Origin of the sequence: Collinsella sp. AM16-21 (assembly GCF_003471905.1) — a bacterium.
Taxonomy (GTDB): domain Bacteria; phylum Actinomycetota; class Coriobacteriia; order Coriobacteriales; family Coriobacteriaceae; genus Collinsella.
Window position 1 is genome coordinate 1 of record NZ_QRKJ01000003.1, and the last position, 57,671, is coordinate 57,671.

The window sequence follows — 57,671 nt, forward strand, 5'->3', positions numbered from 1 at the left end:
TGCAAGCAGAGTCGCTCAGTGGGAAACTCAGCCCCCTCCGCCCCGGCCTACGGTGACTCGGCTGCACCGTGTGCTGCCGAAGGGGCTTTGCGCGATGACTAGGGCTGAAAAAGAAAGTGAGTGTGGGCGCCGTCGTTCGTTTGAACGACGGCGCCCACGTTTTGGATTTATTGGGCTGTGGCGGTGAAGGTTGTTTTGTCGGCGGCGATGTGCACGTGCAGCTTTGCCTGACCGTCGCAGCTGATGAGCACGCCTACCTCGAACGGGGTTCCCGTCTTGTCGTAGGTCGAACGCACGATGCGCATCGCCGCCTTACCGGTGTTCTGTCCCAAAAGGCGCGCCTCATGTTTGTCGAGGTTGACCGCCTCGTAGACGGCATCGACGCTTGCGGGCAGGATGCCGGTCTTTTCCGCGATGTAGGCGTAGAGCGAGCCATCCACGTCTTTGCGTGTGAGCTCGGGGCAAAGTGACACGGGGATATAGACGTAGTTGAGCTCCATGGGTTTGTCGTTGGCGAGACGCAGACGGCGAATCTCCCAGACGGGTGTCCCTTTGGGCACTTTGAGCCCAGAGGCGATGCCGCGGACGGCCGGTATGCTTGAAAAAGCGAGAATCTGCGAGCTCGGAACCCGTCCCGCTTCGCGCATCCGCGCGCTGAAATTCAGGGCCAGGTCGATGCCGGGTGCTGAGGTTTGGGGTTTGATGAACGTGCCCTGCCCACGTTTGCGCACCACGCGCCCCTCGATGACGAGATCTTGGAAGCAACGGCGCACGGTCGCGCGCGATAACTCTAGCCGCTCACAGATTTCGAGCTCGCGTGGTAGCGGCGTCTTGGTGTCGAACGCCTGGCTGGCGATAAGCAGGGCGATTCGATGTTTAAGTTGGACATAGAGCGGCGTATCACCGCTGCGGTCGAAGGGTTCGGAGGCGAGAAACGAGATCATATCCATGGGGTACCTCCATGTCGTGGGCGTACGTGACATGGTCTGACACTGCGGGGCAAACCGGAGATGCCAGGCCCGATTCTTGCTGGTATGTATGGTGCATAAGGAACATAAAACATTTATCAGACAATCTACCTGCTATTTTAAAAATAATTAGAAGAAAAAATAATTTAGGCACAAAAATAGTTGCTACCGTTAACCGATGAATAGTTGCCGTTCGCAACTATTTTCTTGTACCGAACATGCCCCGGCGCAACAATAATCTCAGCAAAAAGCAAAGCCGTGCGACACACGGCAGGTCGAGAGGAGACCGCATGCGGTATCTGGTAATGGTCAGTCACGGAACGCTCGCTCCCGGACTGCACAGTGTCCTCAAGATGCTCGGCAATGACGCCCCGAACATCTTGTCGACGAGTCTCGTGGACGGCATGGGCGCTGACGAGTATGTCGAGAACGTCAAGGCGACGCTCGCTCCCGTTACCGCCGATGACGAGGTTGTCCTGCTTGGTGACATCCTGGGCGGATCGCCGCTCACCAATGCGATGAACACGCTGGCCGAGAAGGGCCTGCTCGCCCACACCATTGCCTTCGGCGGTATGAATCTGCCCATGGCTATGACCGCCATGATGGGGCTTGCCACCATGGACCTGGATTCCCTCAAGCATATGATGCTGCAGGAGGGCAAGAACGGTATGTCCGAGCTCGTTGTCCCGACCGATGACGCCGACGACGAGGACGACGACATCTAGGCAGCGCATCCGCCCAAATTTTTGTGATGGAGCGGGGGTTAAGAGGAAAGACCCCCGGTGATAAAGAAAGGGAGAACGCATGATTTCGTTCATCCGTATTGACGACCGTATGATCCATGGACAGACCGTTACCCGTTGGGCCCTCGAGTATCCCTGCGACGGTCTTATCGCCGTCAACGACGCTGCAGCGTCTAACCCCGTGCTCAAGGAGGCCTACAAGAGTGCCTCGGGCAAGAAGACGTTCGTGTGGACCAAGGAGCACTTTAAGGAGGTCTCCGAGAAGGTTCTCAAGTCCGACACCAAGTACTTCCTGATCACCAAGAACCCGCTCGACATGAAGGAACTTCTCGTCGATTTTGGCTTTAAGCCCGGCATGGACCGCATCATCGTCGGTCCCTGCAACGATCGTCCCGGCACCACCAAGCTCGGCAACAACCAGTCGATCACGCAGGAAGAGGCCCAGGCGCTCGAGGATCTCACCAACGCCGGCTACACGGTCGAGTTCGCCCTTATCAAGGAGAAGTCCATCGGTGAGTGGCCCAAGTTCCGCGGTCAGTTTGGCTTCTAGTTAGGCGCCAGCCGCATTTTGGTATCTACAGCCCTTGGTGAAAGGGGCTGAGGAATAAAGAAAGGGGAAAGCATGGCAATCAATGCATTCCAAGCCGCGCTGTTCGGCCTGTTCGCCTGCCTGGCATCACTGCCTGGCATGGGCGGCACGACGATCGGCAACTACACTCTGGGTCGTCCTCTGGTCGCCGGCCTCATCGTCGGCATCATCATGGGCGATATGCAGACGGGCATCCTCGTCGGTGCTGCCATCCAGGTTGTCTACATCGCTCTCGTGACCCCTGGCGGAACCGTCTCCGCCGACGTCCGCGCCGTGTCCTATATCGGTATCCCGCTGGCGATCCTCGCCATCAAGAACTCGGGCATCGATCCCGCCTCCGCTGAGGCTGCCGGCATGGCCGCATCCCTCGGTGCCGCCGTCGGCACGCTCGGCACTGTGCTCTTCTATGGCACCGCCACCATCAACCTGGTGTGGCAGGGCATGGGGTGGAAGTGGCTCGAGAAGGGCGATCTCCACAAGCTCTACCTGGTCAACAACGTTCTGCCTTGGATTGGTCACATCGTCTGCTAATTCCTCCCGACGTTCATCATCACCATGGGCGGCACCGCCATGGTCGACCTCATGAAGACCTACATGCCCATGGACGGCATCGCGATGAAGACGCTGTTCACCGTCGGCTCGCTGCTGCCTACCGTCGGTATCGCCATCCTGCTCAAGCAGGTCATCTCCAAGCCGACGGACTTCCTCACGTTCTTCTTCGGCTTCACCCTGTCCGCTGTCATGGGATGCAACCTGATTGCCGCTGCCGGCATCGGCTGCTTCTTCGCCCTGATCAACTATGAGATCGCTTCGCTCAAGATCGACCTCGCAAACGCTCCCAAGGCAGCTAACGCCTCGGGCTCCGATGATGAGGAAGAGGAGGACATCTAATGGCAGAGAAGAAGAAACTCTCTAAGAAAACGCTTGCCAAGTCGTTCCGCAACTGGTCCTATGGCAACCTGACTTGCTTCTCGCAGGAGCACATGCAGACCTTCGGTTACCTGTGCGCCATGCTTCCGATCGTCGAGGAGCTCTACGACACGCCCGAGGAGCAGAAGCAGGCCCTCCAGACCTACTCCGCGTTCTTCAACACCGAGCCGCAGATCGGCACCATGATTGTCGGCGTCACCGCCGGCCTCGAGGAGGCTCGCGCAAACGGCGAGGCCATCGACGACGACGCCATCAACGGCATCCGCGCCGGCCTCATGGGCCCGCTCGCCGGCCTTGGCGACTCGCTGATCGTCGGTACCCTGATCCCGATCCTGCTCGGTATCGCCCTCGGTCTCTCGACCGGCGGCTCTCCGCTCGGTGCCATCTTCTATATTGTCGTGTGGAACCTGCTCATGTTCCTTGGCATGCGCTTTGCCTACAACCAGGGCTATGAGCTCGGCGGCAAGGCGGTCGAGGCCCTCGTTGGCCCCAAGGCAAAGGCTCTTCGCGATTCCATCGTGATGGTCGGTACCATGGTCATCGGTGCAGTCGGTGCTACCTGGGTCTCCATCACCTGCAGCCCCAACCTGGTGCTGCCCGGTGGCGGCAAGTTCCAGGACACGCTCGACGGAATCTATCCGCACCTGCTGCCCATGATCTTCATCATCTTCTGCTGGTACATGATGACCAAGAAGAAGGTCAACCCCATCGTTATGATGCTGATTCTCGTCGTGATCGCATTCGTGGGCGTTGTTATTGGCTTCTTCGACCCGGCACTGAGCTACTAGTCATCATCCCCTGGCCCCCTGTAAGGCCGTGCGGCCTCAACCGCACGGCCTTCTGATTTTGCGCCGCCCTTCAAGGGCAATATGGCCAGCGACCTCCATCGCCTACACGACACCCGCTATATTGCTCTTGAAAGATGACGTATTCGAAAAACGATGTTCTTGTACATGATGCACGCTTTGCACGAGGAGGACCCATATGCACGAGAAACACGGACACGACCTTTCGCGCGACGACTTGATCCGCGAGGCAAAGATGCAGACCGATGCTATTCAGCGGCTCAACGTTTGGCTGCGTTTGGGCTATTCGCTCGTGGCTATTGGCTTTTTGGTGGGGATGTGGGGTATGCAGGGCGGCCCCGGCTGGGGCGTCCCCGCGGGCATCGTGTGCCTGGTGGTGGGCACTCCGCTTTCGATTGTGCTTAAGGTTGGCACGACCAACGCCAAAAAGAATGTTGAGCGTATGCTCGAGGCCGCGGGTATCGACGTTGAGGAGCTTATGCGACGTAAGAAGGACGAGCGATAAGCTTTCGTGTTGGGGTATCATAAATAATTGTTGCGAATGTTAACTAATGTACGGCAAATGACGGTTTTATGGCCCTTCTAGAGTTGCAAAGGACAATATCCCCAGTGGATTACGATGACGTCGCTCGAAAACTGATTGTGTACTCACGTTCCCTTGCCAAGGGATCCTTGAGTGCTGCCGGCGGCGCCAGTGTGGGCGAGGCACCGGTTTTACAGTATCTATCGGGTATTGACGGTGATGTCATTCCCTCCGAGATTGCCAAGAAGCTGAAATTCTCCCGTGCGCGCATGTCGCATATCTTGGATTCACTCGAGAGCAAGGGTTACGTTCAGCGCAGGACCGATCCAAACGATCGTCGGCGTGTGCTGGTGAGCATTACCGAGGAAGGCCGTGATTTCGCGGCGAAAAAAAATGCCGAGAGTGTGGCATCGCTCTCGAAACAACTCTCAGCGCTCGGCGAGCACGATGCCCAGGAGCTCGTGCGCATCCTGAATAAAGCCTACAGCCTTACCTATGATGCCGACGACTACCTGGACAATCTATAAAGATGAAGACAGGCATTTAGGTGCATCATGAAATGCATCCGGGGCAATTGTGCCCATCAGCCACCGTCAACATCTCATTCCAAACCAAATCAGCCAACGTACGTCATGGCAATCCCCGGTAGGTTGCAGGATGGCGGCTGAGCCTTTCCCTCGGGAAACTTCGCGAAGCCCAGTTCCCGAGAGAAAGGTATGGTCTGTGTAATACCAGATAAACAGTACATTTTTGCTAGATTGGTATTTGACTGAAGAACCAATTGGTATGGCTTATTAAGCCCACCTTGCCGTTGACGCTTATTTTGCTGCCGCTGGGAGAATTCCGAACTTGGGTGCGCAAGTGCTCCCATATGTTGATATGACCTAGTAGGTGGCTATCTGGTTACTACCAGTTGGCCCCTTGGTAACGGGTGGCCCCCATTGTGCGGAATGTACCGAACATCTCCGTTTGATACGTTTTCCCATGCTGCCGGGGGGGGGGGCGTCCTCGGCACCTCAGCATGTCGGAAGAAAGGAGACCAGATGCGCAGGAATTCCATTTTTACGAAACGGTGGGTGAAGGGAAGCGCGGTCCTCGTTGCCACTGCAGCGACGCTCGTGTTTGCCAATCCCCAGCAGGCGATTGCCACGCCACTCAAGGGCGTCGACTCGGCGACCGTGTCCCAGTCTGCCTCGAATGTCGTCGACATCGATTTCGCTGACGGCATCAAGGGCCGTATTACGTTCCTCGAGGACGGTATTTTCCGTTATAACGTCGACCCCAAGGGTGAGTTTTCCGAGTACGCCACGCCGCGCAGTAAATCCCACACGGCTAAGATCCAGGCTCAGCCCGATACCTCGGACACCTACAGCAAGCCGAGTGCGACGGTTGCCGACAAGGGCGACACTATCGAGATCACCGGCGGAAAGGCGACCGTGATCCTGGACAAGGCGACTGGCAAGATGAGTATCAAGTCAGGCGACCGTGTCGTGGTTTCCGAGTCCGCGTCCCTCGACCTTGATAAGAAGGGTACCGTCCAGACGCTCGCCAAGGAGAAGTCCGAGAACTTCTTTGGCGGCGGCACCCAGAACGGACGCTTCCTGCACACCAACCAGACCATCGCCATCTCCAACACGAACAACTGGACCGATGGCGGCGTTGCCTCGCCCAACCCGTTTTATTGGACGAGTGACGGCTACGGCGTGCTCCGAAACACGTTTGCAGAGGGTTCCTACGACTTCGGTTCCACGGACTCATCGACGGTCACGACTTTGCACAGCGAGAATGAGTTTGATGCCTACTACTTCGTGGCGACCAACGAGGGAGCTTCGAACGTGGCAACTGAGATGCTGCAGGACTACTACAAGGTGACCGGTAACCCGGTACTGCTGCCCGAGTACGGGTTCTACCTTGGTCATCTTAATGCCTATAACCGTGATGGCTGGTCAACGACCTCGGGTCAAAAGAAGTGGGAGACCAAGGGCAGCAAGTCCTCGAGCGAGAAGGGCGACGTTAAGTACGAGTCTGGCATGTCGACGGGCTACAAGCTCGACGGCACACTTGCGGCCGAGACGCTCAACGGTGAGGGCCCTACGGTTGATACCGAGAACATGAAAGCGACCGATTTCGACCGCCAGTTCTCTGCTCGGCAGGTTATCGATGACTACGAGGACAGCGACATGCCGCTCGGCTGGTTCCTGCCGAACGACGGCTACGGCGCCGGCTATGGCCAGAACGGTTACTACAAGACCGGCGGCGTCAACTCCGACGGAGCGAGCTCGGCCGACCGTCTTAACGCTGTGCGTGCCAACGTCGACAACCTTAAGAAGTTCACCGAGTATGCCAACTCAAAGGGTGTGAGCACGGGCTTGTGGACCCAGTCCAACCTTGAGCCCGACAGCAACCCTGAGACCCCGTGGCATCTGCTTCGCGACTTCGACGCCGAGGTCAAGACGGGAGGCATCACTACCCTTAAGACCGACGTTGCCTGGGTTGGATCTGGCTACTCCTTTGGTCTTAATGGCATCAAGACAGCTTATGACACGGTGACGACCGGCGCTAACAAGCGCCCCAACATCATCACGCTCGATGGTTGGGCCGGCACGCAGCGCTTTGGTGGCATTTGGACCGGCGACCAGTATGGCGGTAACTGGGAGTACATTCGCTTCCATATCCCCACGTATATCGGTCAGAGTCTTTCGGGCAACCCCAACATCGGCTCCGACATGGATGGCATTTTTGGCGGTGACCCCATCATCTCTGCGCGTGACTACCAGTGGAAGACGTTCACGCCCTCTATGCTCGACATGGACGGTTGGGGCACCTACCGTAAATCGCCCATGACGCACGGCGATCCCTACACAGGCATCTCGCGCTTCTACCTCAAGCTCAAGGCGCAGCTCATGCCCTATATCTACACGAGCGCGGCCTCGGCGGCCAACATCGACACGGGTAACGGCGATGCCGGCCTGCCCATGATCCGCGCCATGCTGCTTTCCGATAACTCCGAGTACGCCGCAAGCACCTCGACGCAGTACCAGTATATGTTCGGTGAGAACTTCCTAGTGGCACCGGTGTATCAGGATACCCAGGCAGACGAGAACGGCAACGACATTCGCAATGGGATTTACCTCCCCAACTACGGCACCGACGAGAATCCCACCATCTGGATCGATTACTTCTCGGGTAAGCAGTATCGCGGCGGCCAGGTTCTCAACAACTACGAGGCTCCGCTTTGGAAGCTGCCGCTGTTTGTGAAGGCCAACGCTATCGTGCCGATGTACGCCGAGAACAACAACCCCGAGGCCGTGAGCGACACCAACACCAAGGGTACCGACCGCAGCCAGCGTATCGTCGAGTTCTTCGCCACCGAGGGCGACGGCACCTTTACGCAGTACGAGGACGACGGCTCCTCCATCGAGAACAACACGACTGAGGACGATTCCTACGGTACGATCGACAATATCTCCTACGGTGAGCATGTGAGCACCGTCTACAGATCCAAGGCCGCAGGCGGCACCGCGACCTTTACCGCCGAAGCCTCGCAGGGTGGCTACAACGGCTACGACTCCAATCGCACCACGACCTTCGTGGCCAACGTGTCCGCCAAGCCCATGAGCGTCGTCGCCAAGAACGGCGGATCCGCGCTCAACGTGGTTGAGGTCGACTCGCAGGAGACCTTTGACACCGCGACCCCCGAGGCCGGCCAGGCGGTCTACTTCTACAGCGAGACCCCTAACCTCAACCACTACGGCAGCGATGTGGACGGCACCGAGGCCGAGCGGGGCGAGAGCTTTAACAACACCAAGATCACCACGAACCCCAAGGTCTACGTCAAGTTCGCGAAGACCGATGTTGCTGCGGCGGCGCAGACGCTCGAGCTGGGCGGTTTCGTGAACGCCGACGCCACGCTCACAGCCGATCGCCTCAACGAGAGCCTCTCCGCACCCACGAACCTTGCTGCCCCCGAGGACGTCACGACCCCAACGAGCATCAAGCTCACCTGGGGAAAGGTCGATGGTGCTACCTCCTACGACCTTAAGGTCGACGGCACCGTGTTCGCCGTGGGTGATGCGGCCGAGTTCACGCACACCGACCTCGCCTACAATAGCAAGCACACCTACCAGATTCGTTCGCGCAACGCCGAGGGCTACTCCGCCTGGAGCGATGTGCTCGAGGCGAACTCCGCACTCGATCCGTGGCGGAACGTCCCCGACGCCGAGCAAATCACCTGGGAGGGCTCACTTTACGGCAGCCATAAGGCCGAGCTCGCCTTCGACCATGAGTTCCAGTCGGGCGACGGCGGTTTCCACTCCGGTGGCAACGATCTGGGCAAGGCGCTTACCGTTGACTATGGACGCGCTTACAAGCTCGATAAGCTCGAGTACTATCCGCGCGATGACGCCGGCAACGGCACTGTGACCAAGATGCGTGTTGAGACGAGTCTCGATGGCGTCCACTGGACGAGCCAGGAGGTCGATTGGGCACGTTCCGCTGATTGTAAGACGGTAGCGTTTGACGGCACCGTGGCCGCCCGTTACGTGCGCATGACACCGCTCGCCTCGGTCGGCAATTTCTTCTCCGCGTCCGAGATTGCCATCTACAAGACCGACGGCACGGATGGCTTCGCCGTGGGCTCCAACCTCAACAAGGCCACGATCTCCGACGGAGACTACTCCAACATGAAGAACTATCTGGGCCTCGAGAATCGCGAGCCCGATACCCCGACGTTCGGTTCGCAGATCCGCGACCACTTCGCCGACCTCAACGATAACGGCGTTTACGACGTCTACGATTACTCGTTCACCATGGCGGGTCTTGACGGCGGCACTAAACAAAAGGGCAAGGTCGCAGGTTCGCTCGCGGTGATTCCGAGCAAGACCGAGGTCGAGGCCGGTGATGAGATCACCGTTGATGTCTATGCGGCCGACGCCAAGAACGTCAACGCCCTGGGCGCTCTCGTCAACTTCAAGAGCGACCAGTTCGAGTTTGTGTCCGAGAGCATCGCGCAGGACGGCTCGACTGCCGGCATGGAGAACCTGTCTCGCGAGAAGGTCCAGTTCGCGGACAGAACGCAGACTATCAATCTCGCCTTTGCCAACCGCGGCGATGGCAAGCTCTACAACGGTACCGGCGCGGTGGCGAGTTTCAAGCTCAAGGCCAAGACCGCCGGCAAGGTCGAACTGCCCTCGACATCTTGGCTCATCGGTCCGGCATGCGACGCACTTGAGTTTGCGAGCGACGGCACGGTGACGATGCCGGATGTTCCTCAGCCAACGGTCGCCGAGTACGGTCAGGACGCCTTCAACATCACGATGACCAACGATGAGCTCACGACCGACGACGGGACCAACGTCGAGAAACTTATCCAGCAGAAGAGCTATAACGCGCTGTTCGATAATAACGAGGGCGACAACGGCTTTGAGTTCCTATGGAACTGGAGCGGCAACTGGGACAGCGAGGGTAAGCTTCCGAGTTACGTGAAGCTTCCCACCACGATGACATTCGCATTTAAGACGCCGTCGAAACTCGATAGTGTCGAGGTCGTTAACCGCAACGGTGGCAACGGAACCGTGCAGAAGATCAAGGCTGTCGTGACGTTCGAGGATGGCTCGACCCAAGAGTTCGCGGGCGGGGAGTACGATTCCTTCCTGGCTCGCTACGCCTTTGACCTCTCTGCCGAGAACAAGGGCAAGAAGGCGACCAAGGTCGAGGTCACGCCGCTTGAGGCATCGGGTGACCAGATGCTCACACTGCGTGAGGTCAACTTCAACTACACGCAGGGTGTCGAGGCCATCGAGGGTGTCGAGCTAGGCAAGAACCAGACCGAGTTCTTTGAAGGCGACATTACGCCCGTCGACGCCAAGGCTACGCCTGAGAGCGCTGGCTACCCCTATGTGACGGTCGAGAGCTCCGACCCCTCTGTGGTAAGCGTCTCCGCTGTTCAGGCTGGCGATAGCGTGAGCTACTACCTGCGTGCCAACAAGGCCGGCAAGGCAAAGATCACGGTGGCGTCGGTACTCGACCCCTCCAAGACCGCATCCTATGAGGTCGAGGTCAAGGCTGGTGTCGATACCTCTGCGCTCGTAGCAGCGCTTTCCAAGGCCGCGGGCTACAGCGAGTCCGTCTACACCAAGGATTCCTATGCAGCTCTCACCACTGCGGTCGAGGCGGCTCAGAAGCTCCTCGACAGCGGCCAGGGCAGCTATAGCAAGAAGGATGTCGCAGACGCCACAGCCAAGATCGAGAAGGCAATCGACGGCCTCAAGATGCGCCCTGTCGATGAGAAGATTCTCATCAACACGCCCGAGAACCGCAAGAACGTCAAGGTGGCCGGCTTCTCGAGTGAGGCCGACTACGAGGGCAGCAACGCCGTCAACGCTCTCGACGGCGACGAGCGGACGCTTTGGCACAGCGACTGGGCCCATGGGACCGGTATGCCCCAGTATCTGAGTGTCGACCTGGGCCGCGACTACGATCTCACCGACGTTACATTCCTGCCGCGCCAGGACGGCGGCACTAACGGCGATATCTTCGAGGCCGAGATACTGGTCTCCGACACTGCCGACGGTTATGAGAAGGGCACCGCCGCGTCGATGGGTACGTTCGCCTTCGACAACGATGGCCGCGTGCTCACCGACCGTGGCGACTGGAAACAGATGAGCTTTGGCGCCGCGCGCGGTCGCTACGTGACCGTCAAGGTGATTCACGCCGGCGGGGGCGACGTTGATGCCTACTGCAGCATGGCGGAGCTCAAGTTCTACGGTACGGCCGTCCCCGATCCGGTGGCGAAGGATGATCTCACTGCCGCGATCGAAAAGGTTGATGCCGAGCTTGCCGCCGGCGACCTCAAGGCCGGCGACTACACCGAGGCCTCCTGGACGGCGCTCGAGAACGCCCTGGCGAGCGCCCGCGCCATCTTGAGCGACGAGGATGCCACGCAGGACGAGGTCGACCAGGCGCTCAGGGCGCTCGAGAGCGCCCGCGACGCGCTCGAGAAGACCCCGGTGGTCCCGGTCGAGAATCCGACTAAGAAGCAGCTCAAGGCCCTGGTCAAGCAGGCGAAGGAGACTGACACCAGGGGCAAGACGGCCGAGTCTGTCAAGGCCCTGACGGATGCCATTACCTACGCCGAGGGCGTCTTGGGTGATGAGAATGCTTCCGACACCCAGATCCAGGCGGCCTATAGCCAGCTCAAGCTGGCCATTGAGAGCCTCAAGGATGCCGATTCCAGCAACCAGGGCGGCTCGGGCAACCAGGGTTCCGGCAATGGCTCGAACGGCGGCAACCAGGCGGGCAAGCCCGCAGGCGACAAGGCCCAGGGCAGCAAGAAGAACGGTTCGGCGATTCCCAATACCGGAGACCAGACGGCGGCGACCGTCGCGACCGTCGGTGGTCTTGGCGCCATCATCGCCGCGATCGGCGCTTTCTTCCATCGTCGCAGCAAGGCTAAGTAGCCCCAGCAACAGCTAAGCAAGCGTGCCCGCCGTCCCACCCAAGGACGGTGGGCACGCTTTTTGAATGTAGGCAGAAAGCTCCGACCCTTCGGCCTTAATCTCGCAAAGCGTTCCGTCTCCCGCCGAACACATCAGCATCGGCGGCTATACTTGAATTATTTGCAGTTAAGGGTCGCGGATTGGCCGCGTCACCGCTCTCAACAGGAGGTCTTTGTTTATGGCAGATCAAAAGCCGGTTGTCGGGATCATCATGGGCTCCAAGTCCGATCTGGGTGTTATGGAAGGCTGCACCGCCGAGCTCGAGGCGCTCGGTGTGCCCTATGAGCTCGTCATTGCGAGCGCACACCGCACACCGGCGAAGGTCCACGAGTGGGCTTCGACTGCTGCCGATCGCGGTATCAAAGTGATTATCGCCGCCGCCGGCAAGGCCGCTCACCTGGGTGGTGTCGTGGCCGCCTTTACGCCGCTGCCGGTTATCGGCGTACCTATGAAGACGAGTGACCTGGGCGGTATGGATTCGCTGCTGTCGATGGTGCAGATGCCTTCGGGCGTGCCCGTGGCCTGCGTTGCCATCAACGGCGCCAAGAACGCCGCCATTTACGCCACGCAGATTCTGGGCGCATGCGACCCCGAGTACCGCAAGGTTATCGAGAAGATGAAGCAGGAGATGGCCGACGCCTAGGCGTTCCGCCGTTTCACCGCAGTATAAGGAGAGCCATGTCCGATTATCAGGGAAAACGATTCAAGGCTTCTCAGATTCCCGATCCGTCGAAGCCGGGTGCTGCCCATGCGGCACAGCAGGGTCGGACATCCTCTCCTCAGCAGCCGCGCGCGCCGCGCCCCGTGACACCGGCGACGCATCGTCGACAGGACGCGCCGGCCGCATATCGACCTTCATCTTATAGCACCGCTAAGAAGCCGCCCCGGTCTTCATCGCATGCCACGCCGTCGGATTACACCGAGTCGCCGCGTAAAAAGCGCCGCTCCATCATTCCTATTCTGCTCATCATCGTGGGCATCGGTCTGATTGTTGCCGCCGCTGCCATCTTTATCAATGCCCAGATTGGCTATAAGCAGGCGAGCGATTCGTATCAGAAAATCGAGAAGCAATATGTAAGCGATAAGGACGCCAGCGGCGTGCCGATTATCGACTTTGATGCACTTGCTCAGACGAACCCCGAGATTGTGGGTTGGATTTACGTGCCGGGAACCAACATCAACTATCCCGTGGTGCAGACCAACAACAACTCCAAATACCTCAACACGCTGTTCGATGGCACGTCTAACGCCTCGGGTGCCATCTTCTTGGATAGCGATGACACCGCGCCGGGAATGGTCGACCAGCAGACCACGATCTACGGCCACCATATGAACGATGGGTCGATGTTCAACGTGATTTCGGATACGACTGACCAGGCAACGTTCGATAGCGTTGAATATGTGTACTACATCACGCGCGATGCGACGTATAAGTTGCGTCCGCTGGCGACCAAGGTGGTCGAGGACACGTATGCCAAGGCGCGCACGACCAATTTTGAGGGCGACGACGGACTCAAGAACTACCTGTCCGAGATGCTCGACGGCGCTTCTGCCGTGGCGAGTGATGCCACCGATCGTGCCGCTTCGGCAACTAAGGTTGTAACGCTTGTGACCTGTCGTTCGCTGTCGCTGAGCAACACACGCGCCGTCATGGTACTCACGCCGGTCGAGGAATAAGTTGTTCGAGAGTAGCTAAAAAGGCCCCGTCCCAAATTGGCTACTCGACGACGGTAAGGGAGAAATGATGCTCGAGAGTGGCAAATTGATGCCTTCGATTGATGCTTGGCTGCGCGAGGCCAAGGCCGATGCTTCGGCGGCAGGCTGTGGGATGTATCTGACGCATAACGGTGTGGTGCGCGCGACGCCCAAGGCTGAGGTGCGCGGAGTCGAGACCGATGGCGTGGCGCCTGGGCATAAGGTGGGCGGCATGGTGTTTGGCTTCGATGCTCAGAAGGTGCAGGCTGCTATCGAGGCGACGCGTGCGATGCCGGGTATCGGCTATGTGCGTGTGTGGCTGGCAAGCGGCGAGCTTGCCGTAGGTGACGACATCATGCTCGTGCTCATCGGCGGGGACATTCGCCCGCACGTGGTCGATGCGCTGCAGGCGCTCGTTGGCACCATTAAGAACGAATGCGTGAGTGAGGTCGAGCGCGAGGCGTAGAGGCTTGCGTCGATAGAAGGATCGTTTATAAAAATGCCCACCGGTACGTGTGATACCGGCGGGCATTTTGCGTTTTGGGCGCGGTGGGCGCTACACGCGCGTCGCATCCTTGGGGCTCATGGTCATGCTCTGGAAGCGGTTTTCCATGTACTCGTTATCGAAGTGCTCTCCGTAGAACTGTGCGACGGGAATGTCCGGCTCCGTGCCGTTAACGCGCTGGTACCAGTAGTCGAGCGACTGCAGCGTCATGACGCCGTCGACCAGCATGATAACGGTAAAGATGACGGTGGCCGAGTAGCGGCTCTTCCAGGGGATCTTGTTGATAAGCTTAAGCAGCCTCGGCAGCAGCAGCTTGATCCAGATGAGGCCGCCCAGGCCCCACAGGCAGGCGAAGCCCGTGCAGGTGCGTCCGCCCGTGAGGACCACGAGCGGATCGGGCAAACCGAACAGCGTTATGTGCGAGTAGCTCCACGAGACCACGCCAAACGCGGTCTGCATAAACCAGCCCACGAACACCTCAAAGCTGGCGCCGAGCAGGGCGCTCACCAGGAAAATGATGATGGGGTTCTTTTTGTAGAAGCGGTTAAGCACCATGGTCATGAGCACGGCGCCAAATCCGTAGATGGGGCTGAAGGGGCCAAACAGCATGCCGGCGCGGTTCTGATAGACGCCCGGGTCGTCGACCGTCATGTGCCAGATGTCCTCGGCGATCAGGCCGAGTATGCAGCAGACAAAGAACACCCAGAACAGGTTGAAGTAGTTGAGCTTGATGTAGCCCTCGCCGGTTTCATCGCGGCCGAGCATGCCCTCGGCGGCGGCGTCGCGGTCGAGCATCTCCTGCAGGCGGCGCTGCAGTTCGCGCTCCTGACGCAGCGTGGGGTCGACGGTTGCCGAAAGTGCAACAAGGATGCCGAGCTGGATCGCGGGACGCAGCAGGAAGGGCCCGATGCCCTGGAGCATCACGTCGACCAAAAGCTCGACGACGGTGAATGCAATAAGGATGTAGGACAGGCGGGCGGCGTTGCGGCGCTGGTTTTTGATAAGGTCCAGGCCAAAGATGATTAGGATGACGGCACTTGCCGCAGAGAGCATGATGCCGGCGACGATAAGGCCGACTGCGACGAGCGTGTTGTCGCCGAGCTTTTCGGTGGCGTTGCCGTTAACAAGTGCCGTGATGACCTGCCACATAAAGGCAGCGACCGACGGGAGCGTGCCCACGCCGGAAAGGATGCACAGGACGGCGTACACCTTAATGATGAGGGGAATCTTCTTGACCTCTGTGGCGCTGGGGACGCTGGGGTCGAGTTCGTTTCGATCCATACAGAACCTTTCTCGCTTTGTTGTAGGTTATAAGGATACGCCGCCGACCTGCCAAAAGACAGGACGAACGTCCCAATTGCAACTTTGTAATCCCCAACGGTGGACGCGGCGGCCATCTGGGGGGCGCGGGCGCTTGCACTGGACAGACCGATAAAATGTTTGGCAACAAAACTGATTATTAGCTCGGTGGGCTTTTAAAAAGCGCTGTTCATGCGCGGGAGTGCTTGTCTTGCCGTGCGTATAATAGGGCAGGTAACGCCAAAAATACGAGGCTCTGAGGGGATACCATGTCTCAAGAAACCATCCGCGCGGCCGAGCGTGCCGCGGGACAGGTGAACACCATGTCGACGTATGATCCGGACTCCGACCAGCTGCATGAGGAATGTGGCATTTTCGGCGTATGGGCGCCCGATCGCGACGTGGCTCGACTGACGTACTTTGGCCTGCGTGCGCTGCAGCACCGTGGCCAGGAATCGGCTGGAATCGCCGTGGGTGACGGCGGCACGGTTATGGTCCGCAAAGATCTGGGCCTGCTCGACCGCGTGTTCTCCAACGCCGACCTGTCGACGCTCTCCGGCCAGCTGGCCGTGGGTCATGTGCGCTACGGCACTGCCGGCGCCAAGAGCTGGGAAGCCTCTCAGCCGCACCTCTCTACCATCAATAGCGTCATTATCGCGCTCGCGCACAACGGCACCCTCGTCAACACCGACGAGCTGCGCCGTCAGCTGATCGAGCTGGGCGTGCCGTTCCTCTCCAATTCGGATTCCGAGGTCGCGACCAAGCTTATCGGCTACTTTACCCAGCGTACGGGCCACCTGCGCGAGGGTATTCGCAAGACCATGGAGCTCGTGCGCGGCGGCTACGCCATGACGCTCATCAACGAGCAGGCGCTCTACGCATTCCGCGATCCACACGGCATTCGCCCGCTCGTGCTGGGCAAGCTGGTGGACGAGGGTCTGGACCAGGCCGATGCCGCAGCCGTTTCGCAGCTGCCGTCGCAGGACGGCGCCGCGACGGTCGACTCCGCCGTCCGTGTCACGCGCGCCGGCGGCTGGGTCGTTGCTTCCGAGACCTGCGCACTCGACATCGTGGGTGCCGAGTACGTCCGTGACGTCCGTCCCGGCGAGATCTTGCGCATCAGCGCCGAGGGCCTGGTATCCGAGCAGGGCGTGCCTGCAGCCGAAGAGCCCGCCAACTGCATCTTTGAGCAGGTCTACTTTGCCCGTCCCGACTCCATCATGAACGGCAAGAGCGTCTATGCCTGCCGTTACGACATGGGTCGTCAGCTGGCACATGAGGAGCCTGTCGAGGCCGACCTGGTCATCGGCGTGCCCGACTCCGGCCTGCCGCCTGCGGAGGGGTATTCGCACGAGAGCGGTATTCCCTTTGGCGAGGGCCTTATCAAGAACCGCTACGTGGGCCGTACGTTTATCGAGCCTACGCAGGAGTTGCGCGCCATGGGCGTGCGTATGAAACTCAACCCGCTGCGCGACAATATCGAGGGCAAGCGCCTGGTCGTCATCGACGACTCCATCGTGCGCGGCACCACCATGGTGCAGCTCGTCAAGATGCTGCGCAACGCCGGCGCCAAGGAGATTCACATCCGCATCAACTCGCCCGAGGTCATCTGGCCGTGCTTCTACGGTATCGATACCGATGTGCAGTCGCAGCTTATCAGCGCCAACAAGACGGTCGACGAGATTTGCGAGTATATCGGCGCCGATTCGTTGGCCTTCCTTTCGGTCGAAGGCCTGCTTAAGGTCATGCCCAAGGGCGGTTACTGCGATGCGTGCTTTACCGGCCGCTACCCCGTGGCGATTCCCGAGAGCTTTGGCCGCGACAAGTTTATGGAGGGCTTTAAGCCCCGCAACCTGGACAAGCCGCTGCACTTTGACGACGACGCCGTGGTCGAGAAATACGACGACCGCAGCTGGGAAGAGGAGCACGGCGAGGCCTAAAACCTGCCATGTGGGGACAGGTTTATTTTGGTAGGTTTTACCTGCTGTTTTGTTGATATGACGGCGCGTGCTGTTATGGCGCGCGCCGAAATGAACGCAATTATGAGCACCGTTTGGCGCCCGCGCGGCGCCACGGTAGTGGGAGAGGAAGGCTCAGATGAGCGACAGCAAGCATGTGACGTATGAGGATGCCGGCGTCGATACCGCTGAGGGCGGCCGCGCCGTCGACGCGATTAAGCAGATGGTCAAGGACACCAATCGCCCCGAGGTTATCGGCGGCATCGGCGGCTTCGGTGGCCTGTTCTCGGCTGCCGCGCTTAAGGATATGGAAGACCCGATCCTGATCAGCGGTACCGACGGCGTGGGCACCAAGCTCGTGCTCGCCCAGATCATGGACCGTCACGAGACGGTGGGCCAGGACCTGGTCGCTATGTGCGTCAACGACATTCTGGCTTCGGGCGCCGAGCCGCTGTTCTTTCTGGACTACGTTGCCATCGGTCACATCGAGGCCGAGCACATGGCAAAGATTATCAAGGGTGTGGCCGACGGCTGCAAGCTCGCGGGCTGCGCGCTCGTGGGCGGCGAGATGGCCGAGCACCCGGGCGTCATGGCTCCGGCCGACTACGACCTCGCCGGCTTTACCGTGGGCGTCGTCGACCGTCCCAAGATGCTCGACCCCGCAAACGTCCGCCCCGGCGACGTGATCCTGGGCCTGCCCTCCACCGGCGTGCACTCCAACGGCTACTCGCTCGTGCGCAAGGTCATTGGCGTCGACGGCATTAAGCCGGGTACGCCCGAGGGCGCCGCTAAGGCCGAGGAGCTGAGCCGTCCGCTCGAGGAGCTCGGCGGTGCATCGCTGGCAGACGCTCTGCTGGCTCCCACGCGCATCTACGTCAAGCCGGTTCTTGAGCTGCTCCGCGGTGGCGCTCCGGTGCACGCCATCGCCCACATCACCGGCGGCGGTATTACCGAGAACCTCAACCGCGCGCTCGCCGACGACGTTGACGCCGTGGTCACCCGCAACGGCGCCGAGATGGGTTGGGACGTTCCGCCCGTCATCACCTACGTGTCGCGCCAGGCCGAGCTCGCCCCCAACGAGGCATGCAAGACCTTCAACATGGGCGTTGGTCTGTGCCTGATCGTCGCCCCCGAGGACGAGGCCGCGGTAACCGAGGCCCTGGTCGCGCTGGGCGAGAAGTCGTTCCGCGTGGGCGAGTGCGTCGAGGGCTCCGGTAAGGTCGTGTACTCCGATGAGCGCTAACGAGCAGATGGCTGCTGCCGAGGGCCTGGACTTTGTGCCCTATACCCGTCCGACTGGCACCGATACGGCTGAGCCGCTCAAGATCGGTGTGCTCATCAGCGGTTCGGGTACCAACCTGCAGGCGCTGATCGATCTGATCGCCGCCGGTAAGCTCAACGCCTCGATTGAGCTTGTGGTGTCGAGCCGTCCTTCGGCTAAGGGTTTGCAGCGCGCTGAGCGCGCGGGCATCCAGACGCTCACGCTGTCCAAGGATGTCTATGCCGACCCTATTGCCGCCGACGAGATCATCGCGCACGAGCTGCTCGAGCGCGGCTGCGAGTATGTGGTCATGGCCGGCTACATGCGCATGGTGCACACGCCTCTGTTGGCGGCGTTTCCCAACCGCGTGGTCAACTTGCATCCGGCGCTGCTGCCGAGCTTTACCGGTGCGCATGCGATTGACGATGCCTTTGCGCGCGGCGTCAAGGTAACTGGCGTGACCGTGCATTTTGCCAACGAGGTCTACGACAACGGTCCCATCATCGCCCAGCGTGCGCTGGCTGTCGAGGAGGGCTGGGATGTCGACACGCTCGAGGAGCACATCCACGCGATTGAGCACGTGCTGTATCCCGAGGTCGTGCAAATGCTCGCCGACGGCCGCGTCCACGTGCTGGAGAGCGGCAAGGTCGCAATTGATGCGCCCCGCGGCTAGCGGCGCACAGTACAATTTAGTTGAGTGGTCAGGGTGGTCATTGGCGCCAAGGCGCGCGTGGCCACCTTTTGTTTTGGGTAGTCACCCGCGACGTTCTTGAATGACTAGTCGTTTAAGAACGTCGCGGGTGACTAGGTGAGAGAGGTGAGCGCATGGCGGATAACGAAGCGCTGTTTACGCCTGAGCTGGTGTTTTTTGATTGGGAGTGTGCGACGCCGGGTGAGGTGTTTGCGCAGCTCGAGAGTGAGCTTGCTCCGCGCGGCTACATTGCCGACGGTTGGCTCGACGCCGTTCGCACGCGCGAGGATGCCTATCCCACGGGTCTTGCCATGCCGGCGGCAAACATTGCCATTCCGCATACCGATCCGGGGTTTGTGGCCAAGCCCTATATCGCGGTGGTGAAGCCCGCCGCGCCCGTGACATTTAACGCTATGGCTGGCATGGGCGCTCCGGTGCCGGCGCAGATCGTCATCAACCTGGGCATCGCCGAGCCGGGCGGCCAGGTCGAGGCCCTGCAGGCTCTCATGAACATCTTTATGGACGCCGATGCCGCATCCGACGTGCTCGGCCAGACCACGCCGCAGGGCATGGTCGACGCTATCCGCCGTCACTTCTAAGGTGCCGGCTGCCAGAGCTGTCCCCTTTGCACCAAAATGGTGCAGATTAACCTGTCCCCAATGCACCAAGCGTGCCGCGGGGGCTGCGTTGTGACACAATGGCGTTTGTTCGATTCGTTATGCGAAAGGCCAAACATGGCAAATAAGAAAAAGAACCCCGAGGCCGCGCCGACGCCCGAGCAACAGGCTCGCGCCGCCTCCAGCTCTCGTAAGAAGCAGCGCAAGACCTATGTGTCCAAGACCGTCAAGATTATCCTAGTGGTTATCGGCGTACTAGCGATGCTGCTTTCCGTCTCGGCCATGGCGTGCTCCGGCCTGATGTCGCAGACCGAAAGCGCCAGCTCGGGCTATAAGCTCACTGGCGGCGTGGCTGCCACCATCAATGGCACCAACCTCACCGAGGACACCGTGACCAAGCAGATCATGAGCATGCGCACGTCCTACGGCTACACCAAGGACAAAGACTGGGCGCAGTACCTGGTCGACAACGACCTCACGCCCAAGAAGTATCGCAAGCAGCTCATCGACTCCTACACGCAGCAGATTCTGCTTCAGCAAGCGCAGAAGGAAAACGGCGTGACCGTCTCGGACGAGGAGGTCGAGAAGGCCTGGAAGGACGCCTGCAAGAGCGCCGGCGGCGCCAAGGCCTTTAAGAAGACGCTTAAGACCTACGGCTACACCGAGGACACCTACAAGGACTCGCTCAAGGAGAGCCTGGCGCAGCAAAAGCTCAAGGATGCGGTAGCGCCCACAAGCAAGCCCAAGGACAGCGAGATTGTCGATTACATCAACGAGAACCTGTCCAACTACAATGACGCCCGCCGTTCGTCGAATATTCTGATCAAGGTCGATTCCGACGCTTCCGATGAGGACAAGGCCGCCGCCAAGGCCAAGGCGCAGGAGTGCCTGGACAAGATCAACTCCGGCGAGCTGAGCTTTGAGGACGCCGTAAAGCAGTACTCCGACGATACCGGCTCCAAGGATAAGAAGGGCGATGTGGGCTGGGACAAGCTCACCACCTTCGTCGACAGCTACCAGGCGGCGCTCGAGGGGCTCAACAAGGGCGATGTGAGCGACGTCGTCGAGTCGACCTATGGTTACCACATCATCAAGTGCACCGACTACTTCCATGTCGATAATCAGGTCGATGACATTAAGCAGGTACCCAAGGACATCAAGAAGTACGTCTCCAACGTGGTGAAGACGCAGACGGCAAGCACCGCGTACAGCGAGTGGCTGGAGCAGTACAAGAAGGACGCCGACATCACCGTTAACCCCATGCCTAAGGACGTGCCCTATAACGTGAGCCTGAAGGGCGTCACCAAGAGTTCGACCGACGATTCGTCGACGACTGAGTAATCATGGGGCGGTGCTCGCGCGAGTGCCGCCCACGCTATTAGAGAGGATTTGCAGATGACCAACGAAGAGCTGCAGAAGGAAATGATCGCGGCCATGAAGGCTAAGGACAAGGTTCGCCTGTCCATCATTCGCCAGGTCAAGGCCGAGGTGAAGAATATCGAGGTTAACGAGCGCCGCGATGTGACCGAGGAAGACGTCAACAGCATGATCAAGCGTCTGATTAAGCAGACGAGCGAGACGCTGGAGATGTCCATCAAGGCCGGCACCGACCAAGAGCGTACCGACAACCTGACCGAGCAGGTCAAGATTCTGGAGAGCCTTCTGCCCGCGCAGGTTTCGGGCGAGGAGCTCGAGGCCCTGATCGAGCAGGTCATCGCCGAGCTGGGCGCCGCGTCCAAGAAGCAGATGGGCCAGGTCATGGGCGCTCTGGGTAAGGCCACTGGCGGCAACTTCGATAAGCCGGCAGCAGCAAAGATCGTTGGAGCCAAACTCGCGTAATTTGTTACGCGGTTTTACCAAACCGCGTAACGGCTCGACGCTGCAAACCCGTACACACGGCAATCTGACGTTCAATTTCAAGGGCGCGACCATAAGGTCTGCGCCCTTTCATTTCACGTCACCTTGCTCGCGTGTACGGGTTTTCGCTGACTTATGCTCAACAAGGGCGGTTGTATTATTTTCGGTGCTCATTGGGGACAGACTTAAATGAGTACCCACGGGGGGTACTCATTTAAGTCTGTGCCCAATGAGTGGGCGGAAGGTTGCGGGTTCTTTACGGGGATGTAGTGTGGGCTGCGGAAACGTGGTTCTTTCCGTACAATAGTTCAACTCGTGTAAACGCAGGGAAGGGACATTCATGGCAGACATGATCGAGATCAAGCATCTCAACAAGTACTTTGGCGACCTGCATGTGCTCAAAGATATCAACCTCACCGTCAAGCGCGGCGAGAAGCTCGTAATGATCGGGCCCTCTGGTTCGGGTAAGTCGACGCTCATCCGCTGCGTCGATTATCTTGAGGAGCCCACGTCGGGCGAGGTCATCATCGACGGCACGCCGCTTACCAAGAAGAATCACCTGGAGATGGCTCGCAAGTATAGCTCCATGGTGTTTCAGCAGTTCAACCTGTATCCCAACATGACGGTGCTGGGCAATCTGACGCTCGCGCCCATCAAGCTGCAAAAGAAGAGCAAGGAGGAGGCGACCGAGATCGCCATCGCCGCGCTCAAGCGCGTTGGCATGGCTCATAAGGCCGGCGAGTATCCGCAGAACCTCTCGGGCGGTCAGCAGCAGCGCATCGCTATCGCCCGTGCCCTGTGCACTAAGCAGCCCATCATCCTGTTTGACGAGCCGACCTCGGCGCTCGACCCCGAGATGGTCCAGGAGGTTCTGGACGTTATGATTGAGCTTGCGCAGGAGGACATCACCATGATCTGCGTGACGCATGAGATGGGCTTTGCGCGCCAGGTGGCCGACCGCGTCATCTTTATGGAGGACGGCCGCATTCTGGAGGAGGGCACGCCCGAGCACTTCTTCGATAACCCCGAGAACCCGCGCTGCCGCGAGTTCCTGTCCAAGATTCTGCACTAGGCGCGGTGATGGACATGACGGATATGACGAGGGCGGCTGTATCGCGCCGTCACTTTTTGCAGCTGGCTGGCGCCGGCATGCTCGCGCTGACGGGGACCGCGCTCACCGGTTGCGGCAACTCTGCCAGCGGCGAGGCCTCCGACAAGGGGTCCAAGCTTGCGACCATCAAGTCGCGTGGCCACCTGAACGCCGGCGTTAAGAAGGATGTTCCCGGCTACGGCTATTACGACACCGCCAAGGGTCGCTTTGAGGGCATGGAGGTCGATCTGTGCTACCAGATCGCCGCTGCCGTCTTTGGCGTGAGCTACAAGGAGGCCCGCGCCCAGGAGCTGGTCGAGTTTACCGACGTAACGCCCAAGACGCGCGGCCCGCTGATCGACAACGGCCAACTCGATGTGGTCGCGGCGACCTACACCATCACCGACGAGCGCAAGAAGAGCTGGGATTTCTCGACGCCGTATCGCACCGACTACGTGGGCCTCATGGTCAAGAAACGTTCGGGCTTTACCTCGATTGAGGACCTGGACGGCAAGGTCATCGGCGTGAGTCAGGGTGCCACCACGCAGGGCCTGATCGAGCAGATGATCAAGGATAACGGCTTTACCTGCGAGCCCGAATTTAGGGCCTTTAGCGGCTACCCCATCATCAAGAGTTCGCTCGACGCCGGCAATATCGACGTCTTTGCCATGGACCGCTCCACGCTGGCCGGCTACATGAACGAGACTGTCGAGCTACTGCAGCCCGAGGTCAAGTTTGGCGAGCAGGGCTACGGCGTGGCGACCAAGAAGGGCTGCGACCTCTCGGCCGTGGTCAATCAGGTGGTCTGCGATCGCTTGGCCGACGGCTGGCTCGATCAAGAGGTCAAGACCTGGGGTCTTGTGTAGGCGCATCGTCCAAGGAAGGAATCAAATGCTCGAAGGATTGTTTGACGCCGACCGCTGGTCGACGACATTTCAAAACATGGGGCCCTTCTGGGAGGGCTTTGGCGTGACGCTGCAGGTGGTCGTTGCTGGTCTGCTGCTGTCGCTGGTGCTGGGCACGCTGCTGGGCGTGTTCTCGACCACCCGTTCGCGTGTACTGCGCGCCATCAGCCGCGTGTACGTTGAGTTTTACCAGAATACCCCGCTACCCGTGCAGGTGCTCTTTATGTATATGGCTGGCCCGCAGTTTTTGCAGGCTATAACCGGCGCCGACCAGCCGGTGCGCATCGCGCCGTTCGTGCTGGGCTTCTTGGGTGTGGGCCTGTATCACGCGGCCTACATCTCGGAGGTCATCCGCACCGGTATCGAGGCCGTTCCGCGCGGTCAGATGGAGGCGGCCCAGAGCCAGGGCTTCACCCGTGCGCAGGCATACTGGTACATCGTACTGCCCCAGACGTTCAAGATCATTCTGCCGCCGCTGTGTAACCAGGCGCTCAACCTGGTCAAGAACACGTCGGTGCTGGCGCTTGTGGCCGGCGGCGACCTTATGTACCGTTCCGACAACTTTGTGAGTCTGTACGGTTACCTGCAGGGATACATCGTCTGCTGCCTTATGTACTTCATCATCTGCTTTCCGCTCGCCATGCTTGTGCAGTGGCTCGAGCGCCGCTCCAAGGAGCGTCCGCGCGGCGTGAGCCTAGCCGAGCTGGGGCTCGACAACGTAGAGGAGGCCTAGCGCATGGAAATCTTCAACGCGACCAACCTGCTCTACATTTGGGGCGGCTTTGTTAAGACAATCGAGATCTCGGCGCTGTCGATCTTTTTCTCGCTCATCTTTGGCACGGTGCTGGCGCTCGTTAAAAGCTATGCGCCCCGCCCGTTCCGTATTCTGGTGAGCGCCTATATCGAGCTGTTCCGCTGCACACCGAACCTGCTGTGGATCCTGTTTATCTACTTTACTGTGCAGGGTTTGGACATTGTGATTTCGACCATCGCCTTTACGCTGTTTACCAGCGCCGTGATGGCCGAGATTGTGCGCGGCGGCCTCAACTCGATTCCGCGCGGCCAGTTTGAGGCGGCGCAGAGCCAGGGTTTTGGCTTCTTTGCCACCATGCGCTACATCATTCTGCCGCAGACGTTTAAGACGATCATTCCGGCGCTGTTTAGCCAGTGCACGACCGTCATCAAGGACAGCTCGTATCTTTCGGGTATTAACGTGGCCGAGCTCATGTATACGGCAAATGTCGTGATGGCCCACGCGATCGACCTGTCGCAGGTGCTTATGCTCTACGGCCTGGTGTTTGCGATGTACTTTGTGCTCAACTTTGGTATCTCGCTGCTGGTTCGCGCATATCAGAGGCGAATGGTGGCAGCGTAGAATGTGACAAAGGGACTGTCCCTTTGTCACATAGAGAAAGGAATCGCGATGAGCGATCTGGAGAATAAGAAGAATCCTGTGGTCATTACCATCGCGCGCGACTTTGGCGCCGAGGGCCACGAGATTGGTCGCATGCTTGCCGACGAGTTGGGGATTCCGCTGTACGATAACGAGCTGCTGGTACGTGCGTCGCTGCGCGCGGGCGAGTCGCTCGACAAGATGGCCGCCTACGACGAGCGTCTGGCCGTGGAGAACATGGCGTTCCTGCCCGACCGCTACGACGCGCGTTCGTACTCGGACAAGCTGTTCCAAAAGATGAGCCAGGTGATTTTGGACTTGGGTGAGACCGAGAGCTGCATTATCGAAGGCCGCCTGTCCGATTACCTGCTTCGCAACAACCCCAACCACATTGCCGTGTTGGTGACCGCTCCCTTTGAGGACCGCGTCGAGATTGTGCGCAAGAAGCGTGGCCTTAACAAAAAGAAGGGCGCCAAGCTGGTCAAACAGCAGCAGAAGGCGCGCGAGGCGTTCTATAAGCGCTACAGCGCCGGCAAGTGGAAGATGACGAGCGGTAAGGATATCGTCGTCAACCGCGCCAAGCTGGGGCGCGAAGGCTGCAAAGACGTTATCGCCGCTGCCTACCGCTACAAAGTCGCCCAGCTCGAAGCCTAGCCAATCAAAACCACCACAAAGGCACCTTTGTGGTGGTTTGTTTTAGGCGGAGGGGAAGGCCTTGGTGAGACCGGCGCGCGTCTGCGTGCCGGTCTTTTGATAAATGGAACTCAGGTGGCGCTGCACCATGCGCATCGAGATACCAAGCTCCTCGGCGACCTGTTTGAGCGGGCGCTCATCTTGGGTCACAGCCACCAGCACGTCAACTTCGCGCGGGATGAGAGCGTGATCGGTGATGAAGACCTGACGCTGCTCCTCGATACTCGGTGCTGCCAGCGCCTCCTCGGCAAGCTGTTGATGTTCGCGCTCCTGCTCGGTTTGGGGTAGGCGGAACAAGCCGGCTGCCACAAATGCCGCGCAGGCGGCGACGAGCAAAACGAGCGCACCGATCATGATGAGAGCAACATTGCCCGAGGTCACAAGCGCAAGCGAGACGCCCGACGTGGTGAACGCGCACACGTTATTGGCGGCGCGTCCCATGCCGGCCCAGAAGGCGGGCGCGTGCATGCGCGGTGCCAGCTGAGTAAACGTGGCAGTAAAGAACGTGACGAAAAAGCCCGAGCTCAGGTAAAAGACAATGAGGCCCAGGTTGGGATCGGCTCCTGCTTCGACGGCTAAGATCGAAATAGTGGAGAGTACCGTGACGCCGAACATGACGAGTCCCATGTAGCGACGCTCGGCAAGATCAAAGATAAGACCGGCGGCAAGACCGCTCGCTGCCAAAAAGAGGCGCGGCCAGGTCTGCACGGCGATGGTGCCGTGGGCGTTGGAGAACGTGACCACGTTATCGAGAGTAGAGAACAGACAGGCCAGAATCATGACGAGCGCGATGCTCCAACACGCCTGCTTGGCAAGGGCGTGCGATGGCTCAACAAGGGGATTGATGGCGGGGCTGGAGCTCTCAGCAGCCTTTTGGGGAACGACGCTGAGGGCGGAGATGGCGATCGTCGCTGTGCCAAGGACGATGAGCTCTGCGATGCCGCCGCAATTGAGCAGGTTGATGGCGAACTGCATCAGGATGCCCGCGGCATAGGCTGCTCCCGCACCGGTGGCGAGCTTGGGATCGTCTTGGAATGTCGTTGCGAAGGCATGGTGTGCCGCGCCGCCCAGTAGGCCGAGTCCAAGGAATGCGAGGCATCCCAGAATCTCGAGCGCAAGCGGGCTCGTGGGGGACTGAATCTGAGTCAACCCCAAGATGGCGATGGGGACGGCGGTGCTGACAACTGCCCGAGGCCGGCCTTTGCGCTGTGCGAGCCCGAGCAGCGGCGCATATCCGATAAAGCCGAGCACGCTCGCACCTAGAATAAAGCCCTGTGCGAGCACAACACGTTCGGCGCCGGCGAGTAGCCCGACATTGACGTCGAAGCGAAACTCGGCGGCAAGGAAGGCGAAGGTGAAGAGCGCGAGTGCCAGAAGCGCGTTGATTTTAGGCCTGCTCAGGTTCAAGGACGGTCCTTTGGGTGGACGAATAATCGTGTCCTCGATTGTAGCGTTCCCGGGACGAGTGTGGCGATGGCGAAATCATATTGACTTAAACCGCAGGTAGAGGCCTGGGTTCACATCTACGAACCTAGGCATACGGAGTCATTTGACACATCTTGGTGGTACAGAATCACCGCAAAGGGGACAGGCACCTTTGTGGTGGTGTCCCTACGACCAAGGAGGGCGTTATGTGCGGAAGTCACTTTGATAAGCAAACCCAACGCGAGCGTACCTGCTCGCTGGTTCACGGTACCTGGCGTTGTGTGGGTGCCAAAATCGCTTGCGCCGGCGCGTGTGCGCTTATGGTCGGTCAGTTGCTGCTGCCGAGCGTGGCGCTGGCGACGGAATGCGCCGATCCGGCCGCTGGGACGGATGAGGTTGCCGCGGCTCCGGTGACGCCGACGGTTGTGGAGGATACGGCGGCTCCGGCGACCGCGCCTGCAACCGATGCTGCTCTGACGGCGCAAGCCACCGCTGAGCCTCAGCAGACGGTCCCGACTGGCGCCACCGATGAATCCAACGATGCGGCACCCGCTGAACAAAATACTCCCAGCGACAACGCCGCCACGCCGGCGAATGACGCCATCATGCCCTGCGGTGTGACCGATGTTGTTGGCGGCAGCGGCGTTAGGGTCAATATTACGGTGCGGAACAATTACACCGACATCAAGAAAGAAGAAACGATTGAGTATGTGAAGGGGATTGCCCTTGTAGATGGAGACCAGTCTGCTCTCGATGGTAGCGCTTTGACTTTTATCGGCCTGGGGGACTTGATCGTCCATGCGGCGTATGACAGTGCGAGCAATAAAACAACGCTTACCCTGGATATCAGCAAGATTCAGAGACAGAAGGAGGAGCAGAAGTACTTTACGGAGTACAAGGAGAATAAGTCCAAGATGACGACCACCTATGATGGATCCAAGCTTACGTATACGGGTACAGAGCCCGGGAATATCATCATCGGTGATCCGGACGACGCCTTTAAAGGAGACACCGAGGCGACCGGGAAACCCACTATTAACGAGATCCGGGATGACTACTACACCCGCACCCATGTCTACGAGAGGGCGTGCCTTGTTATCCCGGCAGCGGAATCAGAATCGGAATCCATCTCCTTTGCCAATGTTCAGAATACGAACTTCAATTGGCAGCTGGATACTGGTCCGCAGGCGACGGCAGGTGTCCCTAACTACGATGCAGATAAATACGAAATCGCTTATGAATGCTGGCAGGAATTTGAAAACAACGAACCCGTTGCTGCCTGGTATTCCGATAACGGCTCACATGGTTCCCTGCCGACTATTACAAAGTTTAAAAGCGGGAAAGAGTACGTGTATTCTCTTATGCTGAAGCCAAAAGACGGATATTCCTTCAGCGATGAAACCGTTGTTACCGTAAACGGGGAAACCGTAAAGTCGAGTCTAAGCGGAGAATTCCTGTATGTCCCTGCTATTAAAACAGTTACGACGCCTGCTTCGTCGGAAAACGAAGCTCTTGAGAATCTAAACGTCAACGATGTGAAAATCGACTACGCGCCCGGCGAGGCGCCGCGTGCGACCGCGACGATTCCTGCCGCCGATGCCGATAAGTATGAGATCGCCTATGAGTGCTGGGAAGAGATGGATGGCAGCGACCCTGCGGAGCTCAAGCCCGTTGCCTTCTGGTATTCCGACCCCGCAAAGTACACGCCGGGCATGAAGAAGATTGACCACTTCGAGGAGGGCAAGTTCTACATGTACTCCGTTGAGCTGAGGCTCAAGGGCGACAATACCGTGGGCAATGACTGCATGATGTACGTCAACGGCCATTGGGCGCACCACATCAAGACCGTCGACGGCGTCTTCGCACCAAACGCCGACAATATGCTGTGCGAGCAGCCGATCGACGAATGGCGGGCCATCGACGTTGTCGAGATCAACGGCGCCACGACCACCTTCAAGGCAGGCGATAAGCCGATCTTTACGGCGAATGTTCCGACGGGTTCCAACTCCCTTCCTCAGTGTGAGTTCTGGACGGGCAGCGATGGCAGCGAAGTGAACTCTCAGAAGTTCTGGGATCAGAACATCACGAATCACATCGACGTCTTTAAGCCCGGCGTGACCTATCGCTACGGTATCTACCTCAAGTCCGCGCGCGGCTTCTACTTCACGTCCGACACCAAGCTGGTGATCAACGGCCAGGAGTGCGGCTACCAGGTCGCGGATAGCGTATCCGATGAGGACAGCGGTTGGATCTACACCCTGTGGCTCAACACCGATTTGACCTTTACGCCCGAGGCCACGCCGACTCCCGATCCGCAGCCTACGCCGGATCCCAAGCCAACGCCGCAGCCTGGGGTGAAGCCTGAGACCGAGCCCGAGGTGAAGCCCGAGACCAAGCCCGCGGCCAAGCCGGCCACGACAACCGCCACGACCAAGACGGTTGAGAAAACCACGCATGCCAAGAAGGGCGATGCTGTCCTGGCTACCACGGGGGATACCACCGCGATGACGGTCGCCGCCCTAGGCATCGCCGGCGCAACCGTAGCCGCCGCCGGCCTCGCCGCGACCAAGTGCCGCAAGCGTTAGAGCTGGGTGACGGCTCTCGTTCTCGGCCTCAGCAAAATCTCAATCTGTAACACCAAACTGCCCAAAACGGCTCTAGATGTTACAGATTGAGATGAACTGCTCGGCTGCCAACCTAACGTCTCGATCTGTAACACGTAGCGAGGAATTTGGCCTCTAGCTGTTACAGATTGAGACTAACTGGCCGGCCAAGTCCAGAACCGCCACAAAGGTGCCTGTCCCCTTTGTGGCGGTTTGCGCAGGTAGAACGGTAGGTTCGTATATATGAACCTACCGTTCGCTTTGTTTTTGGACAACGATTACGCTGGATGACTTTTGGTTTGCAGGAAAGGAACGACCATGAGGTGGACTACTGTTCGAGCGCTTTGCCGCCGCCTGACCATTGCCGCGGTGACCCTCACCATGGTGACGGGCTCGTTGCCTGTGGGCGCGTTTGCTGAGGTGCTCACCACCGATAGCACCTTTGTGCAGACGGATGTCGACCAAGTAGACGCCGCCGACCCCGCCGACGCCGCGCCCGATGCCGCCGATCACGCGCCCGATGCCGGCGCTGCCGGCCCCACAGCGCCCGATACCGGTGACACCCCTACGCCCCCGGCCTCCGAGATTGCATCGGCGGCGGGCCTGACGGGCGCCGGACAGACCGAGAGCACACCTGCGGGTACGCTTGCCACCGATCTTGTCGAGGGCAAGGAGCTCGCCGAGCAGCAAAAGCAAGAGGAGGCTTCCGGCACCGAGGCGACCTGGAACGAAGAACTTGAACTCTGGGCAACCTCGAAGGGCGCCATGGGCGTAAAGGACGAATACGACGATGGCTACGTGGCCGGCGAGCAGACCCCTGCGCAGTACTACTTCTCGATCGATAGCCTCACCAACGAAATTTCTATCGAGTATGGCGACGCGGGCATTACCACGTTGGAGGTGCCCTCGACCATCGACGACAAAAATGTCGTAAGCCTTACGGGTATGGGAAGCGCTGCGCTCACATCGATCACCTTCGCTTCGAATTCGCATGTCCGCTCGGTTGGCGGCTTGGGCGGCAGCAGCATCAAAGAGATCGCACTGCCCGATTCGGTCGAGGAGCTCAAGAGCTATGCATTCTACAAAAGCAAGACGCTCCAAACGGTAACCTGGCCCAACAACGCGGCCTTTACCACGATTCCCGAGCAGGCCTTTAAGGACTGCGAACAACTTGACGACAATGTGGTGGCAACGCTGCCGCCTTCGGTCAAAACTATCGCCTATCTTGCATTCGCCTATTGCGGCGTGCCACAGTTCTATGTCTCGGACACAACAGTGCTCACCTTTACCCAGATCGCCGTGCCGGGCACGGTGGAGCGGATTGGGCCCTATGCCTTTAACGGGTGTGAGCATGTGTCGTCGGTGACGATTGGCGACGGCGTCAAATATATCGGAGCGCACGCGTTTACTTACCTCGATCCCGCACTGGCTGGTAAGGAAATCGTTGTGCCCAAGAGCGTGCAGTCGATTGATCTGGAGCCGTTTGACAATACGCGCATTACCAGCGCCGCCGGCAGCTCAACCACCAACCACAGCGCGGTGACCCTGCGCGTCATGAATCCCGACATCAAGCTCGAAGAGGGGGGCCTGTACGTCAACAACGTGACGATCGATGGCGTCGATTACTCGATGCCTTTTAGCGAGGGCCAGACCATCTATGCCTATGCGACGGACTCGGCGGGCAACCCCTCGATGATTAAGAAGGTTGCGGATGCCGTCGGCGATCAGATGGACTCGGCCGACCCTTCGCGTCCCGCCTATACCTTTGAGTGGATGGGCGAGGCGGCCCAGGTGACGGGCAAACTTCCCCAGAGCGCGACGGCTACACTCGTGCAGGCGGGGCAGTCCACGCCGCTGGCGGTTGGCGATGACGGCAGCTTTACAGCGGACGCTCTCTCCAAGACAGCAGTCACCCTGCGCATTTCGCTCAGCGGTTACTATGACATGGTGCTGGCGCGCCCGGGCGACCAGATGACGGGCACGTGGAATATCGGAGAGATTAAGGCGGAGGACTTTACCAAGATTCCGACTTCGCGCGCGATTGAACTCAATGTGGCCTATCTCGAACCGGTCGCAGGCCAGGATAAGACCGAACGCATTGAGCTCGATAGTCTCGATAACATCGATCTGACGGTGAAGAGCGGCGGCAAGACGCTCAAACCTGCCAAGGGCGACAAGGAAAACGACTACCGTATCCAGGGTACAGCGCTCGTGGTGTCGCAGGCCATTGCCGACGCGGACCAGGATCTGGAGATAACGCTCGTGCCCAAAGACAGCCTCAAGCTGGGTGGGGCGACGGCGACGGTGAAGCCTTCGGCCGGCAAGGTCGATATCGACTTGAAGCCTTGGGGTACGGCGACGGTCACGACCAAGGGCGACTACCAGGGAGCCAACCGCGTGCTGGTGTTTCGTACGTCCGACGGCAAGTTAGTCGCCGACGGCGTCACCTATCTGATGGGTTACGAAGACGATGGCACCACGCCTATCATGAAGGCCGAGACGCCGCGCCTTAAGGCCGGTTCGTACACCATCGTCGCCTTTAACAAGACGAGCTACGACATTCAAGCGACGAGCTATTCCACGTTTAGCCGGCTAGGGCTGACCGTGGGTAAGCATATCGCGCAAAAGCAGGTGAAGATTGAGGACGGCAAACAGCTCGACGTGACGCTCGACGTGCCGACGTTTGACGTGGAGGCCTATCGTGCCGAGCGCGGGCTGACGGCGGGCTCGGTTATTGCTGATTCGTCCGCGGTCGTTGGCGTGGAGACCGAGCTGCGCATTCATTACGAGCTCAAGGACAGCCAGGCTGCCAAGATTGAGATTCCGCTGGCCAAGGATGCCGTCGAGGATGTGTCCGCAGGCTCTCGCGATCCCGGTGATAGCTCCCGTACATGGTGGACTGACGCGACGTGGGAGGGCGACAACCTCGTTCTCGATATGAAGAAGGGCATGGGCGCCGATGTGTTTGTGCGCTTTAAGCCTAAGGCCGCGGGTATCTATGCCATCTCGCCGCTTATTACGCTGGGCGAGGTGACATTGCCGCTGGGAAGCACCACGCTCGAGGTTAGCGGGTCGCGCATCGAGGTCGACAGCACCGACGTCCACAGCCTGCTGGGCAATGTGGCCTACGTTTATGCGGCGCCCGGCAAAAGCGTGCAGCTTACCGTGGGCGCGGGCGCCTCGGCCGCAAAGTACACTGGCAAGACCAATAAACTCGGCCGTGCCAAGATTGAATACGACCTGCCGCAGGATACGCTTGCCGCCGAGCGCGTGACGCTCGAGGCGCGCGTGGGGTCGACCGACGTCGCCGCTGCTGCCGCAGAGGTGACGGCTCGCAACTATGTGCGCTATGTTCCGAGCGCTTCGGTCTGGAACTTTGATGTGACGTATCGTGGCGGTACGCAAAACTTGGTCAAGGACGGCAAGGACACCGGCAAGAGCCTGTGGACCTTCCATCATCTGCCACAAAAGAAGAACGCCTACTGGACCTTTGACATCACGCTCGAGGTGGGAAACGAAGAGGCCGCCGACACGCTCGACCTGTACGTGGACTGCGTGGATGGCAAGACGGTGACGATTCCTCTGGCTCAAAAGTCGCGCGAGGGCACCCGTGTGCGCTATGTGGCGGAGTATGTGGACGAGGGCTACCTTAAGCTGCTCGACGAGTTTAACAAGGCGAATGACTCGACCTATGTGAACTGCGGTAACTTTGAGCAAATCTTTATGCCGCAGACCTACCGCATCTCCAATGCTCAGCTTATGACCATGCTGAGTTTTGATGCCAACGCTTCGGCCAAAAAGCATTCCGCCGCGGCCGAGGAGCGCCAGCAGGAGTTCTCGAATGCCGTGCAGCAGTGGCACGAGTATATGATGGATAGCTCGTTTAATGATGTCGACGAGGCCTTTAACGACGCGATTGACCAGATGGTCGCCGATGCGTTTGCCGAGGAGGACAAGGACGGCAAGGACGAGGGCGGCAACGCGCGTAAGGTTCGCCGTGCTCCTGCCGCTGGTAGTGGCGAGGGTGAGACGGACAATGAGGCGGCGCAGTTTGCCGCCGAGCTTAAGGCTGCGGTTGGCGGCTCGTCGGCGCTGCTGACCAAGCAAGGCGACAGCTATGGCGTCAACGTGGACAAGATGATCTTTGAGGACGCGTACGGCACCGGCGAGGATTGGTATCAGGAACTTGCGTCGGCCCAGGGCGCGAACGCTGCGGATGCGGCGGCCATCAAGGAACTCGTCGACCATGCGTCGCGAGCGGAGTTTATTGCCCAGCAGGCCGAGGATCTGGTGGGCCAGTCGATGGGTATCGGCCAGCTCAACCAATACGGAAGCTGGAATGACGCAACCGCTGCGGCGCTCAACAAGTGTGCGGGCATTAAGGCCAGCGAGTACAACGGCCAGTCGACGAGCGGGTTTAACGATTTGGGCCAGGCGCTCGGCAGCTCGCTGAGCTACAAGGCGGCTGACGACGATACCGTCAAGGGCTTTAAGGTCGCGGCGCCCGATGGCGAGCAGACGGCCTATATCGAGTCGGAGTTTATCGAGAACTCCAATAACAACAAGAACCAGGCGCTGCTGTTTAACTCAATCGCCATGCAATGCGACATTTTGGACAATCTGTACGATAACTGGAACGTAGTCCACAGCCTCAATAACTCTACGATTCGCGGTTGGCTTATGGCTTGGAAGCGCAACGGTGACGTCAGCGCCCACATGAAGCTCATCCGCACGATCCGTTCGCTCAAAAGCTACAAGATCGAGTGTGAGATGTTCGGCCAGGTCTTTAAGACCGATGCGTGGAAGGCGGCCGGCCAGGCGTTTCCCGCGGCGACCCAGGGCATCGGCATCTTTACCGGCATTTACGGCGTGAACGATGCCAGCAAGAACTGGGAGAACGTGAACGTCCGTATGCAGAAGGTGAAGGGCGAGCGCGAGGGCTATGAGCTTCAGCATACGCGCTTGCTTGCCAAGCCCGAGAAGACCGAGGACGACTGGAAGTGCATTTACGCGCTGCGTGACGCCATGGAGAAGGCGCGTGCGTTTGAGGATCTGCTGTATCGCCAGCTCTGCCACGATAGCACCGATGTGGCGGTGGGCTCCATTATGACAATCGCCGGCGTGCTGACGGCCGGTTCGGCGGGTACCGTGGTGGGCGCTGCCTATGACGCGGCTTCGACCAGCGTAGGTTCGGAGCGCGCGATTAAGCTGACCAATGCCGAATGCGCCTACGATGTTGCCTGCGAGCAGGTGGAGCGCGCATGCCAGAATCGTATTACGGTCAACTGGGGCGAGCTGACCGATGCCGAGGTCTACAAGGCCAACAAGGACGGCTTGATCTCGGACGAGAAGATGCAGTCGATCTTCGAGGCGCGTTATCGCAACGTGGCTGCCAAGGCTGCACCCGACCCTGCGGGCGTGGTGTACGAGGGCCTGCTGTCCAATACGGTCGAGGGTGCAACGGTTGAGCTGTGGAGCGCCGACGATGCCGCCGGCACCAATGCCACGCGTTGGGACGCCGAGGAGTATGAGCAGGACAATCCGCTTGCAACGGGTGCGGACGGTGCGTACAACTGGAATACGCCGACCGGATGGTATCAGGTGCGTGTGACCAAGGACGGGTATGAGGAGGCGCGTTCGGCCTGGCTTCGCGTGCCGCCGATTCAGACTGAGGTGAATATTGGCTTGGTGTCGACGGCGGCGCCCGAGGTGGTTTCGGCCCATGCCTATACCGATTGCGTCGAGGTTGAGTTTGCACAGTATATGGATGCGAGTGACGATGCCCTGGCCGCATTGTGTGAGCAGGGCTTGGGCGACGTGACGTATACGTGGCTCGACAAGCAGGACGATCCCAAGGGCAAGCCGTTGTCGCGCGTGCTGCGCATTCACTATGCCGATGCGCGTGAGGCGGGCTCGACGGTCGAGTTTGAACTCGATGGCGCTCGCAACTACGCCGGCACGGCCATGGCGCGCTGGGCAAGTGGCGAACTTGTCGTGGGCGTTCGTGCCGACAAGCTCAAGCTCAACGTGGAGCAGGCCGTGACCATGCTTGAGGGCAGTGACTTTGAGCTGGTGGCGAACGTGACCGATAAGGCGGGCAAGCCGTTTGCGGGCGCAAAGGTTAGTGTTGGGCTGGAGTCCTCGGCTATCTGCTCTGTCGATGCCACCCAGGCCGTGACGGGCGAGGACGGCGCGGCGACGTTTGCGCTGCATGGTGTTCTGCCCGGTTTGACGACGCTGACGGCGGCGGTGGACGGCACGGCGCTGTCCAAGCAGGTCGACGTTCGCGTGTCTGCCGAGGCAGTGCGACCGGCGCGACCGGTGGCGACGATTGGTGCGACGACGTTTGGTGCATGGTCGCCCAAGGAGAACTATATTACGGTGCCCAAGGGCACGAAGCTGGAGCTTTCGGCCGAGGATGGCACGACGATTTGGTACACCGCCAACGACACCTGCCCCTGCCGTGATGAGGGGCGCGTGCGGTATACCGAGCCCATTGTGCTCGACAGCAATATGTACGTGCGTATTGCGGCGCAGCGTCCCGGCATGTCGTATAGCGAGTATTCGGAGCGCTTGAACATTACGATTACGGTGACCGATGAGGCGACGCCCGATCCCGAGCCGGAGCCCGGGCCCAAGCCGGAACCCAAGCCGGAACCCAAGCCGACGCCTGGCGGCGGCGAGCAGGGTGGCGGTGCGGATGGCTCTGGCGGTACCGGGGCTCCTGCGGGTGGTTCGACTTCGACGACGACCACGGTGACGACGGACAAGTCCAAGGGTAAGGGCAAGAACGGTAAGAAGTCCGATGCTGCGGTGCTCGTCAACACGGGAGACACCACCGCGATGACGGTCGCCGCTCTGGGCATCGCCGGCGCAACCGTAGCCGCGGCCGGCATTGCCGCAACCAAGCGTCGCAAGCGCTAGGTTTTGGCGACGGCGCCCATCCTCGGCTTTCGCAAAATCTCAACCTGTAACACCTGGCTGCCCAAAACGGCCCCAGATGTTACAGATTTAGATGAACCGAATGGCCGCCAACCTAACGTCTCGATCTGTAACATGTAGCGAGGAATTTGGCCTCTAACTGTTACAGATTGAGATAAAGCGGAGGCGACTGGCGCAATATCTCGATCTGTAACAACTACGATGCTCAACGGGCTCCAGGTGTTACAGATCGAGACAAACTAGTCGGTCAGGCTCCCAACCACCACAAAGGTGCCTGTCCCCTTTGTGGTGGTTGGGGCGGCCGACATAGAAAAAGTCCCCGCCGGGCGTGTGCTCGACGGGGACTTTGCCGTTTGGTGGCTAACGCTGTAGGTGATTACTCGCCCAGCAGGCTCTTGGTGATGGAAGCGGCGGCCTTCTTGCCGGCGCCCATCGCCAGAATGACCGTAGCGGCACCGGTGACGATGTCGCCGCCGGCCCAGATGCGGGGATCGGTGGTCTGGCCGGTCTCCTCGTCGGCAACGATGTAGCCCCACTTGTTGAGCTCCATCTTGCCGCCGATCTTGGCAGCGAAGGGGTTGGCGTTGGTGCCGATGGCCGAGATCGCGACGTCGCAGGGAATCTCCTCGATGGCACCCTCGATGGGCACCGGGCGACGACGGCCGGACTCGTCAGGCTCGCCGAGCTCCATCTTCTGGACCTTGACGGCGCACACGGAGCCATCCTCGCCAGCGACAAACTCGAGCGGGGAAACGAGCGGCAGAACCTCGACGCCCTCGGCCTTGGCGTGGTGCAGCTCGGCGCGACGGCAGGGCATCTCGTCCTCGGTACGACGGTAGGCGATGATGGCGTGCTCGGCGCCCAGACGCTTGGCGGTACGGACGGCGTCCATAGCCACGTTGCCGCCGCCAAAGACGACGACGTTCTTGCCGTGCTTGGTGGGGGTGTCGTACTCGGGGAACTTGTTGGCCTTCATCAGATTCACGCGGGTGAGGTACTCGTTCGCGAAGAAGACGTTGGGCAGGTTCTCGCCGGGGACGTTGAGGAACTTGGGCAGGCCAGCGCCGGTCGCCACGTAGATGGCGTCGAAGCCCTGCTCGAACAGCTCCTCGGCCGTGGCCATGTTACCCACGACGGAGTTGTACTCAAACTTGACGCCCATGTCCTCCAGGCCGTCAATCTCGCGCTTGACGACCGCCTTGGGCAGACGGAACTCGGGGATGCCGTAGACCAGCACGCCGCCGCCGGTAAAGAATGCCTCAAAGACGGTGACGTCAAAACCGTTACGGGCGAGCTCGCCGGCGCAGGTGATGCCGGACGGGCCAGAGCCCACGACGGCGACCTTCTTGCCGTTCTTGGGAGCCATCTTGGGCGTGGAGGCGAGCTCGGGGCGGTCACCCAGGAAGCGCTCGAGCTGGCCGATGGCCACGGGCTCGGACTTCTTGCCACGGATGCACTTGCCCTCGCACTGGTTCTCCTGCGGGCAGACGCGGCCGCAGATGGCGGGAAGCATGGAGTCCTCGCGGATGGTATCGAGAGCGCCGCCGAAGTCCTTCTCACGGATCTGCTCGATAAAGCGGGGGATGTTGATGTTGACGGGGCAGCCCTCAACACAGAACGGCTTCTTGCAGTTGAGGCAGCGCTCGGCCTCGGCCAGCGCCATCTCCTCGGTGAAGCCCTTGTCGACGGGGCGGAAGTCGCAGGCGCGCTCGGCAGCCGGCTCCTCGTTATCGGGGGTGCGGGGCGACTTCATATCGGCAACGAAACGACCGTTAACTAGTGGCATGCGCAGCTCTTTTCCTCATAGGCCTTGAGGGACGCGCCCTCTTCGGAACGATAAGCGGCCTGGCGGGCACGAAGGTCATCCCAGTCGACTAGGGTGGCATCGAAGTCGGGGCCGTCGACGCAAGCGAACTTGGTCACGCCGCCCACCTCGACGCGGCAGCAGCCGCACATACCGGTGCCGTCAACCATGATGGGGTTGAGCGACGCGGTGATGGGGGTGTCGTACTTCTGGGCGGTGAGGGTCGAGAACTTCATCATCGGAACGGGGCCGACGCAGAAGACCTGGCTCACGGCCTTGTCCTGCAGCAGGCGCTCCAGCGGAGCGGTGACAACGCCCTGCTCGCCGTAGGAGCCGTCGTCAGTGGTGATGTGGATGTGGTCCTCGTCGAGGAGCTCGCGGAACTGGTCCTCCATGAGCAGGAGGTCCTTGGTGCGGGCGCCCATGATGGCGTGGACCTCGTGACCGGTCTCGACCAGGTGCTTGGCGACCGGGAAGGCAATTGCCAGGCCGACGCCGCCGCCAATGACGGCACAGGGGCCCTCGGCCATCTCGGTGGGAACGCCCAGCGGGCCCACGACGTCGCGCAGCGACTCGCCGGCCTCGTAGGTGGACAGCATCTCGGTGGTCTTGCCGATCACCATGAAGATGAACTCGACCCAGCCCTCGTCACCGTTCCAGCCAGCTAGGGTAAACGGGACGCGCTCGCCCGTCTCGTTGGCGCGAACCATGAGGAACTGTCCAGCGTGCGCATGCTTGGCGATTGCGGGCGCCTCGATGCGGAACTTGAACACCTTCTCCGAGAACTGCGTCTTCTCCAGGATCTTATACATAGAACCCCTCTCTTGTTAGGGCGGCCGAACCGTGCCTCCACGGAAATGGACGGCAGCCCGAATAAAACCGTACGCGCACAGGCGTTGTGCAGACATACGGTGCAAATTATACCCTCATGGACATGTCGCTTACGTGTGTCTTTGGCAGGTGGGAAAAGTGACCTACCAAAAAGGGACAGGTTTATTTTGGCAGGTTTTATCAGGCAAAACGGCAAAGGGGGCCGGCCCCGCGCATCGGTGAGGCCGACCCCCTTTGGAGCGCTGCATATGTATGGCGGCACAGGGCTTATTGCGATGCGGCCGCGGCGGCGTTTTCGCATATAAAACCTGACAAAATAAACCTGTCCCTAAATGGTAGGTTTTAGTGCTTGCCGTTGGCGGAGGCGGAGCCGTTGACGTGGTCGCGGGCGTAGACCACGCCGTGTACGATCGCCAGGCCGGCGGCGTCGGCGGCGCGGGCGCAGGTGTCCTGGAAGTCCTCGGCCTCGCGGGCGCGCAGCTGCTTGAGCACGTAGTCGGCGACAGCCATCTTGCCGGGAGGGTTGCCGATGCCGGTGCGGATGCGGCTGAAGTCGCGACTGCCCATCTTGTCGATGATGGAACGCAGGCCGTTGTGGCCAGCATGGCCGCCGCCCACCTTAACACGTACGTCACCGGCGGGAATGTCGAGCTCGTCGTGGATGACGAGCAGCTCCTCGGCTTTGATCTTGTACTCGCGGCAGAGCTTGGAGATGGGACCGCCCGAGGTATTCATGTACGACTGCGGCTTGACCAGCACAATCTGGCGCTTGCCGCCCTCTTCCTCGGCATCGTTGATATTGATGAGCGCGACCTCGGCGCCTGCCTGGTTTTTCCAGTACGTGACACCGGCCTGACGGGCCAGCTCGTCGATTGCCTTAAAGCCGGCGTTGTGGCGGGTCTCGGCATATTCCTCGCCAGGGTTGCCAAGTCCGGCAACCATGCGAATCTTGAGCGGCTGTGCAGCTGCCATGTTCATCCTTTCGTTGATTTGTCGCCTGCTATGGTGAGCGACCCTGTTGCCGCTGTCAAATGGAGGGCGATTGAGGTTGTTTGGGGGGGCGTTTGGACGGCCGTCGAAATCCGAGGTGGACAGTTAGTTCAGATACGTATTAGTTCTGAGGACTCGAATTGCTCAATTCAATGCCGATGCGTTGTTTTGGAGCTTTAGTTAGCCCATATGACGCTGTTTTGAAGTCTATCCTGCCTTCAAATAGGGCGAATGGTATAGAGATGGCTGCAAAACAACCTAATTCAATGTGTCCATTTATACGTATTTGAACTAACTGTCCAGACCTGTTCGACGGCGCACGGTTGATTCGCCGTTTAGACCGGCGCAAGGCCGATTCCGGCCCGCAGAGCGTTGAGCCAAGCGGCCTGACGCTTGCGATAGCCCTTGATGCGATATCGGAATCGGACTCCCGCGAGTCGATGCATCGTTTGGGCGAAGGCTTCGAGTGCAACAAGGTCTTTCATTTGGTCGCGATTGATAACCAGGACGTGGATGCCCATTGCCTTGAGGCCATTATTTCGATTGCCATCGTGGATGCGAGCGTTTTGAAGCTCATGCCCAATTCCGTTGTATTCGTTGTCGACTCCGGCTGCTGGGCAATATAGGTCGCAGATGGCATAGGGGATGCCCGAGGACATATTGACCGCAAGGGTGTCGAAGTCGATTCGATGGTTGAGTAGCAGGCCTCCCATGGGCAGGCTGCAACATCCGAATCCGCCAAAGCGCATGGGTGCTCCGAGAACAGCAAACATTAGGGATTCGGCTGGGGATGCAGATCCGGGTCGGGCAAGCTTGACTGCCGTGCGAAACGAGGCGTATGAGCTACTTTTGGCGAAGCGTGCGACCGCCTCGAGCTCTTCGATGGTCGTGGCGGGCTCGCATTTGTAGTGCGCCTGTTCATAGCGGGTTTCGTTCTGCTGTTCGGCTGCCGACTGGCCGCCCAGGCAATCAAGATCACCCGTCGCTGCGCAGCCATCGCCCTTGGGCCAGATGTCGTCATAGGCAATGGGGTATGTTGCCCCGGGAGGAAGGGAGTAGGTTCCGAGCAGTTCCATGAGAAGCATCAAGGTTTTGGCGACTGATTCATTTTTGGAACAAAGCATGGCTGTCACGGCAGGAGACGTTGCGTAGATGTCGGCCTCGACGTGCATAATTGCACCTTCAGGAAGCGGAACGGAGAGAATATGCTGAAGAAGTCGCTTGTCGGGGCGTCTGTTGTTTTCGTCTGAAACGAGAAGATCGAGCAGTTCGGAATCATCTTCATTCCAGGCGTCGAGTATCGAAAGTGCGCCAAAGTCTATCGCGTCATTATTGGGAATGCAGCTAGCCAAGGCCGGTGCTTGCTGTTCACTATCAACGGAGTCCCAGGGTAGGACAGAGTACGCCCGTCGTGCGCGACGAATTGCGCGGAGGGCGGAGAAATGTGAAATCACGGTCGTCATAGCTATAACGTACTAAGTTGGCAGCAGAATGCGACCGCCGTACCGTTCTTTTCGCCCAGCGGGGCGCTGCGCGCCACGAACGGCTGGGTGTTATGAGATCGATGGAATCGGTTGAGGGGATTGCAGGAAATTGAGCTCTGCTGCGAAGGTTGACGATAGCTACTGGACAGTTAGTTCAGATACGTATAAGGCGGCGGGCGTTCGAGGCGTTTCTAAGGGCCTTTGAGGGCGATTTGAGGGTAAATATGCGGCGGTCGTGCTCGAAAACGATGAGCTTTGGGCGGCATGGCATCCGCTGGGGAGCTCAGAAGGCTCCGAACGGCCCTTTGGAGCTTTAAAAAAATACGTATCTGAACTAACTGTCCATGGAAGGTTGGCGAGGGATAGAAAAAGGGTCGGAAGCGAGCTTCCGACCCTTTAAAAGCATCAAAGATGATGCGATGCGCGTTGGATTACAGCGCGAAGTCGCCGCCGACGAGCGTGGAGACGGGCTCCTCGTGGTAAACGGCGGAGATGGCCTGAGCGAACTCCTCGGCGACCGAGATGGTCTTGATCTTGCCGCCGACCTCGACGGGAATGGCGTCGGTGACGACGCACTCGACGATCGGGGCGTCGTTCAGGCGCTCGATGGCCGGACCGGAGAAGATGCCGTGGGTGGCGCACACGTAGATGTCGCCAGCGCCCATAGCCTTGAGCTCCTTGACGTTGGCGCACAGGGTGCCAGCGGTGTCGATCATGTCGTCGTTGATGATGCAGGTCTTGCCCTTGATGTCACCGATGATGCCCATGACCTCGGCGGCGTTGTGGCGCGGACGGCCCTTGTGGGCGATGGCCAGGTCGCAGCCGAGCATGTCGGAGAGCTTCTTGGCGGCCTTGGCACGACCCACGTCGGGGGAGACGACAACCAGGTTGTCGGTGTCGAAGTGCATGTCGTTGTAGTACTGGCCAAACAGCGGCAGTGCGGACAGGTGGTTAACCGGGATATCGAAGAAGCCCTGGATCTGGCCCTGGTGCAGGTCGAGGGTGATGATGCGGTTGACGCCGGCGCGCTCGAGCAGGTTGGCGACGAGGCGGGCGGTGATGGGCTCGCGCGGGCCGGCCTTGCGGTCCTGGCGGGCATAGCCGTAGTGGGTGATGACGGCGGTGATGGAGCGGGCGGATGCGCGCTTGGCAGCGTCGGTGGCGATGAGCAGCTCCATGAGCATGTCGTTGACGTTGCCACCGGCCACGGACTGAATCAGGAAGACGTCGGCGCCGCGGACGGTCTCGTCGTAGCGGGCGTAAATCTCACCGTTGGCGAACTGCTTTAGCGTAAGGCCCGAAAGCTCGACCCCAAGGTACTCAGCAATCTTCTGAGCGAGGGGACGGTTGGAGGAACCGGAATACACACGGATGGACTTGCGCATATTCTCCGACTTCTCGGGATCATTAATCGGCATTACCCTTCTCCTTTAATATCGAATGCCATATAGATGCCTTGTTGCATTGTAACCGCGCGGCGGGGTTTATCGGGTCTTGATAACGTCTTTACCGTCAACGGACACGAACCGACCACTCTCCGGCCGCGCAGGTCAGCATAGAAAAAGGAGCTGTCCCCATGGAACAGCTCCTTTTGTGCTTGGTAAAACGTTATACCTCGTCGTCCTCGTGCAGGCGGCGGCGGTAATCGGCGGCCCAGCTCTCAATATTTACCTGACGGGCGCGGCCCAGACCGAGTGCGTCGGCCGGGACCGGCTCGGTGATGACGGAGCCGGCGGCCACGAGTGCACCGTCGCCGATCTGGGCGGGTGCGACCATCATGGTGTCGGAACCGATGAAGGCATCCTTGCCGATGACGGTCTTGTGCTTGTGGACGCCGTCGTAGTTGCAGGTGATGGAGCCCGCGCCCACGTTGACGCCGGAGCCCATGGTGGTGTCGCCGATGTAGGACAGGTGCGGCACCTTGGAGCCCTCGCCGATCGTGGACTTCTTGATCTCCACGTGCGTGCCGGCCTTGGAACCGTCGAGCATGTGGGTACCCGGGCGCAGGTAGGCGCGCGGGCCGCAGTCGACGCCGTTCTCGATGACGGCCTCGATGGCGATGGTCTCATCGATGGTGCAGCCGCTGCCGACGGTGGTGTCGGTGAGACGGCTGTTGGGGCCGAGCTGGCACTCCTCGCCCACGGTGACGTGGCCGATCAGGTGCGTCTGCGGCCACACGACGGTATCGCGGCCGATGGTGGCGTCGGGGCCAATCCAGGCCTGCGTGGGATCGATGAAGGTAACGCCTTCGGCCATCCAGTGCTCGTTGATGCGGTCGCGCGCAATGGCGGTAAGCTGCGCGAGCTGGATGCGGCTGTTGACGCCCAAGCCGTCGCGGTAGTCGTCGCAGTGGAAGATGGAGACTGCCTGGCCGTGGCCTTTGAGGATCTCGAGCATGTCGGGCAGGTAGTACTCGGACTGCGCGTTGTCGTTGCCGATCTCGTCGATGTGGGCGGCGAGCTGCGCGCCGTCGAAGGCGTAGCAGCCGGCGTTGCACTCGAGCAGCGTGGCGGCCTGCTCGGGCGTGCAGTCCTTCTGCTCGATGATGCGCTCGATCTGGCCGTCGGCGCCCAGCTTGATGCGGCCGTAGCCGAAGGGGTCGGGCGGGGTCATGGTCATGACGGTGCAGGCGAGCTCGCCGGTGGCGACGGTCTGCGCGAACTTGGCGACGGTGTCGGCAGTGATGAGCGGCAGGTCGCCGTTGAGCACGACGACCGGGCCTTGCGTGATGCCGCAGGCCTCGAGCGCGACCTTGACGGCGTGGCCGGTGCCCAGGCGCTCGGTCTGCTCGACGCACTCGACCTTGGTGGTGCTGGTGGCGTAGGCGCCGTCGATGAGGGCGCGCATCTCGTCGGCGTGGCTGCCGATGACGACTACGACGCGGTTGCAGCCGGCCTTGATGGTGGCGTCGACGATCCACTGGACCATGGGCTTACCCAGGATCTTGTGCGAAACCTTGCAGTGGTTCGACTTCATGCGGGTGCCCTCGCCGGCGGCGAGGATAATTGCGGTTGCGTCCATGTGATCTCCTGTTACGTTATAGAGACGTGTGTTTGGAAACGATACACGGCGCAATATGATACCGCAGGCATATGATGAGCGCGTAACGTTTGACGCGTGACGGCCGATGTCGCTGCCATCGGCGTGGTGTTTGCGCTGGTTGTGCATGGCGGCGGCGCTGCGGCGTTGGCGTTTTGCGCGAGGGGATGGGAGGTGTCCGTGGATATCATGCGAGAGGAATCGGGTAACGAACCCGTCGCGGCATTTTCGATGTCACATCCGGCGGTGCCGGCGCTCTACATGGTGCTGACGCTGGGACTCACCATGTTCTCGATGCAACCGGTGCTGATTGCGCTGTCGCTTGCGGGCGGGCTGGCGTACGGGCTTGCGACGCGCGGCGTCGCGCGCACGTTGGGGGCGCTTCGCTGGCAGCTGCCGGTGATTTTGATCATCGCGGTGCTCAATCCGCTGTTTAGCGCCTCGGGCTCGACGGAGCTGTTCCGTATTGGCATGCGTGCGGTGTATCTGGAGAGCATGGTTTACGGCCTGTGCATGGGCGGGCTGTTTGTGGCGAGCGTGCTGTGGTTTGAGGCCGCGGCGTCGATGCTTGGCTACGACAAGGTGCTCGCGCTTTTGGGCAACGCCGCGCCGGTGATCGCGCTCATGATTTCGATGTGCATGCGGCTGATTCCGCAGTTCTTACGCCGCGGTCGTACGGTGCTGGCGGTGCAGGACGCGATTGATGTACCGGGGCGCGCACCGGCCGACCCCGTGCGTTCGCGCCTGCGGACATCGAGCGTGCTGATGGGCTGGGGCATGGAGGATTCGCTGGAGCGCGCCGACGCCATGCGCTCGCGCGGATGGGGTGCCGCGGCGCGTCGTACGACGTATGCGCGGTATCGGCTGGGGCGCGCCGACGTTGCCGCGCTGGTTGGGCTTGCGATGTTTGGCGTGGCCACGGCGGCGGTGGCGTGGACCGCGACAACGCAGTATTCGTTTTACCCGCAGCTTTCGGCGCCGGCGCCGTGGCCGGGCTATGTTGTATACGCGGCCTGGATGGTGCTGCCCTGCGTGCTGCACGCGATTGACGAGAAGAGGTTTGGCTGATGGCTCGGTTGGATAGGGGCCCGGTGTCGGGCGCGGCGTGCGGCCCGGATATGCCGGCGATTGAGGTGCGGAGCCTGAGCTTTGCCTACCCCGATGCTGATGCTGCGGTGCTCGAGGGGCTCGACTGGGTTGTTCCCCAGGGCGCGTTTGCGCTGCTCGTTGGTGGTACCGGATCGGGTAAGTCGACGCTGCTGTCGCTGCTCAAGCCCGAGATCGCTCCGGCGGGCGAGCGCACTGGCGGACTGCGCGTGCTGGGCGAGAACGTTGCCGACATGGACGTGCGCGCGTCCGCGGAGCGCGTGGGCTATGTGTTTCAGGATCCCGAGAACCAGATCGTGTGCGAAACCGTGTGGCACGAGATGGCGTTTGGCCTGGAAAACTTAGGCATGTCGCGCGACGAGATGCGCCGTCGTGTAGCAGAGACTAGCTATTTCTTTGGGCTGGAGGATTGGCTTCACCGCGATACTGACACGCTTTCGGGGGGACGCAAGCAGCTGCTGTCCTTGGCGGCCGTGCTGGCGTTGCGCCCGCGCGTGCTGCTGCTCGACGAGCCCACATCCCAGTTGGATCCCGTCGCCGAGAAGAATTTTCTGCACGCGCTGTTTCGCGTGAATCGCGAACTGGGCTGCACGGTTGTTGTGGCAACGCACCAGCCGCGCCCGATGCTCGAATACGCGACGTGCGCGTACCGGATCGAGGGCGGCAGCGTGCGCGAGGCGGCTGACATCGCCTCCTTGGGTCATCGTGAAGAGCTATTTTCCGACGAGATGCCGGGGTGGGGTGGCTCGCGGCGTGCAAAAAACGGAATTTTCAGCAACGTTGGTGGCCAGCAGGGGTCTTTTGACCCGCGCGCGGGTGCTGCGGGTGCAAAAAGGGGACTGAAATCGGGCAAATCGGCTGAATTTGAGGCGCAAATTCAGCCGCAGGACGGCTCGGGGGCGCCAACACGCGCCGGCGGATGCCGAATATTCCCAAAAATGCACGCTGGGTCGGCTACCACCCTGGCAAGGAGCTGGTTTCGCTACGATCGAACGTCCGGCTGGGTGCTGCGCGGACTCGATGCGGCGTTTTCGGCTGGCGCGGTGCATGCGATTGTGGGCGGTAACGGCTGCGGCAAGTCGACATTGCTTTCGGTGCTGGCCAAAACGGTCAAGTTGCAACGTGGGCGTATGGAACGTGCGGCGGGATCGGCGGCGCTGCTGCCTCAGAATCCCAAGGCGTTGCTGGTTGCCGAGACGGTGCACGACGAGCTAATGGAATGGGCTTCGACCTGCGGGTACGACGAGGCCATGGCGCAGGAGCGCGCGGCGAGTCTGGGGCTTGCGGGCTTGGGGGATCGTCACCCCTATGACCTTTCGGGTGGGCAGCGTCAGCTGCTCGCGTTGGCAAAGCTGCTGCTGATCGGTCCCGAGCTGCTATTGCTCGATGAGCCAACCAAGGGTCTGGACCTGGTCAGCCGCCGGATTATCGCTCGCGCCCTGCGCGACCATGCGCAGGCTGGCGGCACCGTCATCATGGCCACGCACGATCTGGATTTTGCCGAACAGGTTGCTGATGACATTGCCATGATGTTCGACGGCGAGGTTGCCTGCATGGAGCCGCCGGCCGACTTCTTTGCCGACAATGTGTTTTATAGGGCGTGATGGGATGACGGATTATCGCGTCGCGCGCCTGCTCGCAAAACTGGAGATCCCGCTGCTGCTGGCGGTGCCAGCCGTGATGGCTGCGGCGTTGCTGGCGGGCGTTGAGCAGGCGGCGCTTACCATGCTGGTTGTGGTGGCGCTGGTGCTGGCGCTGTTCTTTGCGGGCTACGAGGCGTCGCGTCCGGGCCTGCGCCAGATTATGCCCACGCTGGTTCTGGCGGCACTGGCCGCGGCGGGCCGCATCTTGTTCGGCCCCATTCCCGACTTTAAACCCGTGAGCGCCATTGCCATTGTCGCGGGAGCGACGTTGGGTCGACGCAACGGCTTCATGGTCGGCGCGTTGGCAGCGCTGACCAGCAATTTCTTTTTTGGACAGGGCATGTGGACGCCATGGCAGATGTATGCCTGGGGCCTGGTGGGCTACGTCGGCGGTGTGCTGGCGTACGCGGGTGCTTTTGATCGCGCCGATGGAACCGTGCGCATGCCGGCGCTACTGACCTACGGTTTTGCTTCGGGTTTGCTATACGGCGTGGTAATCAACGCCTACGACATCATCGGTTTTGTGCAGCCGCTCACGTGGGCGGGAGCCGTGGCGCGTCTTGCTATGGCGGTGCCGTTCGATATCACACACGGCCTCGCGACCTGCGTGTTCTTGGCCGCCCTCTACAAGCCTTGGTGTCGACGGATCAACCGCGTCGTCGTGAAATACGGACTGTAGGGCCGGTTGCCCCGGGGCGGGAATCAATACTGCCTTGGTGTCATATCAAAACTATGCCGGTTTACGGGGCTGGATTGGCGCGGGCCGACCATAGCGGCATTTTGCGAAAATAGACGAGCCGTCTACCTGCGGTTTTATTTTGCCTCAGCTACGTGTGGTTGGGGGTTCGCGATTTATCCCCGTAAACCGGCATGGTTCTGAAACGGGCCGACTCGCATGACGGTCGCAGCGGGCCCCAGAAGACTAAATGACCAGTTTTCCTCCGACCTCGGGGGATCAGTTGGGGCTAGAGCTCTAGTGTGAGGGTGACGGGGCAGTGGTCACTGCCAAAGATGTCGCCGCGGATGCCGGCGTCGCGCACATTGCCGGCGATTGCGTCGCTCACCAGGAAGTAGTCGATGCGCCAGCCGGCGTTGTTCTTGCGGGCATTAAAGCGATAGCTCCACCAGCTGTAGACGCCCTCGACGTCGGGATTTGCCGCGCGCCAGGTATCGGTAAAACCGGCGTCGAGGAGCTCGGTAAACTTACCGCGCTCCTCGTCCGAAAAGCCTGCGTTGCCGCGGTTGGACTTGGGGTTCTTAAGGTCGATCTCCTCGTGTGCCACGTTAAAGTCGCCGCAGGTTACGACGGGCTTGCCGGTTTCGCGCTCAAGCGCGCTCAAAAAGCCGCGATAGGCATCGTCCCAGGCCATGCGCACGTCGATGCGCGCGAGCTCGTTTTGGGCGTTGGGCGTATAGACGTCCACGAACCAAAACTTGTCGAACTCGAGCGCGCAGACGCGGCCCTCGGTTGCGGCTTGGGCGACGAGCTCGGCCGCCTCGCCCTCGCCGGCGTAGGGCAGCAGTGCATCGGCGCGCAGCACGCGCAGCGGTTCCTGGCGGCTAAAGACCGCGGTGCCCGAGTAGCCCTTGCGCTCGGCGTAGCTCCAGGTTTGGTGATAGCCGGCCAGGTCGATATCGACCTGGCCCTCCTGCAGCTTGGTCTCCTGCAGCGCTAGGACATCGACATCGAGTTCCTGCGCGATCTGGATAAAGCTCGGGTCCTTTTTGAGCACGGCGCGCAGGCCGTTGACGTTCCACGAGGCGAAAGTGTAAGTCTGAGGCATGGTGTCCTTTCGACGGGGTTGGCAGGCTTAAGATTAGCGCAACAGGGGCGGGGTGAGCTCCGTGGGCGACGGCGCAATCGCAGCCGCCCCGACCAACGTGGACGGAGGACAAACATGACGCAAGCGATAACAGATTCCAAGCAGGCCTCCACCGCGCTGGCGGAGCTGTTCAATACCCACAAGCGCGTGGTCTTCTTTGGCGGCGCCGGTGTTTCCACGGCAAGTGGCATCCCCGATTTCCGCAGCGTGGACGGCCTGTATCACCAGCAGTTTGCCTACCCGCCCGAGACTATGCTCTCGCATAGCTTTTATGAGGCGCATCCGGCCGAGTTCTTCGACTTCTACCGCACCAAGATGATTGCGCTTGGCGCCAAGCCCAACCGCTGCCACACCAAGCTGGCCGAGTTGGAGCGCGCCGGTAAGCTAAATGCCGTGGTGACGCAAAATATCGACGGCCTGCATCAGATGGCCGGCTCACAGCGCGTGTTCGAGCTGCACGGATCGGTCCATCGCAACATTTGCCGGTCGTGCGGCGCGGTCTATAGCGCCGAGTGGATTTGCTCGCGCGAGCACGAGGACGCCGCGGGCGTACCCGTGTGTCCTGCGTGCGGTGGGCGCATCAAGCCCGATGTGGTGCTCTACGAGGAGCCGCTCGACGAGCACGTGCTGACCGGCGCCGTTGCCGCCATCGCCGCGGCCGATGCCCTCATTGTGGGCGGGACCTCGCTCGTGGTGTATCCGGCGGCGGGCCTTACGCGTTACTTTACCGGCGATACGCTGGCCATTTGCAATCTTGCTCCCACCGATCAGGATGCAAATGCCGACCTGCTGATTTCTTGCGACATCGCGGCCGCGTTTGCGTTCCAGCCCGTGTGCGCGGATACAATAGAAAGACTGATTGCAAAGCGACCCCGCCGCCTGCGCCCGAGCGCGGCGGCGCGGGCATTTGAGGAGGATGTTCATGGCGAACGATAGCAAGACATGGCGGTGCGGAAAGTATGAGCTCAGCTTTGACCGTCCGCGCATCATGGGCGTCCTCAACGTGACGCCCGATTCGTTTAGCGATGGCGGGGAGCATTTCGACCCGGATGCCGCCATCGAGTACGGCCTGGCGATGCTCGACGCCGGCGCCGACATCATCGACGTGGGCGGCGAGTCCACGCGCCCCGGATTTACCCCGGTCAATCCCGATGAGGAGGCTCGCCGCGTGCTGCCCGTGGTGCGCGCGCTGGCCAAAGAGGGCGCCATCGTCTCGATCGACACGCGCCACGTGGCGGTTGCTAAGGCGGCCGTGCGCTGCGGCGCCTCGATCGTCAACGACGTGACCGGCTTCACCGACTCCAAGATGGTCGAGTTTGTTAAGACGAGCACCTGCGGCGTCATTGTGATGCATGCCGGCGAGGTCGCCGCTCCCGCTCGTACGCACGCGACGGTGCAGCTCGATACCTCGGCCGCGGCGTTTGTTGCCGAGAAGGCGCGCGAGGCGGCTGCCGAGGCCGCGCGTGAGGCCGAGAAGCCGGCTCGCCGCCGTCGCGGCAAGTTGCTGGGCGAGCCTAAGCCGGAGACCAAGCTTCCGGGCGGCGTGGTGCAGCCCTCGTTGCCGTTTGGCGAACCTGAGCCCGCGACCGAGCCTGCAAGCGAGCAGGAGACGCCGGCCGCCGAGCAGGCTGCTGCCGCCGAGACCGTCGCGCCCGCGCCCGAGGCCACCGAGGCCGCATCGGAGTCCAATGACCGCCTGGCCGCCATGATGCGCCGCAGCGCCCGCCGCGAGGAAGCCTACGTGCCCACCTCGCAGCTCCGCCGCTTCACCCTGCCCGATTCGGCACCCATCATGCGCCGCGTCATGGGCTTTCTGTCCGACCAGGCCCGCGCGCTCATCCACGCCGGCGTGTCGCGCGACCGCATCTGCATCGATCCTGGCCCGGGCTTTGGTAAGTCGGCTAACGAGGACATCGTCATCCAGCGCGAGACTGCCAAGATGGCGTCACTGGGCTATCCGCTCATGTGCGCCGTATCGCGCAAGCGCTTTGTGGGCGCCGTCTCGGGCGTGACCGAGGCCGCCGAGCGCGATGCCGCTACGTTTGGCGTGTGCCTGGGCGCCATCCAGGCCGGCGCCAACATCGTGCGCGTGCACGACGCCGCGGGCTTTGCGCAGTTCCTGAACGGCTACTGGGCGGTTGCCAAGCCGCAGCCGCGCCGCGCGTTTGTGGCCGTGGGATCCAACTTGGGGCATCGCTGCGACAACATCCGCGCCGCACGCGACATGATCGCCGAGATTCCACTTACCTGCGTGTCCAACTCCTCCAAGATCTACGAGAGCGAGCCGGCCTACGAGACGCGCCAGGACGCGTTTGCCAACGCCGTCATCGAGATTAAGACCGAGTTGGCGCCGCTGGTGCTGCTCGACGAGCTCATGAAGATCGAGGCCGAGCTGGGCCGCGACCGCTCCAAAAAGGCCAAGGCCAACGGTCCGCGCACCATCGACCTGGACCTGCTGTGGATGGACGGCGAGACCCACGGCGGCAAAAAGCTGCGCCTGCCGCATCCACTGATCGGCGAGCGCGACTTTGTGCTGGTGCCGCTCGAGGACCTGATGCACGACCCGGCGCGGTTCTTCCGCTACAACGGCGTCGAGGTCAAGGAGCCCGAGGACCGCGTGGGCCATATCGTGGGTGAATTGGGGCGTATGTAGATGATCGAGATGAACGCTGTAGTCGCTGGCACTGAGCTCGACGCGGCGCGTGACGCGGGTCGCGAGGGCGTGTCCGCGGGCTGGTGCGCGTGGAGTGTGGGCGATGCTTCGCTGACGTTTTCGCTGGTTGTGCGTCCGGATGTGAATATGCACGCCTTCCACGGCCTACCGTTTGTGGCCGCGATGGGCATGATGGACGCGCTTGTGGGCACGGCATCGACGCCGGGGTTGGGCCTTGCCGGTAAGGTGGGTATCCAGTGGCCGAGCGATATCGTGTGCGGTGCGCCTGCGTTTGAGACGTCGTTCGCGCGCGTCGCCGTCAACGGCGGTGCCGGTGCCGCGGGCATGTTCGGTGCCGTGACGGTGGATATTGAGCGTTCGGCGTTGAGCGAGCTCGGTGTAGATGTGGCTGACGAAGCGCTGATCGAGGCATTGGCCACCGCTGTGCTGACCCGCGTTGACGCCTGGGCGGTTGCCGCCAACACGCCGCAGGGCGCTGCCGGCCCGCTGGCTCCGGTGCTGGGTGAGTACTTCGATATGGTGCCACTGCTGGGTCGTCAGGTCGCGGCGGTGTCGCCCAACGGTTTGCCGCTTGCGGTCGGTGTGTTTGCGGGCCTGGACATCTGGGGTCGCGCGACCATCAAGACCGATGCCGGCGAGCAGGAGTTTCCGCCCGAGGCCGTACGGATTCGCGGACTGTAACGCGAGGCGCCCGCGCTCAAAGATAGCGATGACAACGAAGCCCTCTTCGGCCTGTGCCGGGGAGGGTTTCGCCTATCTGGGGAATGGGTTGCCAGCGCCCTATTCCTCAAAACTGAAAAATTTTCGTTTTTGAGGAATAGGAAACATGCACGATATCGCTGCGCTGGGCGTATTCGAGGAGTCTCTATTCCTCAAAATTGAAAATTTTTCAGTTTTGAGGAATAGGCTTGGCGAACGTTTGCGGGGCTGTGGCATCGGGCGTGCTCGACTTATGCCCCTGTTTTACCCCCAGCTTCTGCATGCGGCGGTAGATTTCGCAGATGCCCTTGATGGTGAGCTGCCCGTCGACCACATCGAAGGCATCGGTCGAATCGGCGACGATGCCCGCGAGACCGCCCGTGGCGATAACGGTGGCGTCCTCGCGTCCCAGCTCGCGCTTCATGCGCGCGACCAGGCCCTCGGCCATGGCGGCGGCGCCCATCACGGCGCCGACCTTGATGCACTCCTCGGTATCGCGGCCGATGGCGTGCTCGGGTGCCTCGAGCGGAACGCTGGCGAGCTTGGCGGCACGGGCGGCAAGCGCGTCCATGGAGATGCGGATGCCCGGCGCGATCGCTCCGCCAATGTAATAACCGTCCTCATCGATGACGTCGATATTGGTCGCGGTGCCAAAGTCCACCACGATCGCCGGGGCGCCGTAGAAAGTTTCGGCCGCAACGGCGTTGGCGATGCGATCGGCACCTACGGCCTGGGGACGCGCCGCACGCAGCTTGGTCACGGTGGCAGTCTGCGGCCCGATAACGATGGCGTCTGCCGCGATGCGGTCGGCCACAGTGTGCCACTCGCGCGAGAGCTGCGGCACCACGCCGGCAAAGGCGATCGCGTCGACCGTGTCGAGCGAGAGGTCGTACATCTTAAAGAAGCCCATCAGGCGCACATGGATCTCGTCGGCGGTATAGGAGCGGTCGGTGGGCATGCGCCACGACTGCACCAGCTCGTTTCCGTCAAACAGGCCCATGGCCGTCTGCGTGTTTCCCATATCGATAGCGAGCAGCATGTCTACTCCCGGTGTCGGCGTAAAAGGACGCGCACCATTGTATACGTGCCGTCGGCGGCGCTCGGCTGCGATTCGTATACGGTGATAGGGGCTGAGGGGTTTAAATATGAAGGAATTATGCTCTACGAGATTTTCCTTGCCGTTTACCGAACTCCCACGTAATATTCTTTCTTGCGCACATGAGGCGCCCAGACATTGCGGGGTGGAGCAGTCTGGTAGCTCGCCGGGCTCATAACCCGGAGGTCGTAGGTTCAAATCCTGCCCCCGCGACCAAGAACTTACAGCTCGTCGGCCTAGCCGGCGAGCTTTTTTGTTATTTCGGGACCGTGTTTTCGGTCCAATTCTCGGCCTCTCAAACAAGATCTCAATCCGTAACATCTAGACCCGATTTGGGCGGCTAGGTGTTACAGATCGAGATATACCGGTGAGTTGGGTCACGTTTGTCTAAATCTGTAACACGAGGGACGGATTTTGCCGAGTTGTTGTTACAGATTGAGATTTTCCGCCGGGACGGTTTTGGTTTGTCTCGATCTGTAACATCTGGGGCCCAAAAGTGGGCCTAGCTGTTACAGATCTAGATTGTTGAGGATGGGTTGAGAGGAATGTCTCGATCTGTAACAGGTAGATCCCGGTTTTGCTGAGTAACTGTTGCAGATTGAGACAGACCGACGGGCCGCCCCGCCCCATCCACCTGCCGCTACCTGCTGTCCGCCGATTTCCGTTGCGCCGCTGTATTCCCATGCCATATCCTCTAGACAACTACGCGGCAACATCGCCGCCGCGCCTACAAGAGAGGAATATCCATGACCGCACCTGCATCCAAGCTGCTCCAGCCCATTACGGTTGGCCCCCTTGAGCTCAAGAACCGCATTATGTTCCCGCCGCTGACCACCGGCTACGAGGAGCGCGACGGCTCCATTGGCGAGCGCAGCCTGGCTTTTTACGAGCGCCTGGCCCGTGGCGGCGTGAGCTACATCGTCATCGGCGACGTCGCTCCCGTTATGACCGCAAGCCCCACGCCCAAGCTGGCGACCGACGCTCAGATTCCCACGTTTAAGGCGCTGGCCGACGCCGTCCACAAGCACGGCGCCAGGGTTGCGCTGCAGCTGTTCCACCCCGAGTACGACGTGCCCGGTGTCGGCCGCATGGTCATGGGTTCCATGGCTGCCGCCAAGGCCGCGCAGGAGGCTAAGGCCGCCGGCGACGAGGAGACCTTTGCCGCCAAGATGGCCGAGTCCAACGAGATCCGCAATCAGGCCTACGCCAAGCTGCACCACGACATGCAGCACTTTGTGAACGAGGCGAGCGAGGAGCAGCTCACCCAGATCAAGGAGGCCATCGCTGCCTCGGCTGCCCGTGCGCAGCAGGCCGGCATCGACGCCATCGAGGTCCACGGCGACCGTCTGGTGGGTTCGCTGTGCTCGGCAATCCTCAACAAGCGCACCGACGAGTACGGTGGCTCGTTCGAGAACCGCGTTCGCTACGCGCTGGAGGTTGTCGCCGCCATTAAGGAGGCCGCGCCGCAGCTGATGGTGGAGTACAAGCTCCCCGTGATTATGGAGAACCCCGACGGCACGCCGCGCGGCAAGGGCGGCCTGCAGCCCGACGAGGCCTGCGAGTTCGCCAAGCTGCTCGAGGGCGCGGGCATCGATATGATCCAGGTCGCGCAGGCAAACCACACCGGCAACATGGGTGACACCATTCCGCCCATGGGCGCCATGCCCTACAACTGGACGCTGCCCGTGGCCGAGCGCGTCAAGGCCCTGGTCTCCGTGCCGGTGGCAACCGTGGGCCGTGTTGTCTCGGTCGAGGCCGGCGAGAAGATTCTGGAAGACGGCGCCGCCGACATCATTGCCTATGGCCGCTCGCTCATGTGCGACCCCGACATTGCGCTGAAGGCCGCCACGGGCGAGCCCATTCGCGAGTGCCTCAACTGCAACAAGGGCTGCGTCGACGCAATTCAAAACCGCAAGTACATCTCGTGCGTGCTTAATGCCGAGAACGGTGACGAGGCGACCATAGCCATCAAGCCGGGCGAGGGCGACAAGAAGATCGCCGTGGTGGGCGGCGGTATTGCCGGCCTGGAGGCCGCGCGCGTGGCGGCCAAGCGCGGCTACGACGTGACCGTCTACGAGGCGAGCGATCATCTGGGCGGCCAGATCGTGCTGGCGGCCGCGCCTCCGCGCAAGGACGAGATCATGCGCTCGGTCGAGTATTACGAGAAGATTCTGCCCGGCCTGGGCGTGAAGGTTGAGCTCAACCATGCTACTACCGCTGAGGACCTCAACGCCGCCGACGCCGCGATTGCGGCTGTGGGCGCGCACGACGTGGTCATCCCCGTTCCGGGTGCCGATTCGGACAAGGTCGTCTCGAGCTGGGACGTGCTTGCCGGTAAGGTGGAGCTTACGGGCCGCGTTGCCGTCATTGGCGGTGGCCTGGTGGGCACCGAGACTGCCGAGTACCTGCTGCAGCACGGCTGCGAGGTGGCGATCGTGGAGATGCTCGACAAGATTGCCGCGGGCGAGTCCGAGACCATTCTGCCGCTGATTATGAGCGACTTTGCCGAGCACAACGTGGAGCAGCACGTGAAGACCCGCCTGACCGCCATTACCGACGAGGGCGTGGAGGCCATTCGCACCACCGAGGACGGCGCCGAGGAGCCAGTGAAGATCGCCTGCGATTACGTGGTGATGGCCGTGGGTTCCAAGGCCAACGCATTTGACCTGGACGGCGTGACGGTGCCCGTGACCTGCGTGGGCGACTGCTCGGGCGAGCGTACCGCCGATATTGCGAGCGCCATTCGCACGGCGTATCACGCGGCCAACGAGCTCTAAGCAAGAAAGCTATCGCGTATTGAGTGGGCGGGGAGTGCCGTATCGGTGCTCCCCGCCTTTTTGCCAATAGAGTGTCCCTGATCAGCGGGTTCAGAAAATCCGAATCTTGAGCACCTGAAAATCCGAATCCTTAGAACATGAAAATCCGAACTATATGAACACGAAAATCCGAATCGCAACTACCCGAAAATCCGAATTTGCTACAGTGGAATAGAAGAATCAGAAAGCAGGACCTGGAAATCTGCGGGGGTGGCTCATGGCAGGTGAGAGGCTACATCGGGACGGATACATCCCACGTATCGTGGATGCGCAAATCGAGCGCTACCTTCACGTCTTTGGCGCGGTCGAGATTGCAGGCACCAAGTGGTGTGGCAAGACGTGGGCCGCGCTTGAGCATGGGGCGTCCGTCTCGTATGTCGACGAGAATCTCGACCTCGCGCGTGCCGACCCGGCGATGATGTTGCTGGGAGACCGTCCGCATATTATCGATGAGTGGCAGCGCGTTCCCCAAATTTGGGACTACGTTAGACACGAGGTTGACCGCACCCGGGGTACGCGCGGCGCCTATATCCTCACGGGTTCCGCCACGCCTGCGTTTGGCTCAAAGGCGGAGGCGCCCGCGCATAGTGGAGCCGGCCGCATCGGCCGCGTCCGCATGCACCCCATGACGCTTGCCGAGACAGGCGAGTCCAACGGCAAGGTGAGCCTGGCGGGC

Annotated in this window: 41 protein-coding genes, 1 tRNA gene and 1 pseudogene (1 of these 43 running past the window's edge); 32 read left to right on the plus strand and 11 right to left on the minus strand. The window is 60.6% G+C overall.

Features of this window, described 5'->3' with window-relative positions:
- Positions 1-167 precede the first annotated feature (167 nt).
- Complete coding sequence (locus DW180_RS02480; RefSeq protein WP_158570917.1) at positions 168-950, minus strand: GntR family transcriptional regulator; 783 nt, start codon at positions 948-950, stop codon at positions 168-170.
- A gap of 308 nt (positions 951-1,258) precedes the next feature.
- Here DW180_RS02480 and DW180_RS02485 point away from each other — a divergent pair, with 308 nt between their 5' ends.
- The 10 genes and pseudogenes from DW180_RS02485 to DW180_RS02530 all read left to right on the plus strand — a co-directional run bounded on the left by DW180_RS02485 (position 1,259) and on the right by DW180_RS02530 (position 14,216).
- Complete coding sequence (locus tag DW180_RS02485; protein WP_118237266.1) at positions 1,259-1,693, plus strand: PTS sugar transporter subunit IIA; 435 nt, start codon at positions 1,259-1,261, stop codon at positions 1,691-1,693.
- 79 nt (positions 1,694-1,772) lie between these two features.
- A complete protein-coding gene (locus tag DW180_RS02490) occupies positions 1,773-2,261 on the plus strand; it encodes a PTS sugar transporter subunit IIB (protein ID WP_089572604.1) in 489 nt (162 codons plus the stop codon).
- A gap of 72 nt (positions 2,262-2,333) precedes the next feature.
- Positions 2,334-3,191: pseudogene (locus tag DW180_RS02495) on the plus strand (PTS mannose/fructose/sorbose/N-acetylgalactosamine transporter subunit IIC).
- Positions 3,191-4,018 carry a PTS system mannose/fructose/sorbose family transporter subunit IID gene (locus DW180_RS02500; RefSeq protein ID WP_117655818.1) on the plus strand — a complete coding sequence of 276 codons (828 nt, stop codon included), beginning with the start codon at positions 3,191-3,193 and terminating at the stop codon, positions 4,016-4,018. The pseudogene DW180_RS02495 and the gene DW180_RS02500 overlap by 1 nt, the downstream one beginning before the upstream one ends.
- 196 nt (positions 4,019-4,214) lie before the next feature.
- Positions 4,215-4,541: a DUF202 domain-containing protein gene (locus DW180_RS02505; RefSeq protein ID WP_118237268.1), complete on the plus strand. Its 327-nt coding sequence runs from the start codon at positions 4,215-4,217 to the stop codon at positions 4,539-4,541.
- 104 nt (positions 4,542-4,645) lie between these two features.
- Entirely contained in the window at positions 4,646-5,086 is a 441-nt protein-coding gene (locus tag DW180_RS02510) for a MarR family winged helix-turn-helix transcriptional regulator (RefSeq protein WP_158550938.1), read from the plus strand.
- A 516-nt stretch (positions 5,087-5,602) separates the two neighbouring features.
- Positions 5,603-12,016: a discoidin domain-containing protein gene (locus tag DW180_RS02515; protein ID WP_158570918.1), complete on the plus strand. Its 6,414-nt coding sequence runs from the start codon at positions 5,603-5,605 to the stop codon at positions 12,014-12,016.
- Between the two features lie 217 nt (positions 12,017-12,233).
- The gene (gene purE / locus DW180_RS02520; protein ID WP_006235810.1) at positions 12,234-12,698 is read left to right on the plus strand and encodes a 5-(carboxyamino)imidazole ribonucleotide mutase; all 465 of its coding nucleotides are present in this window, start codon (positions 12,234-12,236) and stop codon (positions 12,696-12,698) included.
- 35 nt (positions 12,699-12,733) lie between these two features.
- Positions 12,734-13,732 (plus strand): class B sortase, encoded by a 999-nt coding sequence (locus DW180_RS02525; RefSeq protein ID WP_117766329.1) that lies wholly within the window; start codon positions 12,734-12,736, stop codon positions 13,730-13,732.
- A 64-nt stretch (positions 13,733-13,796) separates the two neighbouring features.
- The gene (locus DW180_RS02530) at positions 13,797-14,216 is read left to right on the plus strand and encodes a molybdenum cofactor biosynthesis protein MoaE (protein ID WP_233504102.1); all 420 of its coding nucleotides are present in this window, start codon (positions 13,797-13,799) and stop codon (positions 14,214-14,216) included.
- 90 nt (positions 14,217-14,306) lie between these two features.
- On the opposite strand, the gene DW180_RS02535 is transcribed toward DW180_RS02530, so the two are convergent.
- Entirely contained in the window at positions 14,307-15,536 is a 1,230-nt protein-coding gene (locus DW180_RS02535; protein WP_117564037.1) for a putative ABC transporter permease, read from the minus strand.
- 287 nt (positions 15,537-15,823) lie between these two features.
- Here DW180_RS02535 and purF point away from each other — a divergent pair, with 287 nt between their 5' ends.
- From purF to DW180_RS02590, 11 genes are all read left to right on the plus strand, one after another.
- Positions 15,824-17,494: an amidophosphoribosyltransferase gene (purF, locus tag DW180_RS02540; RefSeq protein ID WP_118237272.1), complete on the plus strand. Its 1,671-nt coding sequence runs from the start codon at positions 15,824-15,826 to the stop codon at positions 17,492-17,494.
- A 157-nt stretch (positions 17,495-17,651) separates the two neighbouring features.
- On the plus strand, positions 17,652-18,755 hold the full coding sequence (gene purM / locus DW180_RS02545) for a phosphoribosylformylglycinamidine cyclo-ligase (RefSeq protein ID WP_118237274.1): 1,104 nt from the start codon (positions 17,652-17,654) through the stop codon (positions 18,753-18,755).
- Positions 18,745-19,446 (plus strand): phosphoribosylglycinamide formyltransferase, encoded by a 702-nt coding sequence (gene purN / locus DW180_RS02550; RefSeq protein WP_118237276.1) that lies wholly within the window; start codon positions 18,745-18,747, stop codon positions 19,444-19,446. The genes purM and purN overlap by 11 nt, the downstream gene beginning before the upstream one ends.
- A gap of 152 nt (positions 19,447-19,598) precedes the next feature.
- Complete coding sequence (locus DW180_RS02555; protein WP_055251553.1) at positions 19,599-20,063, plus strand: PTS sugar transporter subunit IIA; 465 nt, start codon at positions 19,599-19,601, stop codon at positions 20,061-20,063.
- Between the two features lie 135 nt (positions 20,064-20,198).
- Positions 20,199-21,422, plus strand: a complete 1,224-nt coding sequence (locus DW180_RS02560; protein WP_118237278.1) for a peptidylprolyl isomerase — start codon at positions 20,199-20,201, stop codon at positions 21,420-21,422.
- A 54-nt stretch (positions 21,423-21,476) separates the two neighbouring features.
- A complete protein-coding gene (locus tag DW180_RS02565; protein WP_118237280.1) occupies positions 21,477-21,920 on the plus strand; it encodes a GatB/YqeY domain-containing protein in 444 nt (147 codons plus the stop codon).
- 358 nt (positions 21,921-22,278) lie between these two features.
- Positions 22,279-23,010 carry an amino acid ABC transporter ATP-binding protein gene (locus tag DW180_RS02570; protein ID WP_055251548.1) on the plus strand — a complete coding sequence of 244 codons (732 nt, stop codon included), beginning with the start codon at positions 22,279-22,281 and terminating at the stop codon, positions 23,008-23,010.
- An 8-nt stretch (positions 23,011-23,018) separates the two neighbouring features.
- Positions 23,019-23,894 carry a transporter substrate-binding domain-containing protein gene (locus tag DW180_RS02575; RefSeq protein WP_117759543.1) on the plus strand — a complete coding sequence of 292 codons (876 nt, stop codon included), beginning with the start codon at positions 23,019-23,021 and terminating at the stop codon, positions 23,892-23,894.
- Positions 23,895-23,919: 25 nt separating this feature from the next.
- Entirely contained in the window at positions 23,920-24,666 is a 747-nt protein-coding gene (locus DW180_RS02580; RefSeq protein WP_035136546.1) for an amino acid ABC transporter permease, read from the plus strand.
- A 3-nt stretch (positions 24,667-24,669) separates the two neighbouring features.
- The gene (locus tag DW180_RS02585; RefSeq protein WP_006235796.1) at positions 24,670-25,308 is read left to right on the plus strand and encodes an amino acid ABC transporter permease; all 639 of its coding nucleotides are present in this window, start codon (positions 24,670-24,672) and stop codon (positions 25,306-25,308) included.
- 48 nt (positions 25,309-25,356) lie between these two features.
- The gene (locus tag DW180_RS02590) at positions 25,357-25,980 is read left to right on the plus strand and encodes an AAA family ATPase (RefSeq protein WP_117759545.1); all 624 of its coding nucleotides are present in this window, start codon (positions 25,357-25,359) and stop codon (positions 25,978-25,980) included.
- Positions 25,981-26,022: 42 nt separating this feature from the next.
- On the opposite strand, the gene DW180_RS02595 is transcribed toward DW180_RS02590, so the two are convergent.
- Positions 26,023-27,426, minus strand: a complete 1,404-nt coding sequence (locus DW180_RS02595) for a LuxR C-terminal-related transcriptional regulator (protein ID WP_117759547.1) — start codon at positions 27,424-27,426, stop codon at positions 26,023-26,025.
- Positions 27,427-27,650: 224 nt separating this feature from the next.
- Between DW180_RS02595 and DW180_RS02600 the strand changes: the two genes are divergently transcribed.
- The gene (locus DW180_RS02600; protein WP_117759331.1) at positions 27,651-30,029 is read left to right on the plus strand and encodes a hypothetical protein; all 2,379 of its coding nucleotides are present in this window, start codon (positions 27,651-27,653) and stop codon (positions 30,027-30,029) included.
- A 336-nt stretch (positions 30,030-30,365) separates the two neighbouring features.
- Positions 30,366-36,971: a leucine-rich repeat protein gene (locus DW180_RS02605; protein WP_118237282.1), complete on the plus strand. Its 6,606-nt coding sequence runs from the start codon at positions 30,366-30,368 to the stop codon at positions 36,969-36,971.
- A gap of 394 nt (positions 36,972-37,365) precedes the next feature.
- On the opposite strand, the gene gltA is transcribed toward DW180_RS02605, so the two are convergent.
- The 6 genes from gltA to glmU form a co-directional block, all read right to left on the minus strand.
- Positions 37,366-38,775: an NADPH-dependent glutamate synthase gene (gene gltA / locus DW180_RS02610; protein ID WP_117647774.1), complete on the minus strand. Its 1,410-nt coding sequence runs from the start codon at positions 38,773-38,775 to the stop codon at positions 37,366-37,368.
- Positions 38,766-39,605, minus strand: coding sequence for a sulfide/dihydroorotate dehydrogenase-like FAD/NAD-binding protein (locus DW180_RS02615; RefSeq protein ID WP_117647773.1), 840 nt, complete (start codon positions 39,603-39,605; stop codon positions 38,766-38,768). Before DW180_RS02615 ends, gltA begins: the two co-directional genes overlap by 10 nt.
- Before the next feature lie 361 nt (positions 39,606-39,966).
- Positions 39,967-40,596, minus strand: coding sequence for an aminoacyl-tRNA hydrolase (pth, locus tag DW180_RS02620; RefSeq protein ID WP_199569859.1), 630 nt, complete (start codon positions 40,594-40,596; stop codon positions 39,967-39,969).
- A 353-nt stretch (positions 40,597-40,949) separates the two neighbouring features.
- Positions 40,950-41,966 carry an endonuclease domain-containing protein gene (locus tag DW180_RS02625; protein ID WP_233545153.1) on the minus strand — a complete coding sequence of 339 codons (1,017 nt, stop codon included), beginning with the start codon at positions 41,964-41,966 and terminating at the stop codon, positions 40,950-40,952.
- Positions 41,967-42,529: 563 nt separating this feature from the next.
- The gene (locus DW180_RS02630) at positions 42,530-43,516 is read right to left on the minus strand and encodes a ribose-phosphate pyrophosphokinase (RefSeq protein ID WP_089573682.1); all 987 of its coding nucleotides are present in this window, start codon (positions 43,514-43,516) and stop codon (positions 42,530-42,532) included.
- 190 nt (positions 43,517-43,706) lie between these two features.
- Positions 43,707-45,119, minus strand: a complete 1,413-nt coding sequence (gene glmU / locus DW180_RS02635; protein WP_118237286.1) for a bifunctional UDP-N-acetylglucosamine diphosphorylase/glucosamine-1-phosphate N-acetyltransferase GlmU — start codon at positions 45,117-45,119, stop codon at positions 43,707-43,709.
- A 96-nt stretch (positions 45,120-45,215) separates the two neighbouring features.
- Between glmU and DW180_RS02640 the strand changes: the two genes are divergently transcribed.
- Genes DW180_RS02640 through DW180_RS02650 form a run of 3 tightly spaced genes read left to right on the plus strand, consistent with a single transcriptional unit; the run spans position 45,216 to position 48,566 of the window.
- Positions 45,216-46,205: an energy-coupling factor transporter transmembrane component T gene (locus DW180_RS02640; RefSeq protein WP_233545155.1), complete on the plus strand. Its 990-nt coding sequence runs from the start codon at positions 45,216-45,218 to the stop codon at positions 46,203-46,205.
- Positions 46,205-47,848 (plus strand): ABC transporter ATP-binding protein, encoded by a 1,644-nt coding sequence (locus tag DW180_RS02645; protein WP_118237288.1) that lies wholly within the window; start codon positions 46,205-46,207, stop codon positions 47,846-47,848. The genes DW180_RS02640 and DW180_RS02645 overlap by 1 nt, the downstream gene beginning before the upstream one ends.
- A gap of 4 nt (positions 47,849-47,852) precedes the next feature.
- A complete protein-coding gene (locus tag DW180_RS02650; RefSeq protein WP_118237289.1) occupies positions 47,853-48,566 on the plus strand; it encodes a DUF6580 family putative transport protein in 714 nt (237 codons plus the stop codon).
- Between the two features lie 286 nt (positions 48,567-48,852).
- Here the strand turns inward: DW180_RS02650 and DW180_RS02655 are convergent, their stop codons facing one another.
- The gene (locus DW180_RS02655) at positions 48,853-49,671 is read right to left on the minus strand and encodes an exodeoxyribonuclease III (protein ID WP_118237291.1); all 819 of its coding nucleotides are present in this window, start codon (positions 49,669-49,671) and stop codon (positions 48,853-48,855) included.
- A 114-nt stretch (positions 49,672-49,785) separates the two neighbouring features.
- Between DW180_RS02655 and DW180_RS02660 the strand changes: the two genes are divergently transcribed.
- Genes DW180_RS02660 through DW180_RS02670 form a run of 3 tightly spaced genes read left to right on the plus strand, consistent with a single transcriptional unit; the run spans position 49,786 to position 53,065 of the window.
- Positions 49,786-50,646: an NAD-dependent protein deacylase gene (locus tag DW180_RS02660; RefSeq protein WP_233545157.1), complete on the plus strand. Its 861-nt coding sequence runs from the start codon at positions 49,786-49,788 to the stop codon at positions 50,644-50,646.
- Positions 50,633-52,363 carry a 2-amino-4-hydroxy-6-hydroxymethyldihydropteridine diphosphokinase gene (gene folK / locus DW180_RS02665; protein WP_117646166.1) on the plus strand — a complete coding sequence of 577 codons (1,731 nt, stop codon included), beginning with the start codon at positions 50,633-50,635 and terminating at the stop codon, positions 52,361-52,363. Before DW180_RS02660 ends, folK begins: the two co-directional genes overlap by 14 nt.
- On the plus strand, positions 52,364-53,065 hold the full coding sequence (locus DW180_RS02670; protein ID WP_118237293.1) for a hypothetical protein: 702 nt from the start codon (positions 52,364-52,366) through the stop codon (positions 53,063-53,065).
- A 208-nt stretch (positions 53,066-53,273) separates the two neighbouring features.
- Here DW180_RS02670 and DW180_RS02675 read toward each other — a convergent pair whose 3' ends face one another.
- A complete protein-coding gene (locus DW180_RS02675) occupies positions 53,274-54,122 on the minus strand; it encodes a type III pantothenate kinase (protein ID WP_118237295.1) in 849 nt (282 codons plus the stop codon).
- 196 nt (positions 54,123-54,318) lie between these two features.
- On the opposite strand from DW180_RS02675, the gene DW180_RS02680 reads away from it, so the two are divergent.
- The 3 genes from DW180_RS02680 to DW180_RS02690 all read left to right on the plus strand — a co-directional run.
- A tRNA-Met gene (locus DW180_RS02680) sits at positions 54,319-54,395 on the plus strand.
- Between the two features lie 530 nt (positions 54,396-54,925).
- Positions 54,926-56,956 (plus strand): bilirubin reductase, long form, encoded by a 2,031-nt coding sequence (gene bilR, locus DW180_RS02685; protein WP_118237297.1) that lies wholly within the window; start codon positions 54,926-54,928, stop codon positions 56,954-56,956.
- A gap of 256 nt (positions 56,957-57,212) precedes the next feature.
- On the plus strand, positions 57,213-57,671 hold the beginning of the coding sequence (locus DW180_RS02690; protein WP_118237299.1) for an ATP-binding protein. Its footprint extends 846 nt past the window's final position; 459 of the gene's 1,305 nt are visible here — the first part of the coding sequence; it begins with the start codon at positions 57,213-57,215; its stop codon lies beyond the right edge, outside the window.

Excerpts from the sequence above, each read along its gene's own strand:
- DW180_RS02480 (WP_158570917.1), bottom strand. The coding sequence starts at position 950 with ATGGATATGATCTCGTTTCTCGCCTCCGAACCCTTCGACCGCAGCGGT.
- DW180_RS02485 (WP_118237266.1), top strand. The coding sequence starts at position 1,259 with ATGCGGTATCTGGTAATGGTCAGTCACGGAACGCTCGCTCCCGGACTG.
- DW180_RS02490 (WP_089572604.1), top strand. The coding sequence starts at position 1,773 with ATGATTTCGTTCATCCGTATTGACGACCGTATGATCCATGGACAGACC.
- DW180_RS02500 (WP_117655818.1), top strand. The coding sequence starts at position 3,191 with ATGGCAGAGAAGAAGAAACTCTCTAAGAAAACGCTTGCCAAGTCGTTC.
- DW180_RS02505 (WP_118237268.1), top strand. The coding sequence starts at position 4,215 with ATGCACGAGAAACACGGACACGACCTTTCGCGCGACGACTTGATCCGC.
- DW180_RS02515 (WP_158570918.1), top strand. The coding sequence starts at position 5,603 with ATGCGCAGGAATTCCATTTTTACGAAACGGTGGGTGAAGGGAAGCGCG.
- purE (WP_006235810.1), top strand. The coding sequence starts at position 12,234 with ATGGCAGATCAAAAGCCGGTTGTCGGGATCATCATGGGCTCCAAGTCC.
- DW180_RS02525 (WP_117766329.1), top strand. The coding sequence starts at position 12,734 with ATGTCCGATTATCAGGGAAAACGATTCAAGGCTTCTCAGATTCCCGAT.
- DW180_RS02530 (WP_233504102.1), top strand. The coding sequence starts at position 13,797 with ATGATGCTCGAGAGTGGCAAATTGATGCCTTCGATTGATGCTTGGCTG.
- DW180_RS02535 (WP_117564037.1), bottom strand. The coding sequence starts at position 15,536 with ATGGATCGAAACGAACTCGACCCCAGCGTCCCCAGCGCCACAGAGGTC.
- purF (WP_118237272.1), top strand. The coding sequence starts at position 15,824 with ATGTCTCAAGAAACCATCCGCGCGGCCGAGCGTGCCGCGGGACAGGTG.
- purM (WP_118237274.1), top strand. The coding sequence starts at position 17,652 with ATGAGCGACAGCAAGCATGTGACGTATGAGGATGCCGGCGTCGATACC.
- purN (WP_118237276.1), top strand. The coding sequence starts at position 18,745 with ATGAGCGCTAACGAGCAGATGGCTGCTGCCGAGGGCCTGGACTTTGTG.
- DW180_RS02555 (WP_055251553.1), top strand. The coding sequence starts at position 19,599 with ATGGCGGATAACGAAGCGCTGTTTACGCCTGAGCTGGTGTTTTTTGAT.
- DW180_RS02560 (WP_118237278.1), top strand. The coding sequence starts at position 20,199 with ATGGCAAATAAGAAAAAGAACCCCGAGGCCGCGCCGACGCCCGAGCAA.
- DW180_RS02565 (WP_118237280.1), top strand. The coding sequence starts at position 21,477 with ATGACCAACGAAGAGCTGCAGAAGGAAATGATCGCGGCCATGAAGGCT.
- DW180_RS02570 (WP_055251548.1), top strand. The coding sequence starts at position 22,279 with ATGGCAGACATGATCGAGATCAAGCATCTCAACAAGTACTTTGGCGAC.
- DW180_RS02575 (WP_117759543.1), top strand. The coding sequence starts at position 23,019 with ATGGACATGACGGATATGACGAGGGCGGCTGTATCGCGCCGTCACTTT.
- DW180_RS02580 (WP_035136546.1), top strand. The coding sequence starts at position 23,920 with ATGCTCGAAGGATTGTTTGACGCCGACCGCTGGTCGACGACATTTCAA.
- DW180_RS02585 (WP_006235796.1), top strand. The coding sequence starts at position 24,670 with ATGGAAATCTTCAACGCGACCAACCTGCTCTACATTTGGGGCGGCTTT.
- DW180_RS02590 (WP_117759545.1), top strand. The coding sequence starts at position 25,357 with ATGAGCGATCTGGAGAATAAGAAGAATCCTGTGGTCATTACCATCGCG.
- DW180_RS02600 (WP_117759331.1), top strand. The coding sequence starts at position 27,651 with ATGTGCGGAAGTCACTTTGATAAGCAAACCCAACGCGAGCGTACCTGC.
- DW180_RS02605 (WP_118237282.1), top strand. The coding sequence starts at position 30,366 with ATGAGGTGGACTACTGTTCGAGCGCTTTGCCGCCGCCTGACCATTGCC.
- gltA (WP_117647774.1), bottom strand. The coding sequence starts at position 38,775 with ATGCCACTAGTTAACGGTCGTTTCGTTGCCGATATGAAGTCGCCCCGC.
- DW180_RS02615 (WP_117647773.1), bottom strand. The coding sequence starts at position 39,605 with ATGTATAAGATCCTGGAGAAGACGCAGTTCTCGGAGAAGGTGTTCAAG.
- pth (WP_199569859.1), bottom strand. The coding sequence starts at position 40,596 with ATGGCAGCTGCACAGCCGCTCAAGATTCGCATGGTTGCCGGACTTGGC.
- DW180_RS02630 (WP_089573682.1), bottom strand. The coding sequence starts at position 43,516 with ATGCCGATTAATGATCCCGAGAAGTCGGAGAATATGCGCAAGTCCATC.
- glmU (WP_118237286.1), bottom strand. The coding sequence starts at position 45,119 with ATGGACGCAACCGCAATTATCCTCGCCGCCGGCGAGGGCACCCGCATG.
- DW180_RS02645 (WP_118237288.1), top strand. The coding sequence starts at position 46,205 with ATGGCTCGGTTGGATAGGGGCCCGGTGTCGGGCGCGGCGTGCGGCCCG.
- DW180_RS02650 (WP_118237289.1), top strand. The coding sequence starts at position 47,853 with ATGACGGATTATCGCGTCGCGCGCCTGCTCGCAAAACTGGAGATCCCG.
- DW180_RS02655 (WP_118237291.1), bottom strand. The coding sequence starts at position 49,671 with ATGCCTCAGACTTACACTTTCGCCTCGTGGAACGTCAACGGCCTGCGC.
- DW180_RS02660 (WP_233545157.1), top strand. The coding sequence starts at position 49,786 with ATGACGCAAGCGATAACAGATTCCAAGCAGGCCTCCACCGCGCTGGCG.
- folK (WP_117646166.1), top strand. The coding sequence starts at position 50,633 with ATGGCGAACGATAGCAAGACATGGCGGTGCGGAAAGTATGAGCTCAGC.
- DW180_RS02670 (WP_118237293.1), top strand. The coding sequence starts at position 52,364 with ATGATCGAGATGAACGCTGTAGTCGCTGGCACTGAGCTCGACGCGGCG.
- DW180_RS02675 (WP_118237295.1), bottom strand. The coding sequence starts at position 54,122 with ATGCTGCTCGCTATCGATATGGGAAACACGCAGACGGCCATGGGCCTG.
- bilR (WP_118237297.1), top strand. The coding sequence starts at position 54,926 with ATGACCGCACCTGCATCCAAGCTGCTCCAGCCCATTACGGTTGGCCCC.